The 56,040-nt window shown below is 56.8% G+C and carries 52 protein-coding genes, 1 tRNA gene and 1 pseudogene (2 of these 54 only partly in view); 31 read left to right on the forward strand and 23 right to left on the reverse strand.

Annotation, left to right across the window (positions count from 1 at the left end; translation table 11 throughout):
* A protein-coding gene (gene htpG, locus JTM80_RS01200; RefSeq protein WP_205370410.1) for a molecular chaperone HtpG crosses the window boundary here: on the reverse strand, positions 1-862 show its 5' portion. The gene continues 1,109 nt to the left of window position 1, outside the view; the window shows 862 of its 1,971 coding nt (coding positions 1-862); its start codon is at positions 860-862; its stop codon lies beyond the left edge, outside the window.
* Positions 863-1,045: 183 nt separating this feature from the next.
* Positions 1,046-1,789: an MOSC domain-containing protein gene (locus JTM80_RS01205; RefSeq protein WP_205370412.1), complete on the reverse strand. Its 744-nt coding sequence runs from the start codon at positions 1,787-1,789 to the stop codon at positions 1,046-1,048.
* Positions 1,790-2,055: 266 nt separating this feature from the next.
* On the opposite strand from JTM80_RS01205, the gene JTM80_RS01210 reads away from it, so the two are divergent.
* Positions 2,056-2,808 (forward strand): PspA/IM30 family protein, encoded by a 753-nt coding sequence (locus JTM80_RS01210; protein ID WP_205370413.1) that lies wholly within the window; start codon positions 2,056-2,058, stop codon positions 2,806-2,808.
* 30 nt (positions 2,809-2,838) lie between these two features.
* Here JTM80_RS01210 and lipA (JTM80_RS01215) read toward each other — a convergent pair whose 3' ends face one another.
* The gene (gene lipA / locus JTM80_RS01215; protein ID WP_172353792.1) at positions 2,839-3,795 is read right to left on the reverse strand and encodes a lipoyl synthase; all 957 of its coding nucleotides are present in this window, start codon (positions 3,793-3,795) and stop codon (positions 2,839-2,841) included.
* 414 nt (positions 3,796-4,209) lie between these two features.
* Here lipA (JTM80_RS01215) and JTM80_RS01220 point away from each other — a divergent pair, with 414 nt between their 5' ends.
* A complete protein-coding gene (locus JTM80_RS01220) occupies positions 4,210-4,758 on the forward strand; it encodes a response regulator (protein ID WP_172353793.1) in 549 nt (182 codons plus the stop codon).
* Positions 4,759-5,076: 318 nt separating this feature from the next.
* Here the strand turns inward: JTM80_RS01220 and rpmB are convergent, their stop codons facing one another.
* Together rpmB and JTM80_RS01230 are read right to left on the reverse strand one after the other, a co-directional pair.
* Complete coding sequence (gene rpmB, locus JTM80_RS01225) at positions 5,077-5,313, reverse strand: 50S ribosomal protein L28 (RefSeq protein ID WP_068508289.1); 237 nt, start codon at positions 5,311-5,313, stop codon at positions 5,077-5,079.
* A gap of 120 nt (positions 5,314-5,433) precedes the next feature.
* Positions 5,434-6,237, reverse strand: a complete 804-nt coding sequence (locus JTM80_RS01230; protein WP_205370414.1) for an MBL fold metallo-hydrolase — start codon at positions 6,235-6,237, stop codon at positions 5,434-5,436.
* A gap of 186 nt (positions 6,238-6,423) precedes the next feature.
* Here JTM80_RS01230 and JTM80_RS01235 point away from each other — a divergent pair, with 186 nt between their 5' ends.
* The gene (locus JTM80_RS01235) at positions 6,424-7,068 is read left to right on the forward strand and encodes a transposase (protein ID WP_172354256.1); all 645 of its coding nucleotides are present in this window, start codon (positions 6,424-6,426) and stop codon (positions 7,066-7,068) included.
* Between the two features lie 153 nt (positions 7,069-7,221).
* On the opposite strand, the gene dndE is transcribed toward JTM80_RS01235, so the two are convergent.
* The 3 genes from dndE to JTM80_RS01250 form a co-directional block, all read right to left on the reverse strand.
* Entirely contained in the window at positions 7,222-7,620 is a 399-nt protein-coding gene (dndE, locus tag JTM80_RS01240; protein ID WP_205371224.1) for a DNA sulfur modification protein DndE, read from the reverse strand.
* Between the two features lie 55 nt (positions 7,621-7,675).
* Entirely contained in the window at positions 7,676-7,960 is a 285-nt protein-coding gene (locus JTM80_RS01245) for a hypothetical protein (RefSeq protein ID WP_205370415.1), read from the reverse strand.
* An 85-nt stretch (positions 7,961-8,045) separates the two neighbouring features.
* Positions 8,046-8,306 (reverse strand): hypothetical protein, encoded by a 261-nt coding sequence (locus tag JTM80_RS01250; protein WP_205370416.1) that lies wholly within the window; start codon positions 8,304-8,306, stop codon positions 8,046-8,048.
* 91 nt (positions 8,307-8,397) lie between these two features.
* Between JTM80_RS01250 and JTM80_RS01255 the strand changes: the two genes are divergently transcribed.
* The gene (locus tag JTM80_RS01255; RefSeq protein WP_058882655.1) at positions 8,398-8,628 is read left to right on the forward strand and encodes a helix-turn-helix transcriptional regulator; all 231 of its coding nucleotides are present in this window, start codon (positions 8,398-8,400) and stop codon (positions 8,626-8,628) included.
* Here JTM80_RS01255 and JTM80_RS01260 read toward each other — a convergent pair.
* Positions 8,625-9,443, reverse strand: a complete 819-nt coding sequence (locus JTM80_RS01260) for an HNH endonuclease (protein WP_172353794.1) — start codon at positions 9,441-9,443, stop codon at positions 8,625-8,627. The genes JTM80_RS01255 and JTM80_RS01260 overlap by 4 nt on opposite strands.
* Positions 9,444-9,532: 89 nt before the next feature.
* Between JTM80_RS01260 and JTM80_RS01265 the strand changes: the two genes are divergently transcribed.
* Positions 9,533-10,593, forward strand: a protein-coding gene (locus JTM80_RS01265; RefSeq protein WP_172353248.1) for an ISKra4 family transposase whose coding sequence is annotated in 2 segments (ribosomal slippage) — positions 9,533-9,689 and positions 9,689-10,593 — 1,062 coding nt in all. Because the reading frame shifts where the segments join, the coding sequence is not laid out codon by codon here.
* A gap of 1,789 nt (positions 10,594-12,382) precedes the next feature.
* Here JTM80_RS01265 and JTM80_RS01270 read toward each other — a convergent pair.
* Both JTM80_RS01270 and JTM80_RS01275 read right to left on the reverse strand, forming a co-directional pair.
* Complete coding sequence (locus tag JTM80_RS01270; protein WP_172353796.1) at positions 12,383-13,072, reverse strand: Uma2 family endonuclease; 690 nt, start codon at positions 13,070-13,072, stop codon at positions 12,383-12,385.
* Positions 13,073-13,284: 212 nt separating this feature from the next.
* The gene (locus JTM80_RS01275) at positions 13,285-14,157 is read right to left on the reverse strand and encodes a lipid kinase (protein ID WP_172353797.1); all 873 of its coding nucleotides are present in this window, start codon (positions 14,155-14,157) and stop codon (positions 13,285-13,287) included.
* On the opposite strand from JTM80_RS01275, the gene JTM80_RS01280 reads away from it, so the two are divergent.
* Both JTM80_RS01280 and JTM80_RS01285 read left to right on the forward strand, forming a co-directional pair.
* Positions 14,156-14,326, forward strand: a complete 171-nt coding sequence (locus JTM80_RS01280; protein ID WP_172353798.1) for a hypothetical protein — start codon at positions 14,156-14,158, stop codon at positions 14,324-14,326. The genes JTM80_RS01275 and JTM80_RS01280 overlap by 2 nt on opposite strands.
* Positions 14,323-16,764: a GH116 family glycosyl hydrolase gene (locus tag JTM80_RS01285; RefSeq protein ID WP_172353799.1), complete on the forward strand. Its 2,442-nt coding sequence runs from the start codon at positions 14,323-14,325 to the stop codon at positions 16,762-16,764. Before JTM80_RS01280 ends, JTM80_RS01285 begins: the two co-directional genes overlap by 4 nt.
* Here JTM80_RS01285 and JTM80_RS01290 read toward each other — a convergent pair.
* The 3 genes from JTM80_RS01290 to JTM80_RS01300 form a co-directional block, all read right to left on the reverse strand.
* A complete protein-coding gene (locus JTM80_RS01290; RefSeq protein WP_172353800.1) occupies positions 16,745-17,119 on the reverse strand; it encodes a rhodanese-like domain-containing protein in 375 nt (124 codons plus the stop codon). The two genes, JTM80_RS01285 and JTM80_RS01290, sit on opposite strands and share 20 nt — an antisense overlap.
* 229 nt (positions 17,120-17,348) lie before the next feature.
* Entirely contained in the window at positions 17,349-18,176 is an 828-nt protein-coding gene (locus JTM80_RS01295; protein ID WP_205370417.1) for a PD-(D/E)XK nuclease family protein, read from the reverse strand.
* Positions 18,177-18,206: 30 nt separating this feature from the next.
* Positions 18,207-18,794 (reverse strand): PAP/fibrillin family protein, encoded by a 588-nt coding sequence (locus tag JTM80_RS01300; protein ID WP_205370418.1) that lies wholly within the window; start codon positions 18,792-18,794, stop codon positions 18,207-18,209.
* 161 nt (positions 18,795-18,955) lie between these two features.
* On the opposite strand from JTM80_RS01300, the gene JTM80_RS01305 reads away from it, so the two are divergent.
* The 4 genes from JTM80_RS01305 (at position 18,956) to psb29 (ending at position 22,686) form a co-directional block, all read left to right on the forward strand.
* A complete protein-coding gene (locus tag JTM80_RS01305) occupies positions 18,956-19,192 on the forward strand; it encodes a DUF3134 domain-containing protein (RefSeq protein WP_068509204.1) in 237 nt (78 codons plus the stop codon).
* 477 nt (positions 19,193-19,669) lie between these two features.
* Positions 19,670-21,073 carry an IctB family putative bicarbonate transporter gene (locus JTM80_RS01310; RefSeq protein WP_172353803.1) on the forward strand — a complete coding sequence of 468 codons (1,404 nt, stop codon included), beginning with the start codon at positions 19,670-19,672 and terminating at the stop codon, positions 21,071-21,073.
* A gap of 399 nt (positions 21,074-21,472) precedes the next feature.
* Positions 21,473-21,835 (forward strand): STAS domain-containing protein, encoded by a 363-nt coding sequence (locus JTM80_RS01315; RefSeq protein WP_172353804.1) that lies wholly within the window; start codon positions 21,473-21,475, stop codon positions 21,833-21,835.
* 122 nt (positions 21,836-21,957) lie between these two features.
* On the forward strand, positions 21,958-22,686 hold the full coding sequence (gene psb29 / locus JTM80_RS01320) for a photosystem II biogenesis protein Psp29 (protein ID WP_205370419.1): 729 nt from the start codon (positions 21,958-21,960) through the stop codon (positions 22,684-22,686).
* A gap of 178 nt (positions 22,687-22,864) precedes the next feature.
* On the opposite strand, the gene JTM80_RS01325 is transcribed toward psb29, so the two are convergent.
* Positions 22,865-22,938, reverse strand: a tRNA-Pro gene (locus tag JTM80_RS01325).
* Positions 22,939-23,045: 107 nt separating this feature from the next.
* Between JTM80_RS01325 and lipA (JTM80_RS01330) the strand changes: the two genes are divergently transcribed.
* Positions 23,046-23,924 (forward strand): lipoyl synthase, encoded by an 879-nt coding sequence (gene lipA, locus JTM80_RS01330; RefSeq protein ID WP_172353806.1) that lies wholly within the window; start codon positions 23,046-23,048, stop codon positions 23,922-23,924.
* Positions 23,925-24,032: 108 nt separating this feature from the next.
* Complete coding sequence (gene hisB, locus JTM80_RS01335; protein WP_172353807.1) at positions 24,033-24,674, forward strand: imidazoleglycerol-phosphate dehydratase HisB; 642 nt, start codon at positions 24,033-24,035, stop codon at positions 24,672-24,674.
* Here the strand turns inward: hisB and alr are convergent.
* The gene (gene alr / locus JTM80_RS01340; RefSeq protein WP_172353808.1) at positions 24,652-25,866 is read right to left on the reverse strand and encodes an alanine racemase; all 1,215 of its coding nucleotides are present in this window, start codon (positions 25,864-25,866) and stop codon (positions 24,652-24,654) included. The genes hisB and alr overlap by 23 nt on opposite strands.
* Positions 25,867-25,957: 91 nt before the next feature.
* Between alr and JTM80_RS01345 the strand changes: the two genes are divergently transcribed.
* The 5 genes from JTM80_RS01345 to JTM80_RS01365 all read left to right on the forward strand — a co-directional run bounded on the left by JTM80_RS01345 (position 25,958) and on the right by JTM80_RS01365 (position 31,476).
* Complete coding sequence (locus tag JTM80_RS01345; RefSeq protein WP_172353809.1) at positions 25,958-26,455, forward strand: HNH endonuclease; 498 nt, start codon at positions 25,958-25,960, stop codon at positions 26,453-26,455.
* A 497-nt stretch (positions 26,456-26,952) separates the two neighbouring features.
* A complete protein-coding gene (locus JTM80_RS01350; RefSeq protein WP_172353811.1) occupies positions 26,953-28,221 on the forward strand; it encodes a bifunctional oligoribonuclease/PAP phosphatase NrnA in 1,269 nt (422 codons plus the stop codon).
* Positions 28,222-28,468: 247 nt separating this feature from the next.
* A complete protein-coding gene (corA, locus tag JTM80_RS01355; protein ID WP_205370420.1) occupies positions 28,469-29,710 on the forward strand; it encodes a magnesium/cobalt transporter CorA in 1,242 nt (413 codons plus the stop codon).
* A gap of 157 nt (positions 29,711-29,867) precedes the next feature.
* Positions 29,868-30,380, forward strand: a complete 513-nt coding sequence (locus JTM80_RS01360) for an adenine phosphoribosyltransferase (protein ID WP_172353813.1) — start codon at positions 29,868-29,870, stop codon at positions 30,378-30,380.
* A 31-nt stretch (positions 30,381-30,411) separates the two neighbouring features.
* Positions 30,412-31,476 carry an ABC transporter permease gene (locus JTM80_RS01365; protein WP_172353814.1) on the forward strand — a complete coding sequence of 355 codons (1,065 nt, stop codon included), beginning with the start codon at positions 30,412-30,414 and terminating at the stop codon, positions 31,474-31,476.
* A gap of 7 nt (positions 31,477-31,483) precedes the next feature.
* Here JTM80_RS01365 and JTM80_RS01370 read toward each other — a convergent pair.
* Positions 31,484-32,392 (reverse strand): annotated as a pseudogene (locus tag JTM80_RS01370) (ADP-ribosylglycohydrolase family protein).
* Between the two features lie 101 nt (positions 32,393-32,493).
* Positions 32,494-32,742 carry a DUF6761 family protein gene (locus JTM80_RS01375; protein WP_172353815.1) on the reverse strand — a complete coding sequence of 83 codons (249 nt, stop codon included), beginning with the start codon at positions 32,740-32,742 and terminating at the stop codon, positions 32,494-32,496.
* Between the two features lie 566 nt (positions 32,743-33,308).
* Here JTM80_RS01375 and JTM80_RS01380 point away from each other — a divergent pair.
* The 4 genes from JTM80_RS01380 to JTM80_RS01395 all read left to right on the forward strand — a co-directional run bounded on the left by JTM80_RS01380 (position 33,309) and on the right by JTM80_RS01395 (position 38,123).
* Positions 33,309-34,067: a response regulator gene (locus JTM80_RS01380; RefSeq protein ID WP_172353816.1), complete on the forward strand. Its 759-nt coding sequence runs from the start codon at positions 33,309-33,311 to the stop codon at positions 34,065-34,067.
* Between the two features lie 265 nt (positions 34,068-34,332).
* Positions 34,333-35,490, forward strand: a complete 1,158-nt coding sequence (locus tag JTM80_RS01385) for an esterase-like activity of phytase family protein (RefSeq protein WP_205370422.1) — start codon at positions 34,333-34,335, stop codon at positions 35,488-35,490.
* Between the two features lie 245 nt (positions 35,491-35,735).
* A complete protein-coding gene (locus tag JTM80_RS01390) occupies positions 35,736-37,784 on the forward strand; it encodes a serine/threonine-protein kinase (RefSeq protein WP_205370424.1) in 2,049 nt (682 codons plus the stop codon).
* 144 nt (positions 37,785-37,928) lie between these two features.
* Positions 37,929-38,123 (forward strand): hypothetical protein, encoded by a 195-nt coding sequence (locus JTM80_RS01395; protein WP_172353818.1) that lies wholly within the window; start codon positions 37,929-37,931, stop codon positions 38,121-38,123.
* A 136-nt stretch (positions 38,124-38,259) separates the two neighbouring features.
* Here the strand turns inward: JTM80_RS01395 and mgtA are convergent, their stop codons facing one another.
* The gene (gene mgtA / locus JTM80_RS01400; RefSeq protein ID WP_205370425.1) at positions 38,260-40,908 is read right to left on the reverse strand and encodes a magnesium-translocating P-type ATPase; all 2,649 of its coding nucleotides are present in this window, start codon (positions 40,906-40,908) and stop codon (positions 38,260-38,262) included.
* 187 nt (positions 40,909-41,095) lie between these two features.
* Between mgtA and JTM80_RS01405 the strand changes: the two genes are divergently transcribed.
* Positions 41,096-41,839, forward strand: a complete 744-nt coding sequence (locus JTM80_RS01405; RefSeq protein ID WP_205370426.1) for a dienelactone hydrolase family protein — start codon at positions 41,096-41,098, stop codon at positions 41,837-41,839.
* Between the two features lie 5 nt (positions 41,840-41,844).
* Positions 41,845-42,651: a class III extradiol ring-cleavage dioxygenase gene (locus JTM80_RS01410; protein ID WP_225906732.1), complete on the forward strand. Its 807-nt coding sequence runs from the start codon at positions 41,845-41,847 to the stop codon at positions 42,649-42,651.
* 629 nt (positions 42,652-43,280) lie between these two features.
* Here the strand turns inward: JTM80_RS01410 and JTM80_RS01415 are convergent.
* Entirely contained in the window at positions 43,281-44,876 is a 1,596-nt protein-coding gene (locus tag JTM80_RS01415) for a DEAD/DEAH box helicase (RefSeq protein ID WP_172353821.1), read from the reverse strand.
* Between the two features lie 364 nt (positions 44,877-45,240).
* Entirely contained in the window at positions 45,241-45,402 is a 162-nt protein-coding gene (locus JTM80_RS01420; protein WP_205370427.1) for a hypothetical protein, read from the reverse strand.
* Between the two features lie 597 nt (positions 45,403-45,999).
* On the opposite strand from JTM80_RS01420, the gene JTM80_RS01425 reads away from it, so the two are divergent.
* The 3 genes from JTM80_RS01425 (at position 46,000) to JTM80_RS01435 (ending at position 49,245) form a co-directional block, all read left to right on the forward strand.
* On the forward strand, positions 46,000-47,412 hold the full coding sequence (locus JTM80_RS01425) for an amidohydrolase family protein (RefSeq protein ID WP_172353822.1): 1,413 nt from the start codon (positions 46,000-46,002) through the stop codon (positions 47,410-47,412).
* 305 nt (positions 47,413-47,717) lie between these two features.
* Entirely contained in the window at positions 47,718-48,974 is a 1,257-nt protein-coding gene (locus JTM80_RS01430; protein WP_205370428.1) for a hypothetical protein, read from the forward strand.
* Positions 48,975-48,981: 7 nt separating this feature from the next.
* Positions 48,982-49,245, forward strand: a complete 264-nt coding sequence (locus JTM80_RS01435; RefSeq protein WP_172353824.1) for a hypothetical protein — start codon at positions 48,982-48,984, stop codon at positions 49,243-49,245.
* Between the two features lie 38 nt (positions 49,246-49,283).
* On the opposite strand, the gene JTM80_RS01440 is transcribed toward JTM80_RS01435, so the two are convergent.
* Both JTM80_RS01440 and JTM80_RS22890 read right to left on the reverse strand, forming a co-directional pair.
* A complete protein-coding gene (locus tag JTM80_RS01440; protein WP_172353825.1) occupies positions 49,284-50,360 on the reverse strand; it encodes a VCBS repeat-containing protein in 1,077 nt (358 codons plus the stop codon).
* 164 nt (positions 50,361-50,524) lie between these two features.
* A complete protein-coding gene (locus JTM80_RS22890) occupies positions 50,525-50,653 on the reverse strand; it encodes a hypothetical protein (protein ID WP_255548856.1) in 129 nt (42 codons plus the stop codon).
* Positions 50,654-51,271: 618 nt separating this feature from the next.
* Between JTM80_RS22890 and deoC the strand changes: the two genes are divergently transcribed.
* The 4 genes from deoC to JTM80_RS01460 form a co-directional block, all read left to right on the forward strand.
* Entirely contained in the window at positions 51,272-51,973 is a 702-nt protein-coding gene (gene deoC / locus JTM80_RS01445; RefSeq protein WP_172353826.1) for a deoxyribose-phosphate aldolase, read from the forward strand.
* 75 nt (positions 51,974-52,048) lie between these two features.
* Complete coding sequence (recO, locus tag JTM80_RS22560) at positions 52,049-53,218, forward strand: DNA repair protein RecO (protein WP_172353827.1); 1,170 nt, start codon at positions 52,049-52,051, stop codon at positions 53,216-53,218.
* Positions 53,219-53,240: 22 nt separating this feature from the next.
* Positions 53,241-54,920 carry an MFS transporter gene (locus JTM80_RS01455; RefSeq protein WP_172358768.1) on the forward strand — a complete coding sequence of 560 codons (1,680 nt, stop codon included), beginning with the start codon at positions 53,241-53,243 and terminating at the stop codon, positions 54,918-54,920.
* Between the two features lie 58 nt (positions 54,921-54,978).
* Positions 54,979-56,040, forward strand: the 5' portion of a protein-coding gene (locus JTM80_RS01460; protein ID WP_172353828.1) for a glycosyltransferase family 4 protein. The gene runs 141 nt beyond the window's last position; only the first 1,062 of its 1,203 coding nucleotides appear in the window; its start codon is at positions 54,979-54,981; its stop codon lies beyond the right edge, outside the window.

A 56,040-nucleotide genomic window follows, 5' to 3' on the forward strand; every position in this document is an offset into this window, starting at 1 on the left:
CGAAGACCTGATTGCAGAACAGCTTGATCTGCCCCTTGGTCACGTCCACATCGGGGCGCAGCTTGGGAAAGTAGAGAATGCCGTTTACGACAAAGGGATAATCGGTATTCAAATGCACCCACAGCAGCGGGTCTTCCTGGAACGGATAGAGATAGCGATAAAACTCCAGGTAGTCATCCTTGGTCAGCGAACTGGGCGATTCTTTCCAGGGTGCTTTCTGGCGGTTGATTTGCTCGCCGTCTAGGTAGATCGGCACGGGCATAAAGTCGCAATACTTCCGCACCAACTGCTGAATGCGGGCGGTTTCCAGGTATTCCTCTTCTTCGTCCTGCAACGTCAGCGTAATTGTGGTGCCCCGCGTCGTGCGATCGGACTCGGACAACTGAAACTCCGTAGACCCGTCACAATCCCACCGGACGGGCTGAGCGCCATCTTTGTAGGACAGCGTATCGATGCGGACATGCTTCGCCACCATAAAGGACGAATAAAAACCCAGCCCAAAGTGGCCAATAATCTGCTGATCGCCGCTGGCTTTGTACTTTTCGACAAACTCTTCGGCGCTAGAAAACGCCACCTGATTGATGTACTTTTTTACTTCGTCGGCGGTCATGCCGATGCCGTTGTCGGACACCGACAGCGTTTTTGCGTCCTTGTCGATTTTGATTTCAATTAGCGGATCGCCCAAATCGCCGGAATATTCGCCGGAGTGCGACACCATTCGCAGCTTTTGGATCGCGTCTACGGCGTTGGATATCAGCTCCCGCAAGAAGATTTCGTGGTCGGAATAGAGCCACTTCTTGATAATCGGGAAAATATTCTCGGTATGAATGGAAATATTGCCCTGTTCCAGAATCGTCGTCATAGGTCTTGGAAGAGAGGGGGAAAGGTTAATGGAATGGAGGCAGCAGAAGGATGAATTTCGGTGCAATCCTTCGAGCAGGTGATCAATCCTGCGATCGCCTTCTAATTTTAGTCGGCCGGGGTTTCGGTTGCGCGAGTTCGGATTTCCCTACCAGCGCGAATTTGCAGCCCCATCCGGTTCCCATCACACCTCCAGCGCGTGAAACTGCTGCGGCTCCCAGCAGAATTCTGCCCGCACTTCGCCCTGTTCAATTTCCACTTGCTCGGCTGCCAGCCGTTCCGCTTGGTCGGGCAAGTGCTGAGTCAGCAGTCGTCCGCCTGCACCCACGACGCGATGCACGGGCAGCCCTGCATCTGCCTTTTTCAACATCACGGGAATGGCGCGATAGTGGCTGGCCGTTAGCCCCAGCGCCACCAGCAATTCCGTCGTCCGCACCACGCGCCCCGGCGGAATTCGCGCTACAAACTCGTGCAGTTTGCCCCGCGTGTCGTTGGGCACGGCGGGAAAGGTCTGGGGGAGAGTGGTTGTGCGATCGCCCACCTGCACCGCCCCATCCCGAATCACTATCGCCAGCATTCCCCGCCGTCCGTTAATCCGCTTTGCCAGCCCCGGCTGGAGTGTGTTCAGATAGGCGCAGGGTTCGCAGTCGCCCATGATCCGCACCTGCGCCGCCTCGCCAAGCTGCAACACCTGACCCGATACCAATGCTTCCACCACGCCGTCCAGCAGGATGTTTTCTCGCAAGTCGCCCGGCCGCAGCCCGTGTTCCATCAGCACCGGAGCGCTGGCCAGCAACACCTGTCGGGGACTGCCCGCCCGCGCATGGGCATCGCCCTCAATGCCCAGCCCCCGCTGCAACCAGAGGCGATCGCACGACGTGGGCGGTTTGCCAGACGCAGTTTTGGTAAACAGGTGGAGAATCTGCAAAGTCGAACGCCAAAAAGAGAGGGCAAAATCGAGGACTCTGGGAATTTCAAGATTTTACGTCCAGGACTTACGCAATTGCGATTGGCTCTTTGAATTTTGGACAATTTCTCGCGGGCGCAGCCCGCGAGAAATTGTCCAACTGCGTCAGTCCTAACGTCTTTGTGAAGAGGCTGCCAGAGCAATTTTCTATAGCTTGCTTGCCTGCCCCCCAAACGCCGACTACGTTACGATGTAAGACAACTCGCCGTGCAAAAACCGGAGCCATCATGGGACTGCTTGACCGAATCTGGCGCGTGATTCGAGCCAACCTGAACAGCCTGATCAGCCAGGCCGAAGATCCAGAGAAAATTCTGGAACAGACCGTCATTGATATGCAGGAAGACCTGATCCGGCTGAGGCAGGCGGTGGCCCAGGCGATCGCCACCCAAAAGCGCACCGAGCGGCAGCAGGCCCAGGCAGAGGCCCAATCCCGCGAGTGGTATCAGCGGGCGCAACTGGCGCTGCAAAAGGGCGAAGAAGTCTTGGCACGGGAGGCGCTCACCCGGCGCAAGACCTATCAAGACACCGCAGAGGCGCTGAAGGGGCAAATCGAGCAGCAGGCTGGCATCGTCGCCCAGATGAAGAAAAACATGATCATGCTGGAAAGCAAGCTGGCGGAGGCAAAGACGAAGAAAGATCTCTATATCGCCCGCGCCCGCTCTGCCAAGGCTTCTGAGCGGCTGAACGAAATGATTGGCAAGTATAACCCTGAGGGCGCACTGGCTGCCTTCGAGCGAATGGAGCAAAAGGTGCTGGATCTGGAAGCGCGGTCGGAGGCGATCGCCGAACTGAATGCCGACAAGCTCGAAGAACGCTTTGCCCAGATCGAAAGCGGCGGCGACATCGACAGTGAACTGGCTGCGATGAAGGCAGAACTAATCGGGAAGCCCGCCCATGAGCTAGCGTCTGGTGAGTCTGCCAGATCACTACCCGAAGCCGATGACTTGGCCCGCCTGCGATCGCAGCTTGAAGAGAGCTAGCCGAGCGCCGCTTTGTGGTTGCATCAGCCGCTATGCCTCTTCGCCTGCGTGGTACGAACTCCGCACCAGCGGGCCCGACCGCACATGGCTAAAGCCCATCTCGCGGGCGATCGCCCCTAGCTGCTCAAACGCTTCGGGAGTCCAATACCGCTGCACGGGCAGATGGTCGAGCGACGGCTGCATATATTGACCCAGCGTGAGGCGATCGCAGCCCACAGCACGTAGATCCCGCAGGGTTTCCAGCACCTCTGCCTCGGTTTCGCCATGCCCCAGCATCAGCCCCGACTTGGTGGGAATCTGGGGGTTCAAGACCTTGACCTGCTGCAACACAAAGAGCGATCGCTCATACTTTGCGCCTCGCCGCACGGGCCCTTGCAGCCGCCGCACCGTTTCCACATTGTGGTTGTAGCAGGCAGGTTGGGCATTCACCACGGTCTGGATGCGCTCGATCTGGGCGGCTTCGCCCCCAGGGCCACCCCAAAAATCTGGAGTCAGCACTTCGATCTGGGTATCGGGGTTTCGCAGCCGAATTGCCGCCATCGTCTCGGCAAACCTGCCCGCGCCGCCGTCGGGCAGGTCGTCCCGTGCTACCGCAGTCAGCACCACGTAGCGCAAGCCCAAAAGCTGCACCGCTTCCGCCACTTTTTGCGGCTCTTCTGGATCGAGCGGCATCGGGGCGTGCCCCTTATCCACCTGGCAAAAGGCACAACTGCGCGTGCAGGTCGGCCCCATCAGCAAAAACGTCGCGGTCTTCTGGCCATAGCACTCGCCCCGGTTAGGACAGCGCCCCTCTTCGCAAATCGTGTGGATCTGCCGCTTTTTGATGATTTGCTGAACTGTGGACAGGTCGCGGGCGTTGCCAATCGGTCGCCGCAGCCAGTCGGGCAGGCTGGGTCGAGGGATGGCCGCAGGGGGCACCCTTTCGGGCTGTGGCAGAGAAAATTCCTGCGTAAATTCTAGAGGCAACTGTTCGACAGGTTGGCTCATGGGGGCACAATAACGAAGAAGAGGGGGCGATCGCCCTTCCCTTGATTCTAGAGGGATTTCTAGAAGAACTCGCCGCAGACGCGAATTGAGTTGAGGAAACACAGTTTCGGAGCAAAGCGCAGGGAGGATGACGGTTTCGGGCGAATCTTGACGGGGGATCGCGCGATTTCAAGCATGAGCCGCTAAACTGAATCGTATTACCATTGAATAGTATTGAGTATTAGTATCAAAAAGTCAGTCCCAAAAAGCTGTATCCGTTATTCTGAAGCAAGCGCGTTTTTAATACGCTGCTTTTCTTTGCTTTAATACGCTGCTCTTCCTAGTCTCCGCCTGCTCCCCGCTTTATTTAGAATTCTAGATTCGCTGCTTTTCCCGCTCGCTACTACCTTCCAGTCACTACCGCAGGAGTCCACCGTGGCAAGTCACAAAATCCTGGTTATCGACGACAGCCGAGTCATCCGCAACATGGTGCGCGACATGCTGCCCAAGGGAAATTTTGAGGTGTTGGAAGCCAAAGATGGGGTGGAGGGCATCAACCTGATTCACCAAGAGCATCCCAACCTGATCATGCTGGACTTCTTGCTGCCCCGCATGAGCGGCTGGGAGGTGTTTCAGGAAATTCAGGCAAAACCCGAACTGCGTGCGCCACTGGTGCTGATGTCGGGCCGCCGCGAAGAGGTGACGGAAAAACTTCCGGAACCGTTCGAGTATTTCGAGTTCATTGAAAAGCCCTTCGAGCAAAAGGATCTGGTCGAAGCGATCAAATCCGCCATGGCCAAGTTCAAGAAATGGCCCCAGCCTGTGGGCGTAGGCGCGGCTGCGGCAGCCCCAGCAAGCACCGCCTCCAGCAGCGCAGAGGTAGCCGCGCTGAACCAGAAGATTGACAAAATGCAGGCCGAAATCGACACGCTCAAAAAGCAGATGGCCCAACTGCTTACGTTTATCAAGCAAAAGCTGAAGTAACGGCTCGAAGCCTTGTGGGGTGGTGCATTGTGGCCGCACTGAATCGCCCCACAAGCCAATTGCCCACGGCTAATCGCCCAACAGCCAGTCGCCCAACAGCCAGTCCCCAACAGCCGGTCGCTCAACAAGGTGTCGTGCGATCGCCCTGACAACACAAATTCAGGCGCAAGAGCAGTATCTCACGCCTGGGTTTAATTTTGAAACTTTGATTGAAACCCTGAAGTCACGAAGGGGCGTGAGGCTCTAAAACTGCTAGGAAGCCGCCCAGCGTTTCAAGCTGACCGCTTCATTCTCACAGTTTCATGCTCATCAGCTTCATTACATCTTGTTCAGGTCAATGCCCGCAGCTTTAGCCATTGCGTCAATCCCCTTCTTTTCGAGGGTCTTGATCGCCTTGGTAGACAGGCGCAGCGTCACAAACCGCTTGCCCTGCGGCCACCAAACTCGCTTTTCTTGCAGGTTCACCTGTTGCAGCTTTTTCGTGCGGCGGTGCGAGTGGGAAACGGCGTAGCCATTGTTGGCCTTCTTGCCCGTGAGTTCACAAGTGCGGCTCATAGCGGTTTTCTCAAGTCATTAATTGGCATAAGCAATCATTATACAGTGTTTCTGAAGCCATTGAGGAGGTAGCAGGGGTCAAAAAAACTCTGTCTCTTGAGAACAGCGCGAACAGCAATCCTACGCCGCCACGGAGGGAGTTTCCGGAGAGGAGGCTGGGGCAATCGAAAGGCAATCGCCCGGTTTGGGTTCCAGCACTTCCGTCGCCAAGCCCGCCTGCGCCAACAGCGCTCGACACTCCGCCGGGCCACCCTCCCCCTTCAGCAGCGACGGCAGCAGCCCAGCATAGTCCACCGCCTGGCCCGCCCCCGTCGGCAGCAGGTATCGCAGACAGAGCGATCGCGCCAAATCCACCGCGCTCTCCTGACCTTGGATAATCGCGCCCACCAGCGGCAGTTTCACCGTCATCAGCGGGGCGATCGCGACATCTACTGGCGCGAGGTCTGCCAGCGCGGGCGCATGAAAGCCGTGTGGCTCGTAGTAGAGCCGTGTCCCCTCGGTTTGCCCCGTCAGCACATAGGCATTTTCCGTCAAAAACGGGCCAATGGGTGACCCCGGAAACGCTTGAATCGAAACGCCCTTGTGGGTATACGTTTCGTGGGTATACGTTTCGTCGTGCGCCAGCGCCGTCACCGAGCCATAGCCCAGCCCCGTCACAAGGCTGACCGCATTTGGCGAACACACCACCGGAATCGCCTTGTCCAGCGCCTTCAGCGTCTCCACATGGGCATGATCCTCTAGCCCCTGCGACAGCAGGATCAGATCCACCCTATCGGGGATGGCGGGCGGCGTGCGATGCGTCACCTTCAATAGCCACTCCTGGTTGCCCACCGTCAGCGGCCCCACCAGCCACGGATCGAGCAAAATCCGCACCTCGTCTAGGTCGATGAGCCAAGAGTTATTGTCTAGCCAGGTGAGATACATGGCAACTGTCCCTATAGAATCCAGATGCTTAACATTTCGACATCTTGATCTTATCGCTCCCTTGCCGGAGCGGTAAGGCTTTACCTTAGACCTCCTGCATGAATGGGAGGGAATGTGCCAGTTAGGGATAAAAGCTTGCAAAGATGGGTAGGCGCATGGCAGAACTAAATCCAAGGAGGAAATGCCATGCCTTATCAAGCCTTGCAAAGCCTGTCTGCTGGAGAGTTTAAGCGATTCTGCGGTGTCAACCGCATCATCAGGAAAGTGGAAGACATCTTGATCAAGTGCGGCAAGTTTCGCTTGCCCAGCCAACGGCAGTGGTACCAGCCTGGATGGGAATGGAAAGTGTTTATCGTAGACGCAGGTGAAGTTGAAATTGAACGTCAAAAAAAACAGAAACGTGACTACAGTGGCAAGCAGAAGAGCCATACCCTGAAGGCGCAACTGTTGGTGGATTTTGAGAACGGGCAGGTGATTGCGACTGCAATCGACAAAGGCAAGACGCATGACTTCAAGCTGCTCAAACGAAGTCGCCTGCCCTGGGTATCGTCGCAGTTATGTTTAGCTGACCGCGGGTATCAAGGGTTTGCCAAGCGTCATGCTGGAGCTTGTACGCCCACCCAAAAGCCGCGCAACCAACCGTTAGCCGAGGACGAGAAGCAACACAATCGGGCATTAGCGAGACTGCGGGTGAAAGTAGAGCATGTGATTCGTCGCTTCAAGATCTTTCGCATCTTCTCAGGGCGCTATCGCAGCCGGAGACGACGCTTTGGCTTGCGCTTGAACTTGATTGCAGGGTTGCTCAACTACGAACTGGCACACGCTTCCTGATTCATGCAGGAGGTCTAGTGATTTCTCAAGCGCTCGCTTCGCCTATGAGCGATCTTGAAGATGCGGTGCAGTATGAGGCGGCGATCGCCCATCAACTGAGTGCGATCGTAACGCGCAACCCTCAGGACTTTCCTACCGATAGAATCCAGGTCTTTACGCCTGAGGCACTGCTGCAACGGCTTTCTCAATCAAGGGATCAATCGCCTTGAGGGTGGGGTCACCAGCGAGGTAGCCAATGCCCCGGTGCAGGTGCAGGCGCAACTGAGTAGCGAGGGTTTCCTGATCGGTGGGCAGGCCATCGGTGTGGCAGCGCTGCTTGAGCGCGAGCAGCAACAGGTTAGCCATGTCGCCGCCGAAGGTCTGCCATGACATTTCCACATTGCTATCGGCAGGGATGGGCACAGGGGAGGGGGGCGACGGTTCGGCCAGCGATCGGCACAGTGCCCACCGACAGAGCGTGTTCCACTGGTCGATCTTGGTGATGCGCTTCAGCTTGATGAGTTGGTCTTTGGCGGTTTGGGAGAGTTTGATGCGATCGATGGGCGGTTCCATTGGGGTGAAGCGGTAAGGGAGTGAAGCATTGTACACCATTTGCCAATTCCCTCGCCTACCAGAAGTATTTTGATTGTACTGTGGTCTGCTGGGTGGCAGGATCGTAGTGCAGCAAGTATTCGCGGGCGATCGCCCCTTGCTGGCGAAGGGCGGTGGCTTCTTCCTGGCGAATTTCGGTGTCGGTGGAAAGCAGGATGACCTGGTGGCTGGCCTGGGGAAAGTAGCGCTCGACGAGGTTTTGGCGGTGCGCCGCATCGAGGCGACCGAGGGGTGTATCGATGGCGACGAGCAAGGGGCGACGGCTGGCCCGGGCCAGTCCCCAAAGGAGGGCGATCGCCAAAAGCTGCTTTTCTCCGGCGGAGAGGCGATGCTTGGGCAGGGGGTCTCCGGCTGCGTCGAAGAGCGCGAGCCGAAAGGTGTCGGCATTATCCTTGACCCAAAAACCGGCGAATAGCCACCGTAATCACTTCTTTAGAGTTTTGAAGCGCAATTAGGCGGCTCCACTCGCTCCCCCGCACATATTTGAGTCGGTGCAGGTCGTTGATGGCGCGTTTGACGGCGCGGCGGGAGCCTGTGAGAGTGATTCTGACAGATTCGTCGTCGGCTAAGTGGTCGGTCGATCCTCCAGGCGGCTGATGGGGAGGGTTGGAAGCATTGCTGTCGATAAAGCTCATAATGTCAACCATTAGGACGTTTCAGCAATCATAAACGACCTTTTGGATGACAGTCAACCATTAGGTTGTTTGATGCGTTACTGTTCTCTGACAGTATGGGCGCATGGGAAAAGCTGGACAAGCACTCAAGCAGGTGCTAGAAACTTACAACATTAGCCAATACAGCCTGTCGGTTGAAATGAATGTGGAGCGCAACAACATTTACCGATGGGTCAATGAGAAGCGCGATCCAACCGCAGAAACCGTAATTGAAATTGTGCGGGCACTGAAAACACTCAATCCAGAAGCAGCAAAAGCGTTTGCGAAGCTGTATTTGATGGATGAGGTCGATTAGGAGACTTTCCAAAAGGAGCGATGCCATTGAAGCGCTTCGACTCTGGGCTGATGTTGCTCCGGAAGTAAGATTAGCTCTTGATGGAAGTCTTTGAGCGATCGCAATCCTGGGGGTGATTCTTCTTCAAATCGGTCTGAGCAAACAATCACCCGATAATTATCATCAATGCTAAACCAGCCGCGATCGAAGGCCCAATGGTGGTTTTTGCAAAGCGATAGACCATTATCAAACCTGTCATCTCGAAACTCGGCAAACGGTTTGATGTGCGCCCCATCTACAATCGTCTGATTGTTAGAGCCGACGATTTTCAATCGACATAAGGCACATTGATGTTGATAAAGACGAACCACAATTCGCCGAAAAGCAGCATCCCTAACAAAAACTCTATCTTGATCTTTTAATTCTGAAACATCATAAATCTCACCGCCCTTTTCAAGGAGTCGAAGCTGAATATCTTCTAACTCGTCCTTTTCTTGAATGCCCTCAAACTGCTGAGCCTCATTTGGAAAGTAAGTCTGAATCAATACCTCACTCAATCTTAGCCGATTGGCTGGTTCCTGAAGATATTCAAATAATTCTTCGTCTAAATAAGCATATTTGACAACATCTCTCAGAGCAGTCAAACCTTTAATTTTTACCTTTCTAGCAATAGTTGCTTCAAATCCAGGATTCGCCATTAGACGCCAGAATTCGTCTCCCTTTAGATGAAAGAAAGGGAGAGAAATATCGGAGTGATATTTGGGATTCTTTACCAAGCTTCCCCAATATTTAAGAAATGCTGCTACCAACTCTGGAGACAAATAGATCGGGTGCATCCCAGTTATGCAATGAGTAGAAGTGCTTAGTGCAGATTAAGGGCAGACGCCGTAGGCTCAGAGCAGTTGCTCTAAGGATAGTTGAAGCGATGGATGCCACCAAGGAAGCCCAAATCAAAGCCCATGCACTGGCGTTAGCGGAGTTGCTTTACGACGAGACAGACCCTGAACAAGTCAAAACATTGGCCGGGATCGAAGTCGCCGTTCGTGACCACCTACTGGAGTATGTGGGGCCTGAGATCGGAAATTTTTTATCTGCACAAGCAGCGGCACAAGCTCTGGGCGAAAGCGGCACATCCAGAGTATCGTCGGACGCTTAAGTCTGAGTCAGCGCCAGAGCCAGCGGCTTAAGGTCAAGGCCCGCACCCAGTGGAGTCCTCAGGTTGAGACGTGCTGCTTGCTGCTGAGTGCCAACGAAGCCTATGCGCGAGCTGCCGACGATATCGCTGTGCTCACCGGGGTGTGCGTGTCAGGGAGTACCCAGCAACGGCTGGTGCATCGTCAAGACCTAGAGCCACCAGCGGTGGACAGCGGGGTTAAGGAAATGAGCTTAGACGGGGGCAAAGTCCGTCTGCGGACTCCTCAGGGGCAGCCCTGCCAGTGGCGCGATTACAAGGGGGTAAACCTGCATCAGTGCAGCATTAGCGCCTTCTACAAAGACAACGACAGCTTGGTCAACTGGCTCAACCAGCAGCCCTTAGCGCATCCCCTCGTTTGTCTTGGGGATGGTCACGACGGCATCTGGAACCTGTTTTCACAGATCGGGCATCGCAGCGAGCGCCTTGAGATCTTGGACTGGTACCACCTGATGGAGAATTTGGGTAACGTGGGTGGGTCTCAACAGCGTCTTGATGCCGTCGAAGCCTGCTTGTGGCAAGGGGATGTGGATGGGGCGGTTAGGCTATTCGACGACTGGTCCCATGAGCGGGTAGACCAGTTTATCGGCTATCTGGCTAAGCATCGGCTCCGTATCGTTAACTACAGCTACTACCAAGCTGAGGGGATTTCAATTGGCTCGGGTGCCGTGGAGTCGACTATCAAGCAAATTGGTAGGCGGGTGAAAATTTCAGGCGCTCAGTGGAAGGAAGACAACGTTCCACAAGTCCTTCGCCATCGCTGCGCTTATCTCAATGGTCAATTCTCATCCTGAGTCTTGTAAGACTGGGATGCACCCAATAGATCAGAAGTGTTGAATCTTGATGGTAAAACTTTACAAAAAGCACTCTCAAGAGGCGGATTATTGAGAATGGAAGCAATAAGTAGGTCATTACAGGCAGAATTATAGATCTTTTGTACTGGATTCAGCTATGAACTTGCCCTGCTAACATTGCGTTCAACACTTCTGCCAATAGATCTGATTGTGCTGAATTTGTCCACGATCAATCAACTCAAGTACAGCGATTAATAGGATTGGCTTGTGTGGAGCATCCTTATCTCTCCGGAGCTTGGCAATTTTTTGGACGTAATCGCTGAATGGCTTACTCATTGAGGTCTGTAGAACTCTGAAAAGTCTTCGGGAAGGTAAGCAGGAGGTTCTCTGAATCGGTCTGTTTGTGAAATCTCTTCAATCAGTGCGTACTGACCTGGAAACCATCGAGAGATCAAAACTGCGGTTAGGCTACCTCTGATATCTGGTTGACATAAAAATTCAAATAGATCCTCGTCAAGATAGGCATACCTGATTGCGCGGTTCACTTCGGCAAAGGTCTTAAGCTTCACACCTGATGAAATGAGGTGTTCATAACTAGAGTTTGCCCAAAAATGCCAGAACTTACCACTTCTCATGTGAAAGAATGGTCGAGAAATATCTGGGCGATGATTCAGTGATCCTAGATAGCTCCAATACTTTAGAAATGTTTGAATTAGTTTAGACTCTAAGTAGATCTGATTTTTTGTAATAATTCTACGCTGGATGTGCTCGATCACTGACAGGAGCAAAATGGGTTTGTGTGGTGCAACTCCATGAGCGCGATCGACCCTCAATCGCTGAAACTTCTTAGCATAATAGTCAAGTGCTTCAATCTTCAAAGGACTATTTAGATCCCAATAAATTTATAATTCTCGTTTCTATAAAAACTTTGTTAAATCAAATTCTTCAAAATTTGAATCTTTGGTTTCTCTCAAGGATTCTAAAAATAAGAGTATCTGCTCTCCGTAACTTAAACTGCCACGAAGTTGCTCTTGAAGAATCTCAAGTCCACCATTTGCATATTCCTAAAAAATTCTAGCTTTTTGTTGATCACTTTCTTCATCCTGAGATAAGATTCGAGCGTTTTGGGTTTCGGCAAAAGCAAGTAGTCCGATTATCGATTTATCTCTAATCTGCTCCTGAAGGACAGGATCAGGATCTTTCCGAGATGCTTTTTCAGAGCTAATTTATGAAGCAAATCTTAAGAAGCCTGAAACTCTTGGCATGTGTGGCTTTGAGGTCATGTTTGCCCAGGAAAAGCGGTTTCTCGGAAATCCTTGATTAACAAGGCTTTCAGGCTCCTTTACAAATTAGCTCTCAAAGGGAACTCGTTTTTTGTAATGAAATCCTAGCGCGGCTGCGAAAGATAAGATATCCCCGTAGGTGAGGAACACGCCTTCATCTCCTTCTTTGGCGTGAAGTGATCTAACGAACTCGTCCTTATCTGCTGCGATTTGAATTCTAGCGAGCGCCATACTGGTGAGTCAGAAAATCGGTTGATTTTAGGGTTCCCAGGTTAGGTAGGGAGTTTACACAATATTATCCACAAAGAAACGGGCGATACTTGACCAGACTTGCTTCACGTTGAGTTGCCTGCCCGCAGAATCTCTGCCACCGTCAAGTCTAGCCCCGGCAACAGGGCAGACTCAAGCCGCTGATTGGGGTCGTGGGTGGTGTCGTCATGGTTAACCTTGCCTCCGGGTGTAGTTTAGTTGCCCCCACCCCATCCGCCCCTCTTGTACGTCAGCCATCAGTCTTGTCCTTCACGCTCTTGTCCTGCATTTTGCGGTTGGCTATGAAACATCTGGAGCAACCAGCGGCTAATCTCACCGTCTTCCTGCGTCTGGCTGCGCTTGAGGGCTTCTTCCACAAGGGCGATCGCCAGTCCTGGCAGCACCTCCGACTCGCGGATTTGCCGACTGCCCCCATCCGCCACCGCAAAGGCAATCACCTCACCCTGCTCCACATCCACCACCCAGTATTCCTGCACCCCCAACCGCTCGTAGAGCAGGCGCTTGCGTCCAAGGTCATCGCTGAGGATTGTAGAGGCAACTTCGATGACCAACTGCGGCGCACCAAACTCGTTTACATCAATGGGCTGAGAAGACTTGGGTGGAATGCGGAACGCGGCACCAATGTAATATGCCAGGTCAGGCTGACACTCGCGCACGCCTGGTTTGCGAAAACTGCCGTTGGTAAAGCCTTTGAGGCGAATATTTTTGACCGTGCCGTAGAGACTGACCGTTTGGGCAAGAATCGTATTATCCTGGCTATGCCCAGATCCAATCGGCATCGTCTCAATCCTCATCGAGTCAGTGTCGTAGTAGAACCGGGCTTGTTCTAGTTCAGGGCGATCGCCCAGTGCCAGAAAGGTCTCCCAACTCGCTTTGACCCACGCATCGGTGACCAGATTTTGCGGTGCGGGTAAGGTATTCACCATTGGCTAAGGCTCCTTTGCAGGGCGACTCTGACCCGCCAGTCTACCCTTTGACTGCGATGATCTCAGTGTACTCAAACTCGTTGGGGCTGCGGCAGGGAGATTAGGATGCTGGTGGTGAATTCATTGCGAATCTGGGCACTACTCTTGCAAAGGCTTGATCGCAATCAGAAGGGATTTGTCAGTTAATCTGCCTCTCACGCTTGAAGCAGGCCCTAATCTGCCACCAGAACGGTGAGTGCTTGGGGGATGACACGAAAGGTGGCGGGGGTTGCCGTGGTGATCTCGCCATCGGTGTTAATCGCGTGGGGTTCGCGGGTGTAAATTTCAATTTCCTGACCATGCAGACCGCGCACCCAGGGAAGGCTGGCCTGCTGGCCCCGGCGCATCTTCCAGAGCAGGGGAATGAACTGCCACAGGTGCTTCACCTCTAGGCTGTAGAGGTCGAGCCGCTGATCATCGATCGCCGCATCCTCAGCGATCGCCATCCCTCCGCCATAGTAGCGACCATTGCCGACTGCGATTTGGAGCGTTTTGACGGCGATTGTCTCCCCATCTACCCGGATCTCGGCTCGGAAGGGGTGCAGTTGGGTGAGGGCTTGAACAGCGGAAATGGCATAGGCCAATAGGCCCCAGCGCTGCTTCATGCCCTGGGAGAGGCGACGGGTAATTTTGACGCTGAGGCCAAGGCTGGCCACATTGAAGAAATACTTGCCATTGACCCAACCCAGATCGATAGAGCGACGCTTGCCCTGGGCGATCGCGCGACAGGCATCTGGGATACTTTGCGGTAGTCCAAGGGTACGCGCCAGGTCATTGGCCGTACCCAGGGGCAAAATTCCCAGCGGCAACTGAGTCTCCACTAACACATCAACCACTCGATTAAGGGTGCCATCGCCGCCGCCGATAATCACCAAGTCCAGCTCATCTCGGTGCTTGCGGATCAGATCTGCGAGTTCGCCCGATCGTTTGGAGGGCACCAGCACCAACTCAAACTCTAGTTCATCCAAGATGTCAACCGCTTGAGCCAGGCGCTTCTTCCCGCTGCGGGCATTGCGATTCACAAAGATGAGGGCACGTTTGCTCATGGTAGGACTGGAAGATGCGCGATGCTGCTTGCAGGATAGCGAAGTCGGAGCGATCGCCCAAAGGTGCAGGGACTTGCAGAATCAGGGCGATCGCCCTGACCCCGATCGCCCTGCCCCCGATCGCCCTGACCCCGATCGTCCCGACCGCAGGTGTAGAATCGGGAAATGAAAAATTTCCCCGGTTCCCCCAACATCCCTGCTGCTGCCTGGACGCGCCCCATTGGGCAAGGCTGGGACAAGCCCTACACCGTCCGCTATGCCAGCAACCTAGACGACGGCCCGTGGCACGGGATGCCGTTGGGGGGCTTTGGGGCGGGTTGCATTGGGCGATCGCACCGAGGCGACTTTAACCTGTGGCATATCGACGGCGGCGAACACTGGTTTCAATCCATGCCCGCCTGCCAGTTCAGCGTGTTCGAGCAGTCGGCCCAGGGCACCCGGGCCTATGCGCTCGTAAAGGAAGCAGATGAGCGCGGGCTATGCCCTCCGTTCGTCGCGCCGCTGCCCGAAAATCCTGGCACGTATCACGCGCTATATCCGCGCAGTTGGTTTGCCTACGATGGCGGGCTTCAGGCAAATTTGGTCTGCGAACAGTTTTCGCCAATCTGGGCCCACAACTACCAGGAACCGAGCTATCCGGTGGCGGTGTTTGTGTGGACGGCGCACAACCCAACAGATGCGCCGATCACGCTGAGCCTGATGCTGAGTTGGGAAAACATGACGGGCTGGTTTACCAACACGCTGAAGTCGCCGGATGTGAAGGTGCGGGATGATGGCAGCCCGGTTTACGAATATCAGCCCCGCATTGGCGAAAGCGAGGGGAACTTTAACCAGTGGCGCATCGAGGGAGATGCCGCAGGCTGCGTGCTGGGGCGAAGGCTGGAAGCACCACCCGCCGAGGGGGATGGGCAGTGGGCGATCGCGCTGTTGCGGAGTGATATTGCTGACCAGACCTCCCAGACGGAAGTCTTCTATCACACCCGTTGGAATCCGACGGGTGACGGCGGCGACCTGTGGGCGACTTTTTCAAAAGATGGCTCGCTGCCCAATGTGTGCGACGAAACCCCCGCCATAGCAGGAGAAAGAATTGCGGCGGCGATCGCCCTCCGGGTTACCCTGGCTCCGGGCGAAACGCGGGAGATGCCGATGGCGCTGGCGTGGGATTTTCCAGTGACGGAGTTTGCCGAAGGCGTAACTTACCTGCGACGCTACACCGACTTTTTTGGCGCAACAGGGCAAAACGCCTGGGCGATCGCCCGCACTGCGCTGGCGCAGTATCGCACCTGGCAAGCGCAGATTCAGCAGTGGCAGCAGCCGATTCTCGACCGGGGCGACCTGCCCGACTGGTTCAAGATGGCCCTGTTTAACGAACTCTACGCCCTGACGGACGGGGCAACGCTGTGGAGTGCGGCGACGGAGCGCGATCCGGTCGGTCAGTTTGCCGTGGTGGAATGCCTGGACTACCGCTGGTACGAGAGCCTGGACGTGCGGCTATACGGCTCCTTTGCGCTGCTGATGCTGTTTCCAGAACTGGATAAGGCCGTGCTGCGAGCCTTTGCCCGCGCTATTCCGGCCGCAGACCCCACGCTTCGCAAAATCGGCTACTACGCCACTCAGGGAACGGAAAGTCCGCTGGTTCCCCGCAAGCTGGCCGGAGCCACGCCCCACGACCTTGGCGCACCCAACGAACACCCCTGGGAAAAGACCAACTACACCAGCTATCAGGATTGCAACCTCTGGAAAGACCTGGGAGCCGATTTTGTCCTCCAAGTTTATCGAGATTTTGTGCTGACGGGCAGCACCGATACGCAGTTTCTTGAAGACTGCTGGCCCGCCGTCGTGTCCACCCTCGCCTACCTGAAAACCTTCGACCTAGACCACGACGGCATTCCCGAAAACTCCGGCGCACCCGACCAGACCTTCGACGATTGGCGCTTGCAGGGCATCAGCGCCTACTGCGGCGGGCTGTGGATTGCGGCGCTGGAAGGGGCGATCGCCCTTGCAAAGTCCAGAGGTCAGCACTCCAACCCAAACGCCCCCCCTCCCACAGATTCCCCCGAAACCCGATGGCAAGAATGGCTCACCCAATCTCGCGCCATCTTCCACCCGACGCTGTGGAACGGGCAATACTATCGGCTCGACAGCGGCAGCGGTTCGGACGTGGTAATGGCAGATCAGTTGTGTGGGCAGTTTTATGCGCGGCTGCTGGGGCTGCCGGATGTAGTGCCGGAGGACTGTGCCCGGTCGGCGCTGAAGACGGTGTATGAAGCGTGCTTCCTCCAGTTTCACGGTGGTCAGTTTGGCGCGGCCAACGGGTTGCGGCCGGATGGATCGCCCGCGAACCCGAAGGATACGCACCCGCTAGAGGTGTGGACGGGCATCAACTTTGGGCTGGCGGCGTTTCTGTGGCAGATGGGGTTGCCAGATGAAGCCCTGCGGCTGGCGGAAGCCGTGGTGTGTCAGATCTACAGCAACGGCTTGCAGTTTCGCACGCCAGAGGCGATTACGGCAGTGGGCACGTTTCGCGCCAGCCACTATCTGCGGGCAATGGCGATTTGGGGAATCTACGGCGTAATGACAGATTTTGCTACGCTGCGATCGCCCTAGCGGTTTCTACCGGAAAACCAACCGCCTTCCATGCTGGCATCCCGCCGCGCAGTTCCGACACGTTGAGGAACCCAGCGGTGCGGAGTTGGGCAGCGGCGATCGCCGTTTCCTCGTCTGTATAGCCATAGACGTAGAGATCGCGCTCCAACTCCAGATAAATCAGCGCCGTGTCCACTAGCTCAGCCGTTGGCATCGAGACTGCGCCCTCGATATGGGCAGCGTTGAACTCTGGGCGATCGCGCACGTCGATAATCGTCAGCGCGGGTTCGCCCCAGTCCAGTCGGGCCTTTAGGTCATACACGTTGGACTTCGGACGGAGCGGCGGCGGTGTGGGAATCAGTCCAAAAAGTCGCATGGCGCAGTGCAGGTGTGTGAGGTGAGCAGGAGGAACAGAAAGGCAGTCATCAGGAAGAACCAAGAGGAACCGGAGTCAGGCGACAAACCCGCTGTCATGCGGATTCCCCCCAAAACCCTAATTCCTAACCCCCGACCCCTTCTATACCTGCACTGTAGCAACATTGCCCAGGATTTACAAACTTTTGTATCCGAACCTTGACGAACGATCCGCAGCGTGGCACGCCTACTCACGAATCCAGGGGGATTTCGGCGATCGCGCTTAGGTCTGGCAGCGGCAGCGACGGGCTGGCGGTGGATTGGGAATCGCCCCAACAGCGGATGCCCGGCCCACAGAGGGCGCAGTCGTTTCGCAAATCCTGCTGGCGGGGGAATGGCTCGCCTTGGTCGTAGCGCTCTAGCCAGAGGGACAGGCGTTGCAGTCGTTCGCTCAGGTCTTGACGAGTTTGCTCATGGGCCGCCTGACTATAGGGAAACGCCAACCGCTGCGGCTGTGGGGTCGATGCGCCCGGTGGCGTTGCCCGCACAAACCAGTAGGTCATCGTGATTTGCTCTGGCTCATAGTCGCTCGTTTCCGCCAGCACAAAGGGATAGAGCCGCGTTTGCCAGTGTTGTGCCAGCCATTGCGGCTGCTTGGGTTTGCCGTAGGTCTTCCAGTCTAGGATTTCAGCCTTGTCCGGCTGCTGCACTAGCAGGTCATACACCACCGTCAGCAGATAGCCCTGAAACAGCAGGCTGCGGCGGTGTTCGCTCTGACGCTGCTGGTCGGAATTGGGCGCAAACACGTCTGGCGCAGCTTCCACAAATTCCCACACGCACCGCTGCAAGTCCGGATCGGCCGGAGTCAGCGCGGCGATGGGCAGCCCCAACTCTCGCTGCTGCATCAGCAGGTGAAACTGGCTACCCCAGTCGAGGTTTTCCTGCTGGTCGGGGTTGGGTGGCGCGGCAAGCTGATCGAGATAGACGTGCTGAAACTGGCGTGGACACAGATCAAGCAGGTTAAGCTGTCCCTGAGAAATCCGCATGACGGGCGATCGCCCCATAGTGCCTCCCTCCAATCCCTGGCGACCCGCTAACCTGACAAACCTCTAAACTCGGGTCAGCACAAACACACTGCCCTCGTTGCCCCGCCCAATCCGCAGGTCGTCGTCTAGGTAGGTAATGTCCAACCAGCCTTTGCGATTGCCGGGGTCTATCCGAAAATCGGCGGCGGCGAAGCGTTTGCCGCTCTGGATGTCCTGAATGAACTGGCTGGGGTTGCGATAGCCGATTAGCCGCTGTAGCCCAAAGATGCCCCGCTCAAAGCCCACATCCACGCGGCGATCGCTCACAGGCTCAAACCGCGCCGCAACACTGACCAAGCCCTCCAGCAGCGGCAGACTGGTGACTTCGGCAATGTTAAACACCTGCTGCGTCTTGACGCGGATGCACTGATAAATTTGCCCCAGCGTTAGGACGGGGAAGCGCCCAATGCCCAACAGTTCAGTGCTGGTAGTGTAAAGCAAGCGCCAGTTGCCGTCGAGCTTTTCTGCGGCTTCGAGCGGTCGCGGCGTGGGGTTAAATTCTTCCAGTCGAGCCACTGCCGCCAGGATCGCCAGGTTGTCGGCTTCGGAGGCCAACAAGCCCCGATTTTTTCCAGCGATCGCCTGCAAGAGTTTCGCTTTGCCGAGGGTCATGGGTGCGCCTGCTGAGTAAACGCTTTGATGCTGAAAGGCTGATGGAGAAAGGGACGAGGGCGATCGCCTAAGCTATCCAAAACTCATCGTTTTAGCCAAGTTCCATCCGTCTCATCCGTGACGGATTACACTAAAGAGTATATAGAGATTTGAAAAGGACAATGCGTAACCCTGCTCTGCGTGAAATTCCCCGCAACCAACCGGCCGAAGTGATTCCCCTCCAGCGCGATGCGTCTATTTTGGACTGGCTGGAAGGAACAGGGCGGCTGCTGGCTCGCGAAAGCGGCGACTTCGACTTCTCAGACGACGAAGAAGAAATTAACGAGCTGATGGCGGGCGAAGACAACAGCTACGACCTGGATGATGATGACGACGACGTGCTAGATCTGGACGACTAGTGCTTTGTCAAAGCCTGATTTTAGGGTTGATCCTTAGTTCGTAGTCGGCGCTTTAGCGCTAGAGCGCTCACTACAAACCCTGATTTATAACGTTGACGCAGCACTAGGACGGCGTTTTGCGCCAGCCCGAGGGTCGGCCCTAGCAGGGTCGGCCCTAGCATTAACCAGACTCGTCGCAGCTTGTCTCGTTCTGCAATGAACTAGCGGCTCAGTATCTTACAGCTTGTCGAGCGTGCAGGATTCAGCTTGTGCGCTCGTTTTGGTGGGCCCAAGCGAGAAAAATTTCTTGCGATCAAAACTTTTCCTCAGGTGGCACCATAGACCTGATGCAGCATTTTTGAAGCTTTTGAAACTGTTGAGGTTCGCAGAAAGCTGGGAAACTTTCGTCTTTGCAGGACAGCGCGATCTCGCCCTGCAAGAAATGCTGTAGAGTTTGCAGAATCGTCCGTTCCTTAAATAACTCCGCCCCCACTTCCCATGAACGTTTGGAACCAACTCACGCTGACGACCACGCCCCTGCCGACTTGGATTCGCTCTAGCCTGCTGCACAGTTGGGTCGGGGCGCTGCGGGGCTGGCGTAGAGGAAGCTGGCTCATGCAGTGGGCAGACCCAATCGGGGCAGTGCTGGCGGCGATTGTGTTTGGGTTGGCTCCGTTTGTGTCTACGGCGCTGATTGGCGTGCTGCTGATTGCCTGTGGCGGCTACTGGCTGCTGCTCACGCTGTCGGATGATAAAGGACTGGGTTTAACGCCGATTCATCTGCTGGTGCTGCTGTATTGGCTGGTGTCGGTGGCGGCGACGGCGCTTTCGCCCGTGCGGACAGCGGCCATTTCAGGGCTGATCAAGCTGACGCTGTATATGCTGCTGTTTGCGCTGCTGGCGCGAGTGCTGCGATCGCCCCGCATTCGGGCTGGAGTCATCGCAGTGTATTTGCTCACGGCGCTGGCAGTGAGCGTCGAGGGTATCCGACAGTGGTTCTTTGGCGCTCCTGCCCTGGCCACCTGGGTGGATGCGGGGTCCACCCTGGCAAAAACGACCCGCGTCTATAGCTACTTGGGCAACCCCAACCTGCTGGCGGCCTACATTTTGCCAGCGGTAATGCTGAGCGCGGCGGCGGTGTTTGCGTGGCGGCGCTGGCTCCCCAAGGTGCTGGCGCTGCTGATGACGGGACTGAATGCTGCCTGCCTAGTGCTGACCTTTAGCCGGGGCGGCTGGATTGGCTTTGTGATGGCAGGGTTTGCGCTGGTGCTGCTGCTGGCGCACTGGTTTAGCCGCTATTTGCCGCAGTTTTGGCGACGCTGGGCTATCCCGTTGGTGTTGGGAGTGTCGGCGGCGTTCGTCGTGCTGGCTGTGGCGGCGGTTGCCCCACTGCGCGATCGCGTCCTGAGTATGTTCATGGGGCGGCAAGACAGCAGCAACAATTTCCGGCTCAATGTGTGGGCTGCGGTGCAAGACATGATTCGCGATCGCCCCATTTTGGGCATTGGCCCCGGCAACGATGCCTTTAACCAGGTCTATCCACGCTATCAGCGGGCGGGCTTTTCGGCGCTCAGCGCCTACTCTATCCTGCTGGAAATTTTGGTGGAAACGGGAGTCATTGGGTTAACCGTGTTTCTCTGGCTCCTGTTGGTCACGTTTCACCAAGCCTGGACGCAACTCCAGCGCCTCCGCGCCGCCGCAAACCCGGATGGATTCTGGCTAATGGGGGCGATCGCCACCGTGGTCGGAATGCTCTTCCACGGACTCGTAGACACAGTATGGTATCGCCCCCAGGTCAGCACGCTCTGGTGGCTCATGCTGGCGATCGTTGCAAGTTACTACGTACCCGCTTGGGGCTGGAAGCCAATAGATAGCTATCAAGCAACCGAAATAACGGAGTAATGGAGTAAGGGGGAAATGTCAGGGTAGGCAAGGGAGGGATTTAAGGAATTGCTGCAAGCTTCGCAGATGCTTGACTAAGCTAGGTGGACATTAATAAACATAAAACCCAAAGACCCTGCGCTGCCCGCGCAGCGGGCGGCGCAGGGTTCAGGATCTGTTTTTTAATCTGGGTTATCTCCTTAGTAATCCAAGGTCGAAAATCCAAAATCAACCCAGCCTCCCGCTCCAGCGCAATAAACTCTGCTGAAACCTAAATCCGCTGTCGGCTATTGTTAACCTGGTGGCGTTTCCTGGCCGAGTCGAGTTTTCTCGTAGATTGTTTGGCGGGGGGCGCTTCTTGGGAACACTGGTAGAAACTTTTACAAACCTTTCGGACAAAGGGGAGACTGAAGCAACACTATGGAGCAGCGGACACACACCACTCCAGACGGGAAAACGGTCATCGTCCTGATGCCCACCGGACGCTTGGATATCACAACGGCCTGGCAGTTTCGCCTGAAGCTGCAAGAGTCGATTTCCCGACTCAGCCCCCACATTGTCGTGAATTTGTCGCAGGTGAACTTTATCGACAGTTCTGGCCTCACGTCGTTGGTGGCTGGGATGCGCGATGCCGACAAAGTAAAGGGCAGCTTCCGCATTTGCAATGTCCACCCCGAAGCCAAGCTGGTGTTTGAGGTGACAATGATGGATTCAGTATTTGAAATTTTTGAGACCGAGGAAGAGGCGCTAGAAGGCGTGCCCCGGAGTGTGGCCACGGGCTGATGAGCCGGGAAACGCGGCCAGGAACTGGGCGATCGCCCCAAGAATTCCGCCGCCTCATGTCCCATCGCGCCCCATTCCTCCGTGATGTGGGATAATGGGATCACAATAATTTAAGACTTCCCGTGAGCGACGTTCGCACTGTTTCAGATACTAAGCGTGCCTTCTACAGCCTCCACACGCGCCCGATTAACTCGATCTATCGGCGCGTAGTGGAGGAGTTGATGGTAGAAACGCATTTGCTCCTGGTCAACGCTAACTTTCGCTATGATCCGGTATATGCCTTGGGCGTGGTGACGACCTACGATCGCTTTATGCAGGGGTATCGTCCTGAAAAAGATCAGGAGTCGATTTTTAACGCTCTGTGTCAGGCGGTTGGCGGCGATCCCCAAGCCTATCGGCAGGATGCAGAACGATTGTTGGCAGAGGCGGCGCATCTCTCACCAGAGGATGTGGTGTCCAAGGTGCGAGAATCAACGGAACCGACGGATGGGTTGGTCGGCGTGCTGCGCGGCGTGGCGAGCAATCCAAACTTTAAGTACAGCCGCCTGTTTGCCATTGGGCTGTATACCCTGCTGGAGCACATGGACAGCGACATGATGAAGGACGAGGCTCGCCGAGCGGCAGCGCTCCAGTCCCTCGGAGATGCGCTGAACCTATCTGCCGACAAAATGCAGAAAGACCTAGAACTCTATCGCAGCAACTTGGACAAGATGACCCAAGCGCGGGCTGTATTGGAGGACATCCTGAAGGCAGACCGCAAGAAAAAAGAGGAACGCGCTAAGGCGAAAGAGGGAAAGGTGGAAGATGGGGCGATCGCCACTCCACCCAGTTCTCCGTCTGAGCCTAGCTGAGTCCGAGGGTTGTCGTAAAATTTTTGGAAAGGCGGTACTGGCCTGCAAATCCAGTGCCGCTTTTTAGTTGGAGGCTTGATGCCAAGGGGCGATCGCGCTCGATCATCACTCCTAAATGGGACAAGTTGGGCGCTATCTTGGCTTAATCCAGCCAACATGCTTAGGATCAATCTAAAAATCGGGATGAAAGGATTTGAACCTTCGGCCCCCTCGTCCCGAACGAGGTGCGCTACCAAGCTGCGCTACATCCCGGTGGTGAAATCTAAGACTTAGAAGTCTACCTCAGATATTCTAGCCTATCACACGTTGCAATCAGCCTAGCCTTTATAATTCAAACAGTGTGATTTGGGCAACAGCGCGTGACGGTCAAGCCAACGAAACCAGACTGGCTGCGGGTAAAAGCGCCGCAGTGGGAGCGAGTCGGAACAGTCAAAGAAATCCTGCGGGATTTGGGGCTAAACACGGTCTGCGAGGAGGCCTCCTGCCCCAATATTGGCGAGTGTTTTAATGCGGGCACAGCGACGTTTCTGATCATGGGCCCCGCCTGCACCCGCGCCTGTCCCTATTGCGATATCGACTTCGAGAAAAAGCCAAAAGCGCTCGACCCGCAAGAGCCAGAGAACCTGGCAGAGGCTGTGCGCCGCATGACGCTGAACCATGTGGTGATTACCTCGGTGAACCGGGATGACCTGCCCGATGGCGGCGCGGCCCAGTTTGTGCGCTGCATCGAAGCCGTGCGGCGGGTATCGCCTCAGACGACTATTGAGGTGCTGATTCCTGACCTCTGCGGCAACTGGGACGCGCTGGCGCAAATTCTCGACGCTCGTCCTGAAGTGCTGAATCACAATACGGAAACGGTTCCCCGGCTGTATCGGCGGGTGCGTCCGCAGGGCGATTATGCCCGCACGCTGGAGTTATTAAGGCGATCGCGCAAACTCGCTCCCTCGGTCTACACCAAGTCGGGCATTATGGTGGGTCTGGGCGAGACGGATGAGGAAGTGCGCCAAGTGATGCAGGACTTGCGCTCGGTGGATTGCGACATCCTCACCATCGGGCAATATCTCCAGCCCAGCCCCAAACACTTGCCATTGCAGGCATTTGTCACGCCGGAGCAGTTCGATGCGTGGCGCGTGGCGGGCGAGGCGATGGGCTTTTTGCAGGTCGTGTCTTCGCCGCTGACGCGCAGTTCTTATCACGCCGAGCAGGTGCGGGCGTTGATGCAGCAGAATCCGCGTTGATTGGGGGTTAGGGGTGGGGCGAGGCTTGAGGCAGACGGTTGGACAAGGCTTATTCAGCGCCACAGCATTTGGGATAATGGCCAGATGTCTCGTCTTACAGGATTCCCCATGCAGACCCGCGAACCCGTAACGGTTACTCCGAATTCCTCCAGTGTCACGAGCGATCGCACTGCCGCCATCAGCCGCACCACCAAAGAAACCGACGTGCAGGTGAGTCTGAACCTAGACGGGCAGGGGCGCTGCGTGGCGCAAACGGGCGTGCCGTTCCTCGACCACATGCTGGATCAGATTGCCTCTCACGGGCTGATCGACCTGGACGTGCGGGCGACGGGCGATGTGCAGATCGACGACCACCACACGAATGAAGACGTGGGCATTACGCTGGGCATGGCGCTGGCCAAAGCGCTGGGCGATCGCAAAGGGATTCATCGCTTTGGGCACTTCGTCGCGCCGCTGGATGAGGCGCTGGTGCAGGTAGCACTGGACTTTTCGGGTCGGCCGCACCTCAGCTATGGGCTGCAAATTCCCACCCAGCGCGTCGGCACCTACGACACCCAACTGGTGCGCGAGTTTTTTGTCGCCGTGGTGAACCACGCCCAGATCACGCTGCACATCCGCCAGCTTGACGGCATCAACTCTCACCATATTATTGAGGCGACGTTCAAAGCTTTTGCCCGTGCCCTGCGGATGGCGGTGGAAGTGGACCCGCGCCGGGGCGGGGCGATTCCTAGCTCGAAGGGCGTGCTGTAGGCTGCTGGGCGCTGCGGGCGGGCTGCGGTTGGTTGATGGTCAGCCGGGGCAGGCGATGCTTGAAGCTACACAGGATTTCCCAGGAAATCGTGCCCAGCGTCTCGGCCCAGTCGTCGGCGGAGATCCGCGCCTGCCCGTCTTGCCCCAATAGCGTCACCACTTCGCCCTCTTGCAGGTTGGGAATGGTGCTGACATCTAGCATCATTTGATCCATCGTGATTGCGCCGATTTGGGGAACATGCTGCCCCCGCACCAGCCCCGTCATCCGGTTCGACAGGTTGCGCGGCACGCCGTCGGCGTAGCCGATCGCCACGGTGGCAATGGTCATGTCTCGGTCGGCGATGAAGCGATAGCCGTAGCTGACCCCCGTACCAGGGGCGATCGCCTTGACCTGGGTCACTCGCGCCTTGATCTGCATCACTGGGCGCAGGTCAATTCCCTGGGCCAGGTGGGGCGCAGGGTATAGCCCGTACATTGCCAGCCCCACACGCACCCGGTCGTAGTGCAGTGCCGAGTCTGCCAGCGTTGCCGCCGAATTTGCTAGGTGCAGCTTCGGTGGATTCACCCCTGCCTGCCGCATTTGGGCGATCGCCGCTTCAAACCGTCGCTGCTGGAGCCGCATCACGGTTTCATCGGGTTCATCCGCCGTCGCCAGATGAGAATAGGCGCTGGCAATGTGCAAGTGCGGCAACCCCTGCACTAGTTGCCCAAACGCCGCCGCGTCTTGCCAGGGCGCACCCAGCCGAGACATCCCCGTATCCAGCTTCAGATGAACCGGAAGCGGCTGCCGCAGGGTTAGCTTGCCTGCCGTTTCCGAAAAAACCAGCGCTTGCCGGGGGGTGCAGAGCGTCGGCTGGAGCCGCCAGCGGGCGATCGCCTGCACCTGCTCTGCTGTATTCGTCGCGCCCAGCAGCAGAATCGGAGCCTGAATGCCGGCCTCGCGTAGCTCAATGCCTTCGGGAATCGTCGCCACGCCCAGCCAAGTCGCCCCAGCTTGTAAAGCAGACTGGGCGATCGCCACGGCCCCATGCCCATAGGCATCCGCCTTTACCACCGCCATCAGTTCCGTCCCTGCTGCCAGCCGCATCTGCAACTGCTGGACATTGTGGGCCAGCGCCGATAGGTCAATCTCCACCCAGGCCCGCTCCCGCTGCATCGGGATCAGGCTTGGCGTGTGTTCCCAGCTCAACATACCCCACTCCTCACACACTCTCTGGTCAAGTGCTAACTATGCTAGTATGCGTGTTAACATCCTTTAAACCTTTTTATAAATCCAGCCATCAATGGGCAAGGTTCTGGTTCTCAACGCCTCGTATGAACCGCTCAACATTACTAGTTGGCGACGGGCAGTGATCCTGCTGATTAAGGGAAAGGCGGAGCAAGTCGAGCATAACGGCAAGCTTGTGTATGACAAATTTCCCCTGCCGACGGTGATTCGGTTGCGCCACTACGTCCGCGTTCCCTACAAAGAAATTCCGCTGACTCGCCGCAATATCCTCCACCGAGACAGCCATTCCTGCCAATACTGCGGCTATACGGGCGACGAGCTAACGCTGGATCACGTCTTGCCCCGATCGCGCGGGGGCGAAGACACCTGGGAAAACATTGTGACCGCCTGCGTCCGCTGCAACGTTAAAAAAGGAAGCCGCACGCCCAAAGAAGCCAACATGATTTTACGCCGTCCACCCCATCGCCCCCATAGCGGGCTATATTTTGAAGTCACCAAGCACATAAAAAGCGGTGTGCATCAAGAGTGGCAGAAGTATGTCATCGGCATATGACCCCTGTGCGGCGATCGCACGGGGGTTTTTGCTTGGGCGATCGCCCAACTCCCTTTCCACAAGGGTTTTCGGTTCTGGGGCTACGTCTGGCGAAGGGTCGGGAAACTGGCCCCTGGGTGGACTGCGAAGCGCTGTTTTTTTTGTCATGATCGCAGTAGGGGAATGCAGCGAACCTCGACTTGGACGCAAAACGCCTTGAAATTGCTAGACAAAGCGGGTTTGGCAGAGCGCACAGTTTAGAGGGCTGTGTGGAACGGGGACTGTAAAAAGAAAAAGGATTGATGAGCGATCGCCCACTCGGTTGACTGGGGATGCTGCCCTCCCCTACGGTGGATTTAAGCTTTGCAAGTGATCGTTGCACCCCGTGAATGCAACTCGTAAACGCAACCCGTGAACGCAACGCAGTAGAAGCAGCCTATAAGCAACCTAGAAGCAGCCTGTAAGCGCAACGTGCAAGCGTAACTTAGTATCCGTTTTTGACATCAATTTCCAACGCTATGCAATTGAATTCAGTTCCTTCTCTAGATGTACTGCCGACGGATATAGGGTCTGGTTCGGTTGCCCTTGGTGCGGGCGATCGCCCCCCCGCAGACGGCGACGACCCCTTTCAACGGCGAGCCGACTGGACGCTTTCGACCCCCCAAGGACGACGGCTAACGGAGCAAAAGACTGCCGCTTTGCGACAGTTGTTGGAACAGCATCGGGGCGATCGCCAACTGATCATTCTGCAAGACTTTCCCGACCCCGATGCCCTCTCTAGCGCCTGGGTCTACAAGCTAATCGCTGACCAATTCAACATTCGCTGCGATATTGTCTACGCAGGCACCCTCAGCCACCAGGAAAACATTGCCTTGGTGCGGCTGACGGGGCTGCCGGTGCAGCGCTGGAGCTATCAAGCCGCTAAGGAAAAAGACCTGTCCGTCTATGGTGGCGCGGTGTTTGTCGATAACCAAGGCACGACCACCCAGCTGCTGTCGCTGATCGAGCAACTCAAGATTCCCGTGGCGGTTGTCATTGACCACCACAGCTTGCAGGGCGATCTGCACGCCGAATTTTCCGACATTCGCCCCCAAAGCCGCGCCACAGCCACCATCCTGACGCAATATATCCAGGCAGGCATGGTGCGGCTAGACAGCAGCAACAATGAGCATGTGAAGTGTGCCACGGCGCTGATGCACGGGCTACGCTGCGATACCAATCGGCTGATGCAGGCTCAAGAAGAAGACTTTCTGGCGGCCGCCTACCTCAGCCGCTACGCCGACGCACAACTGCTCAACGCAGTGCTGCAATCCTCTCGCTCAAAGCGGGTGATGGATGTAATCGAGCGATCGCTCCGCAACCGCATTATTCGCAACAACTTCTCTATCGCCGGGGTCGGCTATCTGCGCTACGACGACCGGGATGCCATTCCCCAAGCAGCCGATTTTCTGGTTACAGAAGAAAACGTCCACACGGCCGTAGTCTATGGCATCGTCCACGATGAAGACGAAGACTTGGAAATCGTCATCGGCTCCCTGCGAACCAACAAGCTGACCCTCGACCCCGATGAATTCATCAAAGAAGCCTTCGGGCAAGATGCTCAGGGACGATACTTTGGCGGCGGGCGATCGATGGCAGGTGGCTTCGAGATTCCGATGGGCTTTCTCTCTGGTTTCAACGAAAATAGCGACTACACCCGCCTCAAATGGGAAGTGTTTGACTCTCAACTCAAGCAAAAACTGCTGCGGCTGGTCAACCCCGAAGACGAAGTGATTCGCACCTCATAGGTACCCCATAGCTTAGCTATGGGTCTGTCCCTGAGAGCTTAAGTTTTCATGCAGAGGGCTGGCGAGGGCGATCGCCTCCAGCCCCTATGCACCAACAGATTCTGGAACTGCCCTGAATTAGGCACCAGGGCATACCTGGAGTATGCTTGACTCATCCTTCTCCCAAATCTTTGCGGTACTGGGTCTGGGTCTCGTTTCCGCCCGCGTTCAGCCATACCCGCCAGATCTCAACGCTCAGGACTAGACTATGGCAGCTAAACCCTCCAGTTCTAACGCCAAGCAGGCCCAAAACAAACAGGTTCATAACAAAATAGAGCAGTTCACCTCCGAGGCGCTCTCCAAAGCCTTTTTCATAGACGGGTTAACCGACGAAGAAGAAGACGATAACCCCTACCTAGAATATTCCTACCATGAGCCGGGTGCCCTGCCAGGAACGCTCACCATTGAGGACGACGCGCCGCCCCCCGTCATTACCCTGATTGACTATTGCGAAGACAGTGCAACTCGGATTCCTATCAACGAGCCGGAAGAAGCCATTCCCTACCTGGATGCCGAGTCGGTTTCCTGGGTAGATGTCAAAGGCCTCGGCAGCGAAGACGTACTCAAGCGCTTGGGCGATATTTTTAACCTGCATCCACTGGTTCTAGAAGATATCGTCAACGTGCCCCAGCGCCCAAAAGTCGAAGAATACGGCGACCAACTGCTGCTCATCACCCGCATGGTGACGCTGAAGGACAGCGGCCGCGGCTTTTTCACTGAGCAGGTAAGCTTTATTCTGGGAAAAAACTATCTGCTGACGGTGCAAGAAGAACCCGAATACGACTCCTTTGGGCCCGTGCGCGAGCGCATTCGCTTGGGCAAAGGCACAATTCGCAGCCGTGGAGCCGACTATTTGGCCTACTGTTTGCTCGATTCTATTGTGGACGGCTTCTTTCCGGTACTAGAAACCTACGGCGAGGAGCTAGAGGAACTGGAAGATGAGGTGGTAGCGAAGCCTGTCCGCACCACTCTTGAAAAAATCCACACCATCAAGCGAGAACTGCTCAACCTGCGGCGATCGATCTGGCCAATGCGGGATGCCATCAGCGCCCTCATCCGCGATGGCGAAGACCTGCTTCAGGACGAAGCGCGGATGTATCTGCGGGACTGCTACGACCACGCGGTGCAGGTGCTGGACATGGTAGAAACCTACCGGGAGGTGGCTTCTAGCCTGATGGATGTCTATGTCTCCTCTGTGGGCAACCGCATGAACGAGTTGATGAAGCAGCTCACGCTGATTTCCTCCATCTTCATCCCGCTGACGTTTATTGCCGGAGTCTATGGCATGAACTTCAACCCCGATGCATCCCCCTGGAATATGCCTGAACTGAACTGGTATTGGGGCTATCCATTGTGTTGGGCGGTGATGCTGCTGACTTCGGCAGGGCTGCTGTTTTATTTTTGGAAGCGCGGCTGGTTTGAAAATTACTCAGGAATTCGGGAAGACTAGTGCTGAATTTGTCCATCTGTTTGTCCGTCTGGTTGAACTGCTGGGTAAACGGTTTACAATCTCTGCGTGTCCAGTTCTTCGAGCTAGAGACTCTCCACAGACTTTATAGATTTGCTTTGTAGATTGGAAACGTAGATTTGCCTTGTAGATTGAAAATATGGATTTGAAATCGCTGATTCGCGACATTCCCGATTTCCCTCAGCCGGGGATCTTGTTTCGAGATATTACAACCCTGCTGCGCGATCCTGAAGGACTGCGCTATACGATTGACAGCATGGCCGAACGTTGCACCGATCTGTCGGTAGATTACATCATCGGCATGGAGTCTCGCGGGTTTATCTTTGGTGCGCCGCTGGCCTACAAGCTGGATGCAGGATTTATCCCCGTTCGCAAGCCAGGAAAGCTACCTGCTCCGGTTCACAGTGTTGAATATGAGCTGGAGTATGGCACTGACAAGCTGGAGATTCACCGCGACGCAGCGGAACCGCCTGCCCGGATCTTGATTGTGGATGACGTGATTGCGACGGGGGGCACGGCCGCTGCAACGGCTAAGCTGGTGGAGCAAACGGGCTGTGAACTGGCGGGGTTTGGGTTCATTATTGAACTGACAGGACTGGAGGGGCGCAAGAAGCTGCCGGACGTTCCAGTTGTTACCCTGGTGGAATACTAGGCGGTTTCAGCTCAGATTGGGTAGGGCGGCTATGACTTCTCGTGAGACAGCTTCAGCACAGCAGCGATTTTTGGACGGACTGGTTCAGGTTCAACGGTTTTTGGCCAGTGAAACTGTGGGCTATGTGGTGAAACGGCTGCTGCAAGGGGCGCTGACGCTGCTGCTGGCTTCGGCGCTGAGCTTTTTCATCATTCAGCTTGCGCCAGGGGATTATCTGGACACACTGCGCCAGAATCCGCAGATTTCGGAAGACACGCTGAATGCCTTTCGGGAACAGTTTGGGCTAGACAGATCGCCGATCGAGCAATATTTTCTTTGGTTGCGGCAGATTTTCACGCGCGGCAACTTTGGCGTGAGCTTTATTTATTCTCAGCGTCCGGTGACCTCGCTGCTATGGGAGCGAATTCCGGCAACGCTGCTGCTGTCGATCGCCTCTTTGGTGATTACCTGGGCGATCGCCCTTCCCCTGGGCATCATCGGCGCGGTCAACCAGAACAAGCTAATCGACCGCATCTTTCGCGTGATCAGCTACATCGGTCAGGGGATGCCCGCGCTGATTATGGGGCTGCTGCTGCTGTTTTTGGCGCAGCAACTCTCACCGCTGGTGCCCGTGGGCGGCATGACTAGCATCAACCACGCCGATCTGACCCCAATTGGCAAGGTGCTGGATATCGGCTGGCACATGATTTTCCCGACGCTGGCGCTGAGCCTAGTCGGGTTTGCTGGCCTCCAGCGGATCACGCGGGGCGAGCTGCTGGACGTGCTGCGGCAGGATTATATTCAAACCGCCCGCGCCAAGGGACTGCCAGAGAATCGCGTCATCTACGTCCACGCGCTGCGAAATGCCCTAAACCCGCTGGTGACGCTGCTGGGCTTCGAGTTTGCCAGCCTGCTGGGCGGCTCCTTCATTGTGGAGAACTTCTTTAATTGGCCAGGGCTGGGGCGGCTGGTGCTGGAGGCGATTACGGCGCAGGATTTGTATCTGGTGATGGCTAGCCTGATGATGGGCGCGGCGATGCTGATCATTGGCAATTTGCTGGCCGACCTGCTGCTGAAGGCGGTTGATCCCCGGATTAAGCTGAGCAGTATTCAGTAGTGGGGGGCTAGCCTGTGGGTGTCAGCAGTTTTTCGGCCAGTTGCCCAATCTCCTCGCGCAGGGTGAGCGGTTCCAGCCAGCGGGCCGGAATGCCCGACTCGCCATAGAATGCACCTGCGACCTGGCCGCAGATGGCGGCGGTAGTGTCCGCATCGTCGCCCAGATTCGCCGCGGCGAGAATCGCCTGCTCGTAAGTCTCCGTTGTCCAAAAGCACCAGAGGGCGGCTTCCAGGCTTTGAATCACATAACCCGTGCCGTGGATCTGGTCGAGGAGTTTGTGTCGATAGCTGCCCTGGGCGATCGCCCTTACCGCCTCTTCCGCAAACGATGCCGGGTCGCTTTGCAGCAGGATTTCGGCTTTGCTGGCTCCTGCCAGTGCCCGACGCAGAATCTCGCCAAACAGTTGGGAGGTTTCTACGCATTCCGCTGCGCCGTGGGTGGTGCGGGCACTCTCGCCAGAAAAATGCCGCGTGCGATCGCCATCGGGAAAGTAAAAAATTGGCACTGGAGCCAGCCGCATCAGGCAGCCATTCCCCGCCGCTCTGGGATGCGTCGAGCCGCTAAAGGGGTTGCCAGAGGCTTTGTAAGCCTGCAATGCCTGTTGGGTCGTGTTGCCAATATCAAAACAGACCCCAGTGCTGCTGAGATAGCCCCGCTCGAACCAGGCCCGGTAGCGCTCCATCTGGTCGGCCGCGTCGAACGTGTCCCGTTCCACTAGGCTGGTCGCAAGGCAAAGCGCCATTGAGGTTTCGTCGGTTCACTGGCCCTTTGCCAGCCGGAACGGGCCGCCGCCCACCATGTCGATGACTGGCGGAAAAGAGCCACGCGGCTGAAACTCGACCGTGGTGCCGACTGCATCCCCCACAGCCAGCCCTAGCAGACAGCCCCGCGCACGTTCCAGGAGAGAAATTGACATTCTAAATTGACACTCTAACAAGCCAGACTAACCGGCTCAGAGGCGATCTGGGTCAAAAAGAGGAGACAACGTGAGATTCAGAGAGCCTAGTAGAAATGAGCCTAGTAGAAATCGACCTCTGGTTCGGGCTGCGGCTCAACGAAGCTGGAGGGGTCGTAAAGATAGCGAGTGGCTTCTTCTTCGAGCTGGTGAATCAGGTAAGGTTCGACGACGTTCGTATGCCGAAGGGCGGCCAGATATCCATCGAGGTATAGGCGCAGTTCGTCGAAGCGATAGCCCCGATGCCACTGCTCATTCAGCGCGTCGGTCAGGCGCTGATAGAACCGGATAATTTGTGCGTCCTGAAGCATGGAGAGGTGGTGCAATGCTATGCCCTATTTTACCTCGAAGACAGGGGTGACTAGGGGCGATCGCCCGATTCTGTCCAGACCGATAAGCATTCTGAATACCGAGTTTCTAGCAATGTTAAGACTTACGCAGTTGGACAATTTCTCGCGGGCGCAGCCCGCGAGAAATTGTCCAAAACCTGGGAAGCCTATCGCAAGTGCGTAAGTCCTGAATGTTTCCGATGTTTCTAACAGCGTTTCCTAAGGCATGTTTGAATACCCTTCGATCCCCCCTAGCCCCCCTTAAAAAAGGGGGGAACCGAGCCGAACCACTCCGGAAGTCCCCCTTAATCCCCCTAAGTCCCCCTTAATAAGGGGGATTTAGGGGGATCGACTCAAGGCAATCAACGACCTAGAAAGTTTTAAGACACTGCCTAATATCCCACAGCCACGCCAGCCCAATTCCCACAAACGGCCCATTTGTCAAGGCTTGAGTCGCCTAGCCCGTAGCAGTGGTTACAAAACCTTGACAAGCGCTCTGTTAGCTTTAGAAACAATCCGTATCATCAGCTAAGTCGTAGCTAGGCATTGTGAGCGCTGTCTGCATTCAAATTGTCGAGGGAAATCCCCATTTGCGATCGCTTCTCGGGTGGCACCTCCAGCAGGTCGGCTATTCGGTCTATCAATCTGCCAGCTTGCAGCAGGCCAAAGATGTCTACTTAAACCGCAAGCCCCAGCTTGTGGTGCTTGATTCAGATTTGTCCGACGGAAGCGGGCTGGAGTTTTGTCGATGGCTGCGTCAGCAGAGCCAGCCGTTTGTGTTGATTCTCTCGGCCCGCAGCACCGAGTCCGATATTGTAGCTGGCCTGCGAGCAGGCGCAGACGACTACCTCACTAAGCCCTTTGGGATGCAGGAGTTCCTGGCGCGGGTAGAAGCGCTGACCCGTCGCAGTCGCCCCATGGTTGCCCCGGCCATTCTGGACTATGGCGATTTGAAAATTGACCTAGTGCAGCGCCGCGTCCATCTGAAGCACGAGCTCATTGACCTGACTCCGCAAGAATTTAGCCTGCTCTATGTGCTGGCGCAGGCGGGTGGTTTGCCCCTCAGCCGTTCGGAACTGCTCCGCAAAGCTTGGCCCGATGCGATTGACAATCACCGCACCGTGGATACGCACGTCCTTTCGCTGCGGAAAAAAATTGAGGTCGATCCGCGCCAGCCCAATTTAATCCAAACTGTTCGGAATGTCGGCTATCGCTTTAACACCGAGGTTGCCGGGCCCGGTCTGGTCGCTGCGTCCAACCCCAACCCAAACCACAATCATCGGGCCGCGATGCATTCCTTGTCCTAAACCCAAACCATAGCCCAAACTTTAGGGTTTGCTTTCACCTGCTTTCATTTCATCTGCTTTCATTACGGCGGAAAAGCCGGGGGTTGCGGTATGCTGCTGCTAGCTGCGCTCGTCTGCTGTTGCTATGGGTTTCGGGTTTTTCTTAGGGAGTTCTAGCGTTCAGCCGCCGCTGCGAGGGAATGGACTGCTCGTAGGGCTGCAAGTCGGGCTGCGAGTTTTGGCGCAGTGGCTCGGCAGAATGTTGAATAGCAGAATGTTGAATAGCATGTTGAACGGACGAAGGGCGATCGCCCTTCCCGTTTTGTGCCTGCTGCTGTTGGGAATCACGGGCTGCACGCTGCCCCGCGTCAATGCCGAGGAGCGGCTGTTTTTGCCGCTAGCGGTGGATTTTCTGGGGGAATATCGGCTGCCACCGCAGGAGTTTGAAGGTGCGCCCGTGGGCGGTTTGTCGGGGCTGACCTACGACCGTCAGCGCGATCGCCTCTATGCCCTGTCAGACGACCGCAGCAACTTCGGCCCCGCCCGACTCTACACACTCCATCTCACGCTAGATCAGTCTGACCCAGCAAATCCCCGCATCGGCTCCGTTGAGGTGGAATCTGTCACGCCGCTGCTAGATGAAGACGGCCAGCCCTTTGCAGCGGGAACGGTCGATCCAGAGGCGATCGCCCTCACGCCCCGCCAAACCGTCTACATCGCCAGCGAGGGCATTCCCAGCCAGAACATTCCCCCCTTCATCGACGAGTTCGACCTGGAAACCGGCCGCCGAAAATCTCGTCTGAAACTTCCAGAGCGCTACTTGCCCGCCGCCGATGCCTCGCCCAGGGGAGTTCAGGAAAACCTGGGTTTTGAATCTCTCACCCCCGACCCCAGCGCCCTGGGCACAGCGGGCTATCTGGAACCCTTTCGCCTGTTTGCCGCCACCGAGTCTTCGCTGCTCCAAGATTTGGACGCTGGCCCGCCGGGGGAGTTGCCGCCCCTGCGCCTGCTGCACTACCTCATCGGCGAAGACCAGGCAACGCTCTTGGCAGAACATCTCTATTACCGAGACGCGCTGCCGCCAGAGCAGGGCGAACCTGGACTGACGGAACTCCTAGCGATCGACGCAGGCGGTCAGTTCCTCAGCCTAGAGCGGGCCTTTACCCCACAAACGGGCGTGACCGCGCAACTCTTCCAGATGGTGATGGGCAATGCCACCGACACCTCTGGGATGCCCCAACTCCAGGGCGACCTGAGCAGCATCCAGCCCGTCCGCAAACGCCGCCTGCTCAACCTAGGCGACCTGGGCATTCGGTTAGATAACCTAGAAGCCATGACCCTCGGTCCCCGCCTGCCGGACGGCTCCGCGACCCTGCTGCTGGTCAGCGACGACAACTTTAACCCACTCCAGGTGACGCAGTTTTTGCTATTTCGCCTGCGGTAAAGAGCAGGCTTGAGCAAAAGGATCTTGGATCACAAGAGCAAGCCAAGGACGCTATCCATCCAAAATCCAAAACCCAAAATCTAAAATCCCAAGCCGTCCCCTGCCAAGATCAACTCCATCCATCCAAAATCCAAAATCCCAAGCCGTCTCCTTCCGAAATCAACCCCGCAATCAGTGTATTTATAATGTTGAACTTGTTGAAATAAACTCCCCGTTCCCGACTCTTTCACCCCCCGCTCTTGAACATGCAACCTCCCCTGTCCGCTGGAACCGTTTTGCAAAATCGCTATCGCCTGGTCAAGCTGCTTGGCCAGGGCGGGTTTGGGCGCACGTATCTGGCAGAAGACTTGGGGCGGTTTAGCGAGCGGTGTGCGCTGAAGGAGTTTATTCCCTCGCAGTCGGGGGACTATGCGCTGGAAAAGTCGAAGGAATTGTTTCAGCGAGAGGCGGCAATCCTGTATCAAATTCAGCACCCGCAAATTCCTCAGTTTCGCGCCACGTTTGAAGAAAATCAGCGTTTGTTTCTGGCGCAGGATTATGTAGAAGGCAAGTCCTACCGCGATTTGCTGACGGAGCGCAAGCTGAGCGGGCAGGCGTTTTCGGAGCCGGAGGTGGTGCAACTGCTGCGGCAACTGCTGCCTGTGTTGGCCCATATCCATGCCCGTGGCATTATTCACCGCGACATTGCTCCAGATAACATCATGCTGCGGCAGGCCGATCAGCTTCCGGTGCTGATTGACTTTGGCGTGGTGAAAGAAATTGCCACGCGGCTGCAAACGGCGACCCAATCCACGACCGTCGGCAAGCTGGGCTATGCGCCGAGCGAGCAAATGCAGACGGGACGCGCCTATCCCAACAGCGACCTCTACGCGCTGGCGGTGACGGCGGTGGTGCTGCTGACGGGGCGAGAGCCGCAGGAACTCTACGATGATATGAACCTAACCTGGCACTGGCAGCGCTACGCCAACGTCAGCCCCGGACTGGCGCAGGTGTTGAACAAGATGCTGAGCTATCGGCCGGGCGATCGCTATCAATCGGTAGCCGAAGTGGCCCAGGCGCTCCAGGCAGTGACCAATGCGGCGACCTATCCCGCAACGCAGCCGCCCACCTACCAGCCGCCTGGCTACCAGCCGCCCACCTATCCCCAGCCCGGCTATTCCCAAGGGGGCTATCCGCAGCCGGGCTATTCGCAACCGGGCTATCCGGCCGCGCACCCGTCCCAAACGCCCCAGCCCGTCGCCAGCCCGCCGCCCGACCCCCTTTCGCAGATGCAGACGGTGGCCGTGGGCCGCCCCGTGCCGCCCAGCACCACGACAGCGCACACGCAGGCAGTGGGCAGTGCGGGTCGGCAAGCGAATCGCTCGATTCCTGCGCCGCGCCAAACCTCGGTGTGGGACAATCCGCTGGCTGTGCTGGCGATTGGCATTGGGCTAGCAACGATTACAGGCATTGCGTCTTGGGCGGTGGTGAGTGCGCTGCTGAACGGCAGTCCGCCTGTGGCAACGCCATCGCCGACCGTAACGGTTGCGCCCAGCCCGACGGTGTCGCCCTCGCCCAGCCCCATCTCAACGCCTTCGCCCTCGCCCAGCCCCTCGCCCAGCCAGCCCGTCGAGTTTGACCAGCGGCTCAATTTGCGGCCCGGTTCCAACACCACGGCACGGGGCAGTCTGCGAGATAATCAGACGATTAACTACCTAATTTCGATGGAAGCGGGGGAGACGCTGACGGCGCGGCTGGATGGCGACGGCGTGATCATGACGGTGCTGAATCCCGATCGCCAGCCTGTGGACGGACAGGCTTCGCAGGTGTTGCAGTGGAGCGGCACGGCAGCCTATGCGGGGGATTACGTTGTGCAGGTGAAGCCGCTATCGGGCATTTCTCGAACGGACTATGCGTTGACTCTGAGTTTAGAAGGCGTGCCGCCGAGTCCCACGCCGCCACCACCGCCGCCGCCTGATCCGTCACCCACGCCAGAGCCACCGCCGGAAGTCGATATCCGCACCGAAACGCTGAATCTGTCGCCGGGAGAGTCGCGGGAGGTAGACAACCAGGTGCGGGCGAATCGGATGCGTCGCTATCTGGTGGATTTGCAGAGCGATCAGGGGTTAATCGTCGATATTATCCAGGGCAATGTGCAGGTCGAGATCCGCGACCCGAATGGGCGATCGCTCTCTAGTGCGTCGGGCGGCACGCTGCAAATCGGGCCGGGGCTGTCGCAGTCGGGCCGCTACCAAATCGATGTCAGCGCCAACCAGACTGTGAACTACGTGCTGCGGGCGACAGCGATTAACTAGAATCGATTAACTAAGTAGATAGACCAGATTAAAAAACAGATCCCGAACCCTGCGCCGCCCGCGCAGCGGGCGGCGCAGGGTCTTTGGGTTTTATATTTATTAATGTCCACCTACTTAGAACCATTAATCCTGATTTAGGCAGGCATGAGAGATAGTTTGGGGCTATTGGCGAAGGTCATGGGCGGTTCTGCCCTGGGGGCGATCGCCATCAAATACTTTCCACCGCTGGCGCTCGTGCCTGACAAGGTTGGCATCGTCTGGGCGATCGTGCTGACCCCGACGGGGGTGATGGCGGCGCTGCTGTGCTGGCTCACCTGGCGGCGGCGGACATCGGCATAGGCGTGCAGAATGCTGGCACATCCAGCAGATGAATCCTTTAGGACTTACGCATTTGCGATTAAGGTTTCTGGGTTTTGGACGATTTCTTGCGGGCTGCGCTTGCGAGAAATCGTCCAACTGCGTAAGTTCTATCCTTCTAAAGCCAGGTCTTGAAGCGGCGGATATAGGCAGCTTTGACCCCGCGAGTGACCAGCCAGTAGCCGAGGAGAATGGCAAACAGCCAGAGGAAATAGCGGGCCGGCAGCGGCACCAGCCCAATACTCGCATCCACAGACGTAAAGGGGAGCAGCAGGGCGATCGCCATTACCAGCCCCGTCATCCCCAGCACGGGCAAGGCAGCCGTACTCTCCGTAAACGGAGCCTTAGCCGTGCGAATTAGATGAATAATCAGGGTTTGGGACAGCAGCCCATAGACAAACCAGCCCGACTGAAACAGCGCCGCATCGGCGGGCACATTGAACCCCAGCACCCCCCACAGCACCGCAAACGTCACATAGTCAAACATGGAACTGACAGGCCCGAGGCACAGCATGAACCGTCGCAAATCCCCCACAGACCAGCGCTGGGGCTGGGCTAGGTAGGACTCATCCACTCGGTCAAAGGGAATCGCCGTTTGGGACAGGTCGTACAGCAGGTTTTGCACCAGCAGTTGCAGCGGCTGCATGGGCAAGAAGGGCAACAGGGCGCTGGCCCCCATCACGCTCAGCACATTGCCAAAGTTGGAGCTGGTCGCCATCTTCAGATACTTGATGATATTGCCAAAGGTGCGGCGACCTTCCACGATGCCCTGCTCCAGCACCAGCAGGCTCTTTTCAAGCAAGATTACATCGGCCGACTCCTTGGCCACATCCACCGCCGACTCTACCGAAATGCCCACATCCGCCTCTCGCAGAGCCAACGCATCGTTGACCCCATCGCCCAAATAGCCCACCGTATGTCCCTGCTGTTTGAGAACCTGCACAATTCGAGCTTTTTGCAGGGGCGACAGTTTGGCAAATAGGGTTGTGTTCTCGGCAACGGCGGCCAGTTCCTCATCGCTCATCGGGTCAATCGCCGAGCCAAGGCAGACTTGCTGAACGGGCAGCCCGACTTCTTGACAAATCGTGCGGGCAACATGCTCATTGTCCCCCGTCAGCACCTTGACGTGCACGTTGTATTGCTGCAAGGCGGCGATCGCCCCCTTTGCCGTCTCCTGCGGCGGATCGAGAAACGTCAGGTATCCCACCAGCCTTAGCCCCGCCTCATCTGTCGGGTCGTAGTGATCCTGCGGCGCATCCAGCCGCTTGCAGGCCACAGCCAGCACCCGAAACCCCTGCTGGCTAAACTGCTGGGCTGTTTGGAGGGTCTGCTGATGCAGCGCTTCGGTCAGGGGCGTTGGCTCTCCCTGATGCTGGATGTAGCTGCATAGACCCAGCACCTCTTCCACAGCCCCTTTGCAGATTAGCCGCGGAAAACCCTCCTGCTCGACCACCACAGACAGCCGCCGCCGCGCAAAATCGAAGGGCACTTCCCCCAGCTTGCGATGGGTCAACGCAGACTGGGACAAGGCACTCGCGTCGGCCGCTTCCAAAATGGCATCGTCCAGTCGGTTTTGAATGCCCGTCTGGTAATAACTGTTCAAATAGGCATCGGCTAGCGGATCGGGGCTGGACTGCCCCAGAGGGGCGATCGCACTGTGAAACGACACCTGGTTTTGGGTGAGCGTGCCCGTCTTGTCGGTACACAGCAGGTCAACTGCGCCCAGGTTTTGCACCGCATCCAGCCGCTTGGCCAGCATCTGCTGTTGGGCCAGGGCACTGACCCCGCGCGTCAAGCCGATGCTGAGAATCAGAGGCAATAGCTCTGGCACCAGACCTACAGCAACCGCCACCCCAAAGATCAGGGAAGTTGTCCACTGCCCGCGAACCAGGCCGTTGAGCAAAACCGCGCTGGGAGCCATGATGGCGATGAACCCGATCAGCAGCCAGGTGATCTGGTTGATACCCGTGTCAAAGCTAGTGGGCGATCGCCGTCCGATCAGCGCTTGCGACAGCCGTCCCAAATAGGTCTGCGCTCCGGTGGCGATCACCACGGCGCGAGCGCTGCCGCCCAATACCGTGGTTCCCATAAAGCAAAGATTGGGCAGCGTCCACCAGTCTCCGTTGGGCGATGTCGCAGCGCGAACGGCGCTGTATTTTTGCACCAGATCCGACTCCCCCGTGAGGATCGACTGGCCCACAAAGAAGTGATTGGCCTCCAGCAGCCGCACATCCGCAGGCACCATATCTCCCGGTGCCAGATGCACGACATCCCCCGGCACCAGCTTGCGAATGGGGACTTCCTGGCGACGCTCGGCCGGCAGCAGATCGTCGTAGCGGCTGACGGTGGCGGTGGTTTCGACCAGGGCCCGCAGCTTTTCGGCGGCGCGGCTAGAGCGATATTCCCGCGCAAACCGCAGCACCCCGCTGAGCAGCACGATCCCCAGGAGTAGCGCTGCACCCCGCAGATCGCGAGTGAGCCAGGCGGCGATCGCCAGCACCAGCAGCAGATACACAAACGGGCTATTGAAGGCGCGGAATAACTGCTGATACCAAGCGGGGGTAGTGTCGTGGGCAATTTCATTGGGCCCAAACTGGCGGCGACGCTGGCGGGCCTGCACGGCCGTTAGCCCGTAGGGATGGGTTTCAAGCTGGTTTAGCAGATGATGAGGATCAGTTTGAGCCGCGTTTACCGCAAGCGGCAGCAACGACCTACCAGACGCAGCAGGCAGGGCGCGACGGGACGCAACAGAAAACCAGGAGGGCATAGGGCAAACACCTCGCCAGAGGTCTGCTTTTCATGATGCCGTGCTGGGGCGATCGCCGACGTGTCCAGCCATACCCCGACCCATACAAGTCTGCTGCTACAAGCCTGCTGCATCCCAACGCTGCAAAAGTCAATTCCAGCACCCCTACCCTACCATAGGCTGAATAGCCTATGCAGGAGGATGCCCAATGGTTCTCAAAACGGCCATCGTGGAAACTGAGGCAATCATCCCCACGCCCAGTGGAGAGATGCCCGCCTTTCTCTATCGCCCCGCTGCGCCCGCTGCGTCGGCCTCCAGCCCCGCCGTTCTCTTGCTGATGGAAGCCTTTGGGCTAACCCCCCACATTCGGGACGTAGCGACTCGCACCGCCGCCAAGGGCTACGTCGTCCTCACGCCAGACCTGTACTACCGCGAATGGCCCCACAATAAATTTGGCTATGACGAGGTGGAACAGGCGATGGCAACCATGTATCGCATGGATTTTGGGCAGCCCGTAGAACAGGACCTAAAGGCGGCGATCGCCTTCCTCAAGGCGCAACCCGACGTTTCACCCGACCGAATTGGCGTTACCGGGTTTTGCCTGGGCGGGGGGTTGACCTTTTTAACGGCGTGTCGATTTTCCAGCGACATCGCAGCGGCGGCTCCGTTTTACGGCATGGTATTGGACGATTGGGTAGAGGCGATCAAAGACATCACTGTGCCCGTCTACCTGTTTCACGGCGGCGCTGATCCGTTTATTCCACCGGAGCGCGTACAGCACATCGAGGCGCGATTCAAAGACCTGGGCAAAGCGTATTGGCTCAAAGTGTATCCCGATGCCGACCACGGATTTTTCTGTCACGAGCGATCGTCCTACAATGCCGCCGCCGCTGAGGATGCGTGGCAAGCGCTAACCCAGTTTCTCCATCAACATCTCAACAGGGTTTCCTAAGTCTTATGTCTCTTCCCACGCTCTTTGTCTCCCACGGCGCACCGGATTTACCGCTCTATGAAACTGCGCCTGCCGTTGAATTTCTCAAGCATCTGGGCGCTCAGTGGCCGCGCCCCAAATCCATCCTCGCTGTGTCGGCCCACTGGGAGACGCGATCGCCCGCCGTGAGTATCGCGCCCCACCCAGAGACGATTCACGACTTTGGCGGCTTTCCACCAGAAACCTATGCCTTTCAATATCCCGCACCCGGTGCGCCGGAACTGGCAGAGCGGGTAGAAAAACTGCTGACACAAGCGGGCATGAGCGTCACCCTCGACCCCAGTCGGGGACTCGATCACGGTGCATGGGAGCCACTCATGCTGATGTATCCAGCAGCCGACATTCCCGTGACGCAGCTTTCGGTGCAGCCGCGGCTGGGCACGGCCCATCACCTGCAACTGGGCCGGGCGATCGCCCCACTCCGGGAGGACGATGTGCTGATCCTTGCCAGTGGGGCCGCCACGCACAACCTGCGGGCCTTTGGCGGCTATGCTTTCGACGCAGCCCCGCCCGCCTGGGTAGCAGCATTTGACCAGTGGCTCGCAGCGGCGATCGCCCAGGGAGACACTGACGCACTGCTGCACTATCGCCAAGTCGCCCCCCACGCCGCCGACAATCATCCCAGCGAGGAACACTTTTTGCCGCTGCTGGTGGCGATGGGGGCAAGGGGGCGATCGCGGCATCCAACTTCATCACAGCACCACCTACGGCATCCTCAGCATGGCCGCCTATGGGCTTGTTCAATAAAGCCAAACGTTCAAGGAAAAAATTAACGCTCCTGCGTCTGGCCACTGCTGACGCGCCCCCTTTTGCATTAGCGTTGCATTAGCGTGCAAAGCGGTCATACCGATTCTCGATTCTGGATTTGCGACTTTGGATTTGCCATCTTAGATTGCCAGTTAGATTGCGAGTCAAACCTTTACGGAATGTCCAGCCGTTTCATTCATCGCCCCACTCAGGAGAAGTGATATCAGTATCAATGTCCGAATCAATGTCTGCATCGGGTGTATCCCACTTTTGTAACCCTCACCCTAAATCCCTTGTAACCCTCACCCTAAATCCCTCTCCCGCTTTGGGAGAGGGACTGCCAATCCGGCTCCCCTTCTCCCGTTTTGGGAGAAGGGGCTGGGGGATGAGGGCAAACTTGCAGAACTGGAATGCGCCCTCCGCATCAATGTCCGAAGTCTTTACCCATCATTCTTAATTTCTGACAAATCCCTCAAGAAATATTTTCAAAAATCAATGGTTGCCTTCATACCATTTTTTGCCAGACCGTTTATTCTAAACGGGAGGGTGGCTCCGATCATCCTCGCAGAAGCAGACAGCGGTGGGGGCTACTGGCTGTCTGCTTCTTGCATTTGGACGCATAGAACAACTCAGGGAAAAACTCAGGCATGTTGAGTCAGGCATTTTTGAGAAAAATCGCCTCCCAGCCGTGGGGGCCAAATTCTTTTTGAAACTCGCTGATCACCCAGGCAATCGACTTGCCCTGGCGCTGGGCAACGCGCATCAGGTAATTCTTATAGTTGTGCTTGTCTTCTAGCGTAGGCGATGCGCCAAAGATGGAGCCGAGGCACCAGGCATCCTTGGGCATACAGTTAAATTTTTCAAAAAAGCGGCGATCGCTCCAGGAGGGGGCCGCGCCTTCCTGATAGCTGCGCTTGCGCTGAGCATGGAAAAAGCGCAGCATTTCTTGCTCCTCGAGCATCCGCACCTGTTCGTCGCTCAGCACCTCTTCCAGGTCATCCAGACATACCTGGCTCTCGTCTCGCCATTCGTGCTTGCAGTCGGGGCAGGTCATCAAAAAAATGGGCACGATGCGGCCACAGGCAGGACACTGCTTAATAGGAGCGCTGCCGATGCCCTCGCCTTCTGTGTCTTCTCGCGTAGGCAGGTGATAGAACTCGATGTCTTCGGGAAAGCCCAGCCGCGCCAGGTTGCCCGCCTGGTCAAGAATCGTGCCGTGCAGCTTGCCCGTGTGCGGCGCAATTCGCATGACGCGGCCGATCTGCTGATGGTGCAGCGCCCGCGACTGGGTGGGCCGCAGCAGCAGCCCCACCTCCACGCTCGGCTCATCAAAGCCAATGCTGATCACATTGCAGGAAGTCAGCACCAGAATGTGCCCGTCGCGCAGTTCGGCGTAGAGCTTCTGACGGTCTTTGATGGGCGTTTCGCCATCCACCGTTGCTGCGGGAACATTGGCCTGGTTAAAGGCTTCGGCAACGTGCCGTGCGTGTTCCACGTCTACACAAAAGGCGATCGTGCGCTTGTCGGGAACAAGCCGTAGCCATTCTTCCACAATGCGTTCCACCAGTTCGGGGCGATCGCACGCATTTTTCAGCGCCCGCTCGTCATAGTCGCCCGCCACCGTGCCCACGCCCGACAGGTCAATCTGATGCTCCGGTGACAACCCATAATACTTCATTGGCGCGAGATAGCCCATCTTTTGCAGCACCGACGGCACTGGCGAAGCTACCAGCGTTTCCATATGGTCGCCCAGTTGCGCTTTGCCCAGGCGATAGGGCGTGGCCGTCAGCGCCAGATGCACCGCCTGGGGATGGGTTTTGTAAAGCACCTGTTGCCCTACCTGGCTAAAGACCGTCGTATGCGCTTCGTCAAACAGCACCACATCGGCGTGCCACTTTTTCCACCAGTGGCGCTTGGTCATGGTTTGCACGCTGGCAATCTGGATTGGCGCAGTCGGGTCTTCTTTCCAGCCCGCCTTAATAAAGCCGCAGTGCAGCCCAAAAGCCTGCATCTTGTCGTAGGTCTGCCCCACCAGCACATCCAGATGCACCAAAAACAGCAGCCGACAGCCCCGCGCCTCCGCATGGGCGCAGATTTGCCCGGCGATCACCGTTTTCCCTGCGCCCGTCCCAGCAATCACCGCTACGCGCTTATAGCCCTCGCCCAGCTTGTTGTAGAGATCCTTAATCAACTGCACCTGATAGGGGCGCAGCGTCGGCGGCGTGGGAGCGGTCGCGTTTTGGGCAGTCATGCACGAAGCGTTGTGGGCAAGCAACAGGCAAAATCTCTAAGGCTTACTGTAGCAAAGGACGGCCCGGAATAGAGTTCGCGTGTACTGGAAGCCGCTAGAACCTTGTGCTGCGGCTTCCAGAAAACGAGTCACCCATCGCGATCAAAAAGCTCAGCGAAAGGGTAGTCCCTACAGGGTGTATCCCACTTTTGCAACCCTCACCCTAAATCCCTTCTGGCTCCCCTTCTCCCGTTTTGGGAGAAGGGGCTGGGGGATGAGGGCAAACTTGCAGAACTGGGATGCGCCCTCCCCCCTGTTTGACTGACAAAACAGGTTAAAGCTGGAACGAAAGCCAGGAGGGAAGCAGAGCTTGATTTACGCTGCCTCAATCAACGGCTTGTACAGGCGATGGACGTTCAGACGACTGTTGTGCAGCCAGCGGCTTAGCCGTCGTTGTTTGCTTTGTGCCTGCACTCCTCGACAGGGGACATAGGGCAAGCCACCGCGTCAGGTTGACCTCTCCGCGCTGGAGTAAGGCGATGACCATCCACAGGCAGGTCGTCAGATGCCCACGATGCGCTCAGGGTACCGATTGACCCAGCCAAGTGTTCAAGGCATTGTAGAGAGGGGAGTTCACAACATCTATGCTTTTGAGTGGTATCTAAGCTTAGAACGCTGGCTCCCCTCTCTCTCCTCAGTTCTCTGAAACTACAGCACCACAAGCTGTTCAGCAGCTTATAGACAACTTTTGTCAGTCAACCAGCCCTCAACCTGCCATGGCATCAAGGCGACAACATGATGACTCCCTAAGAGCTAATTTATGAAGCAAATCTTAAGAAGCCTGAAACTCTTGGCATGTGTGGCTTTGAGGTCATGTTTGCCCAGGAAAAGCGGTTTCTCGGAAATCCTTGATTAACAAGGCTTTCAGGCTCCTTTACAAATTAGCTCTCATCTGGTGATCTGTCTCGTTTTATCAGCCTAGGTTTGCGAGTGGCTACAAGATTTGGAACTAATTTGGAACGAATTTGGAATTAAATCCTAATTGCAGATTTTGTAGCAAAGTGCATCGAGCTAGCTTTGAAATTTAGCTCGCTTTGGAAAAGCTACTGAGTTTACGTTAAGTCGTGAATAGGTCGTAAGGCATATGGGTTCCCGATTTCGATACTCGGCTATCTTAGGAGTCGTTTTACTCATTCTGATTGGTCTGGCAACGCAGGTGGGCTGGGCGCAGAGCCAACCTGCTGTGACCCTTCCAAATCCGGGCATCAATCGCGTTTTGTTTCAAAATGTGCGGGTGTTTGATGGCACCTCTCCTCGGCTTTCGGGCCCGACCAATGTACTAGTCATTGACAATAAAATCGAGCGCATTTCTACCTCGCCAATTCCGGTTCCTGCCGATCTCCGCACCCTCCTGATCAACGGGGAAGGCAAAGTGCTGATGCCGGGATTGATCGATGCCCATGTTCACCTGTTTCTGGAAGGGGTTGCGGGTCAGGCGGCTCTGTTCGAGGCGGGGGCTGGGGGAGATGCCCTGGTTCAGCAGGTGTTTCGGGCTGCGGCTGAGAGTTCTACTCAGATGCTGATGAACGGGTTTACGAGTGCGCGGGACATGGCGGGGCCGGTGTTTGATCTGAAGAAGGCGATCGACCAGGGTCAACTCGCGGGGCCGCGACTCTGGCCGTCGGGCGCGATGATTTCTCAAACGTCGGGCCATGGGGACTTTCGCACGCTGGATGAACTGCTCCGAACGCCGACTTCGGAACTGAGTCTGGCTGAGAGATATGGCGTGGGGGCGATCGCCGATGGTGTGCCCGAAGTCCTCCGGGCAACCCGTGAGCAGCTAATGCGGGGGGCTACTCAAATCAAGCTGGCGGCGGGTGGCGGTGTGGCTTCGGTCTATGACCCCCTCGATGTATCCCAATACACCGAGGATGAATTTCGCGCTGCCGTGGATGCGGCCGCAGATTGGAACACCTACGTCACGGTTCATGCCTATACGCCAAGAGCAATTCAGACTGCGATTCGAGCCGGGGTGAAGTGTATTGAACATGGTCAGTTGATGGATGAGCCAACGGCCAGACTGATGACCGAAAAGGGAGTCTGGCTGAGTATGCAGCCCTTTCTAGATGACGAAGATGCCAACCCCTATCCCGAAGGCAGTGAAAGCCGCAGGAAGCAGTTGCAAGTGGCAGAGGGCACGGATATTTCCTACGGGCTAGCCAAGAAATACAACATCAAAACTGCTTGGGGAACCGACATCCTGTATGACCCTGCAAAAACGGCTCGTCGGGGCAGGCTGCTGTCGAAAATGGTGCGCTGGTATACGCCTGCGGAAGTGCTGAAGATGGCAACGCACGACAATGCAGAACTGCTGGCGATGTCTGGGCCACGCAATCCCTATCCAGGCAAGCTCGGTGTGGTCGAAGAGGGCGCTCTGGCAGATTTGCTGTTGGTGAATGGCGACCCTCTGGAAAACATTCGGCTGATTGATAATCCTGCTGAAAACTTCCTGGTGATTATGAAAGACGGCAAGATTTACAAAAATCTGCTGAGCTAATAGGGATTCTCTGGCTCATCCATCTGGCTTCTAGGAGGACAGATGGATGAGATTGCATTGCGCTCCGGTTCTTGCATCCAATCTGCAACCCGTGGTTCCGTCCAATGGTCTAAATTGTCGAATTCTAAGCTTGTTGCCCACTGCTTTACTGATATCTTGTGAAATGTTTTGCTGAAGTTTTAGGTCTGTTGAGCTGGTTTTACGAAACTTCGGTTTTGACAAACTCGCTTCACTGAACTTTGGTTTCACTTAACTTTGTGCTACGTGTTTTGCATTTCAATTTGCCATTTTTCAGAGTTTTTATCATGCTTCGCCAATTTGCATTGTCCTGGGGGTATTGTTCTCAGCATCTTTCCCAAACTGGGGGGCTGGAGGAGTGTCGGTCATCCAAGAGGCGCATGAGGGCGATCGCCCAGACGCTCTCTATTGCAGCGTCGGTGGCGGCGGTCGTATGGGTTGCCCCAGCCCACGCCACGGAACCGCGTCCATCCGCCCCCGAATCGGCTGAATTCATTCACCGGGATACTCCAGAAAGTCCAGCACTGGCGGTGGTTTCTGAAGATGCTGCCCTAGGAGAGTTGCACGAAACCTCTAAGTTTTCATCCATCACCCTGCATCCTGATTCCATCCCCGCTGCTTCCTCTCAGCCCGAACCTACAACCATTGCAGACCTTCAAATCCAGCAAATCCAGCAAATCCAGCAAATCCAGCGGGAAACCCCTGCACAGCCGCCAGCGCTCGAACCGCAGCCACAACTCACTGCACAGTTGCTTCTAGATGAGTTGCCAGCCGCAGAACCCATTGTTGATGAATTTTCCCTGGATGAATCGTCCCTGGCGCAGACCTCGCTTGATCCGCTGGCTGAGCCATCTGAGCCTGCGCTGGAGCCTGTTGACCTGCCGGAACTGGAACCCGCCGATTTGCCCGAAGGTGAGTTTTCTTCTGAATCTGCACCCTTTGATCCTAAAGGACAGTTGGCTGGTTCCGCGGGGTCTGGAGGGTCTAGATCGGGCAGCCGCTGGCAGGTTACTGTAGAGCCGTATTTCTTTATCCCGCTGGATGTGAGGGCAGACATTTCGGCCGTGGGGCGATCGACTACAATTCGGGCCGACCTAGACGACTTTTTGAACCTCGATCGCGCCTTCGATGGCGGCCTGCGGGTTGATGCCCAGAACGGGCGATTTGGGATTTTGCTCGATGGCTTCTATCTGTCGCTGGCCCAGAGTGGCACGCTGCCCGTCACGTTCCCAGCAGGAAGCCTTCTGCGCTTTGGCATTCCCTTTGAGGTAGAGGGCCGGGCCGATGCCAGTGCCTCTCTGCGCCAGGGCAAGATCGATTTGGCCGCCTACTACCGCGTGGTTAATCGATCCCTGCGGCGATCGCCCACCCCCGCTAACCCGTTCCCCTTTCTGGTCGTCGATCCCATTCTCGGACTCCGCACCAATATTTCGAGACAGGAAATTGAAGTGGACGAGGTGCGGATCGGCCCCAACACCATCCCAATCAGGCCCCAACACCATCCCAATCAATCGAGAATTCAGTTCCTCCCGCACTACCCTTGAGCCGCTGGTGGGGCTTCGAGTGGGGCTACAGCTTTCGCCACGCTGGAGCCTGGGTCTGGAAAGCACCGTGTCTGGGTTCAACATCAACGCCGAACGCGACACCACTTTTAATTTTCAGACTGGCGTGGGCTACAGCTTTTCTCGCTCCGTCACTCTGCGGGTAGCCTACGTTTACAATAGCTACGAATTTTGCGACGGCAGCGGCCTCAGACGCAGCGAAATCGACCTGGATCAGCACGGCCTAGGACTGTGGCTATCTATTCGCTTCTAGGGTTCTGTTCTGGGATTCTGAGCCAGGGCAGCGCCGGACTATCGGGCGGCGGAACCTCCAGCCGGAAGGTAGCCCTGCTCAGTCAAAAATGCTTCGAGGGCGGCAGGAAAGTCGGGATATCGATAGACAACCTGCCCGTCTTTGTAGATTTCTAGACCCCAGTCTGAGGTGCGATCGTAGTTGGCAAGCATAAATGCCCAGCCCTGCTCATATTCGCCCAGCAGGATCATCTGCGCCACGTAGCCCGCCAGAATGCCGTTGACTTCGTTGGTGTCTGCTTGAACGGTCAGTACGGCTTCGCGCATCTGGTTGGCGATCGCCCGCAGTTCTGCTGGATGTTGCCGGGTCACGTCTACAAGCTGCCCGTCTTGCAGCGCCCAGATTTGGGAGGGCGGAAACGAGCCAGCGTAGCTGCTAAAGGCATAGAGAAAGGCATTGTCAAATGCGACAAACTCTAGTCGCCCATCGCCATCTAGATCTCGAAAGCTGCCGCCTTCGCCATCGCGGAAGCCTGTGTCGGTTGTCTCGAAGCGATCGCCCTGCCAGCGGTGGATGATGTGGGAGGTGCAGCAGTGCGCTCCGCCGGAATAGGTGCGGATGATCACTTCAGCCGTGCCGTCTGCATCTAGGTCTTGCAAACTTACTCCACCGTAGGCCGTGCTTTCCTGGGTTTGTTCTAGCTGGGGCTGCCCGTTATACAGCAGCGTATACTGGACTTCGCCGCCCCAGGCTTCGGCATCTTGGCGATAGCGAAAGCGCACCTGCACTGGCCCTTCATGCAGTTCTCTCGGCTGCTCTAGCGCGTCGTTCAGTTCTACCTCAGTCGCCTTGGTCGTTGTGGCAGCTACGTCGCTGGCTGGCTCGCCTGCGAGTACATTCTGGGTCTCAACCCCAGTCGCCTCAATCGCCGTTTCAGCGCAACTGCTCAGGCATAGCGCGATCGCCACAGAGAGCGATCGCCGCCAAACATTCGTCCCGTGGCTCCACCCGCGATTGATAAATTGGCTGGGCAAATCACTGGGTAAACCACTGGGCAAATCACTCGCCGAGTCACTGGGCAAATTACTCGGCGAATCAGTTGATAATCGCTGCCATTTTCCTGCACTTCGGCTCATCCCGCCCTCCAGAAGAAACAGACCCCGCATCAGAGTCCTCCAACAAGATTCCCTCTAGATCAGCGTACTAACGGTTCTCCTCAAGATCCGGGCGCTTCCGTCGTCGAGCTTTGATGCCTTCAAACCTTGAAAGTACAGATGCACGATCTGTTTGCCCATCGCCACTAGCGCGACTGGCCTGCTGCCTGAATCTCCGCACCCACTCGCGCGATCAAAGGAACACTCCCAAACAGCGCCAGCGTTCCACCCACCGTTGCCACGCACAGAAACAGACCCAGTAACCGACTTGCCATCGCCTCAGAGATCCTCAGCTTCATAAGCGCTCCTTCCCTATAATTTGCACCGTTGCACTGTTGTACCTGTATGTATCTGTACGCAATGTGCAGCTTTGCCGATCCCCCTCACCCTTTTCTGGTATGCCGCAGACTTTGAGCTATCTCCCAGCGGAGGAGAGGGACTTCAAGCCTCTCTTGCTCCCCTTCTCCCGACTTGAGAGAAGGGGTTGGGGGATGAGGGCAGTTTGCAAGCTGCACATCGCGTTATCTGTATCAGTCAGACCTGCTCCGGTCACACCTGCTTCGGTCATTCCCGCTTAATTCGCATCTGTCCTAAGTTGCATCTGTGTTTAACACACGTTCACGCAAGAGACATCCTTGAATTCAGTTGCAGTTTCAATGTTTACATTTCTCAACAAAGTGCAGCATAGTCCATTTGGCGGAATCTGGCAAAATCGCCAGCCGTGTCAGCCGATGGGTGCATAGCCCGTTTACCATGCCATCAACAGCACGCCCACCCGACCTGCTTTTACCTACGAACTCATTCCAAAAAAGGATTTAGTTTTTGGCGTTTCATGCCATGCTTTCTTCAGCATTGTGATCGGCACTGTCCGCCGTCTTGACTCATCTCGGCTTATGCCAGGTTCTCACTCCGATATCGACCTCGCCGCGTTTATTGATCAGGCGCTGCTCAGCCCAGTGGCCACGTCTGAGCAAGTGGCCGAGTGTTGCGAAGCCGCTGACCGCTTCAAGTTTGCAGCAGTGTGCGTGTTTCCGGCGCATGTCCGGCAGGCGGTGTCTCTGCTGCACCACAAATCGCCCCAAGTCTGCACCGTGATTGGCTTTCCGACGGGTGCGTCTACCTCTGCGACCAAGCTTTATGAAGCTCAAGAAGCCGTCGAAAATGGCGCAACTGAACTGGATGTGGTAATCAACCTGGGCTGGCTGCGGGAAGGCAAAACCGACGCGCTGCACCGAGAACTGGCGGAAATTTGCGAGGCAACGGGGCAAACGGTCAAGGCAATTCTGGAATTGGGCCTGCTAACTCCGACAGAAAAGCGGCTGGCGGCAGAGATTTGTATGGATGCGGGAGCCGCCTATTTGAAAACCAGCACGGGCTGGAATGGGGGGGCAACGGTTGCCGATGTGCGCCTGCTGAAGGAGATCGTGCGCGATCGCATTGGCATCAAAGCCTCCGGCGGCATCCGCACGGCCCAGCAGGCCCTTGACCTGATCCGGGCAGGAGCCACCCGCATCGGCACCTCTCGCGGCCCAGAGTTGGTTCAGCAGTTTGATACCCTGGATCGAGGCGCTTCGGGAGGGAGCGACGAAAGGTGAAGTAACGGATTACCTGAGCTTTTATTCCCCTCCATACGCCACTCCCCTGCCCCCCATCACTCCCTCCCTCTCCCCATGAGCGGCACTTACAAAACCGTTGGAATCAACCTCAAAGGAATGCCGATGGGCGAGAGCGATCGCCTCCTGACCGTGCTGACTCGCGAACACGGGCTGATTCGGTTGGTGGCTCCCGGATCGCGTAAACACGAGTCCAGCCTGCGGGGACGCAGCGGCCTGTTTGTGGTAAACCAACTGCTGATTGCCAAGGGACGGACGCTAGACAAGATTATTCAGGCAGAAGGGATCGAGGCTTTCACGGGGCTGAGCCAGGATTTGCGAAAGCTCACCGCTGGGCAATATCTGGCAGAATTGGCACTTTGTCAGGCACTCAGCAACCAGCCGCAGGATGAACTGTTTACCCAGCTCAGTGAGTCCCTGCGCCGCATCGAGCAGTTGCCTGCTAGCGTCACCCTGCTTTGTTTGGTGCAAGCGACCTACCAGTTGCTAACACTAGCGGGCGTTGCGCCGCAGGTTCATACTTGTTGCGTGACTCAGCAGCCGATTGTGCCACCCGATGGGGTGAGTCCTGAGGGAAGGGGTGACTCAGAGGTTGAGGGATGGCGGGCAGGATTTCACGCAGCGGCCGGCGGGGTCGTGTCCTGGGAGGTGCTGTCCCGCCTAGAGCCTGGGGAGATTCTCTCTGAAAATCCATCTGAAAATCCGCAGGATTCGCAAAATCCGCATAACCCTGCCCTAGCATCGACGGCCGCTGTGCTTGAGAATAGAGAGAGCCTGAATGCTGCTGTTCGCCCCAAGCCAAAGCCTATTAAAAAGGTCAAAGCATCCGGCGATTCTATGACTCCCGCAGCAAAAGGCCGCGCTACGCTGGCAGAACCGGAAGGACGATATGCGATCGCCCGCTCCCTGCCCAAATCCACTGCTGGATCTCGCCTGGGTACGCCCATCTCGTCCGCTGAGCTTGCGGCTTTGCAGCGCCTGAGTGATCCGGAGTTGCTTTCCATGTGGATGCAGGCAAACTGGATGCAGACAAACGGGTTGCCAGCGCCCGCTTCCCTGTCGGCTTATAAGACCCCAGAGGAAGTCTGGCTGCGGGTGGAGCGGCTGCTGCGCCACTATGCCCAGTACCATTTTGACCGCCCGATTCAGTCAGCCGCCCTGATCGAAACCTGCTTTGCGGCTGTTTCGCCCTCGTCCTGTTTACCTACGCAAGATGCAACGGATTGATCCTGACCTGGTTCCTCTGCGGATGATCGCTTCTGATCAAGCGGGCGATCGCCCCCAGCCGCTCACCACTGCTGAGCGGCACAGTCCCAATAGCTATCGAGGCCAGGTCGGACAGTGGGAATCCTCTACACCCGATGATCCGTCACCCCTCCAGAACACGGCGAAAAATGGCAAGTTGCCGGAGAATGGCCAGTCTTCTCAAAATGGCAAGGCGGCGGATACCCCTGATTTTGCCCTGCCTGAACCCTCGGCTGCGTCTCTGCTGGAAACCAGCCCAGAACCCAGCGGACACCAAGCCGACGAACCTGCCAAACCGGGCGCTGTCACTATCCACGCGGGAAAATCTATAGGAGACGACTCTCAGGACTCCGACACGCCAGAATCGGAGCGCGGCTTTTTGCCCGTGCTGCGAAACCGCAACTTTTTGGCGCTGTGGAGTGGGCAGGTGTTTTCCCAGCTTGCCGACAAGGTCTACCTGGTGCTAATGATCATGCTCATCACCAGCCGCTTTCAGTCTGCGGGGCAAACGGTGAGCGGCTGGGTGTCGTCGGTGATGGTGGCGTTCACCATTCCGGCGGTGCTGTTTGGCTCGGTAGCTGGCGTGTTTGTCGATCATTGGTCTAAAAAAGCCGTGCTGGTGGCGACGAACCTGCTGCGGGGCGGACTGGTGCTAGTATTGCCGCCGCTGCTGTGGATTTCTCAGGGCTGGTCGCCACTGGCGGGCATTCCGGTTGGCTTTTTGGCGCTGCTGAGCGTGACGTTTCTGGTGTCCACGCTGACGCAATTTTTCGCCCCGGCAGAGCAGGCGGCGATTCCCATGCTGGTAGAGCGCAAGCATCTGCTGTCTGCCAATTCGCTCTATACGACCACCATGATGGCATCGGTGATCGTTGGGTTTGCCGTGGGGGAACCGCTGCTGGCGCTGGCCGATGGGGCGATCGCCCACGTTGCGTCCCAGTTTGGGCTAACCCTGAACATCGGCAAGGAACTCATTGTTGGTCTAAGCTACGCCCTGGCAGGCCTGCTGCTGCTGCTGATCCAGCCGCACGAAACCATTGACCAGTCCAAAGACGACCTGCCCCCCGTCTGGGAAAACATCCGCGACGGGCTGCGCTATCTGAAACAGCAACGGCGAGTGCGGGCGGCGCTGATCCAGCTCATTGTGCTGTTCTCTATTTTTGCGGCGCTGGCAGTGCTGGCGGTGCGGCTGGCGGAGGTGATGCCCGCCATCAAGTCATCGCAGTTTGGCTTCTTGCTGGCGGCGGGTGGGGTCGGCATGGCGCTGGGCGCAGTGACTCTGGGGCATTCGGGCATGCGCCTGCGGAGACATCGCCTCAGCCTCTACGGGGCGCTGGGCATGGGTGCAGCCCTGGCGGCGCTGTCCTTCTTTACGCAGCAGTTGGTGCCGACGCTGCTGCTGCTGGTGCTGTTTGGCGCTTGCGCGGCGATCGTGGCGATTCCGCTGCAAACGGTGATTCAAGAAGAAACGCCAGAAGAGATGCGGGGCAAGGTGTTTGGGCTGCAAAATAACGCGGTGAACATTGCCCTCAGTCTGCCGCTGGCGCTGGCGGGCGTGGCAGAAACGCTACTAGGGCTGCGAGTAGTGTTTCTGGGGCTGGCCGCAGTGGCGATCGCCGCAGGTGTCCTCACCCAATCCGTCGGCGGCTCCGATCCTGCCACCGTATCGCAAACGATTAAATGATGATTAAATTCTTGTATTCATACCCCAACTTTTCTCAATTATTCTTTCGATAAGTTGAATGCATATTGCTTGGCTTGGCAAAAAATCTCCTTTCTGTGGCAATGTCACCTACGGGCGCGAAGTCACAAACGCGCTCCTAGAGAGGGGGCATCAGGTTAGCTTTCTCCACTTTGCCCAGGAGGAATTCCCTCCAGAATCTCAGGCAGAGCCTCCGGAGGAAATCCAGGAAGAACTTCAAGAAGTCTCCATTCCCTGTCTCTACAAGTCACAGATCTACACCATTCCCTCGCCCAAGTCGAGCAAAGTGCTGACCCAGGCGCTCCAGCGGCTCAAACCCGACCTAGTTCATGCGTCTCTGACGCTCTCGCCGCTGGATTTTGTGCTGCCAGAAATTTGCGAAGAGCTAAACCTACCGCTAGTCTCCACATTTCACCCACCCTTTGACCGCAAGCGTCGCAACCTGACATCGGGCACCCAGCACTTGATGTATCAGCTCTACGCGCCATTTCTGGCCCACTACCACCGGGTCATCATCTTCTCTGAAATTCAGCGCGAATTGCTGGTGCGGCTGGGAGTTCCGGATAACCGTTTGGCGGTGATTCCCAACGGCGTAGACGTGGAGAAATATTCACCCGGCCCATCGAACATCAAAGCAGAATTGGATGCCCGTCGCCTGTTTGTTTACCAGGGGCGCATCGCAACCGAAAAGAATGTAGAAGCGCTGCTCAAGGCATGGAAACAGTCGGAAATGCCCCCCGGCAGTAAGTTGGCGATCGTGGGCAATGGGCCGCTTGCGCCGACGCTGCGCCCGTTTTATGGCGAAGATCTGGGCATCGTGTGGCTGGGCTTTGTTGCCAATGAGCAGCGGCGTATTGAAATCCTGCGGGGAGCCGATGTGTTCATTCTGCCTTCTCTAGTGGAAGGTCTGTCGCTGTCGCTGCTGGAGGCCATGGCCTGCGGGGTCGCCTGCATGGCAACGGATGCCGGGGCCGATGGCGAAGTGCTGGAGGCAGGCGCGGGCATCGTCCTCAGCACTCAGCGCGTGCTGTCTCAGTTGCAAACGCTGCTGCCGCTGTTTGGCGATCATCCCGAAATGACGTTGCTGCTGGGGCAAAAGGCC

Origin of the sequence: Thermoleptolyngbya sp. PKUAC-SCTB121 (genome assembly GCF_016919485.1) — a bacterium.
Lineage (GTDB): Bacteria > Cyanobacteriota > Cyanobacteriia > Elainellales > Elainellaceae > Thermoleptolyngbya > Thermoleptolyngbya sichuanensis.

What these genes read in the sequence shown, in the direction of transcription:
- JTM80_RS01210 (WP_205370413.1), top strand. Translation starts at nt 2,056, where the DNA reads ATGGGACTGCTTGACCGAATCTGGCGCGTGATTCGAGCCAACCTGAAC.
- lipA (WP_172353792.1), bottom strand. Translation starts at nt 3,795, where the DNA reads ATGAGCCAACCTGTCGAACAGTTGCCTCTAGAATTTACGCAGGAATTT.
- rpmB (WP_068508289.1), bottom strand. Translation starts at nt 5,313, where the DNA reads ATGAGCCGCACTTGTGAACTCACGGGCAAGAAGGCCAACAATGGCTAC.
- JTM80_RS01230 (WP_205370414.1), bottom strand. Translation starts at nt 6,237, where the DNA reads ATGTATCTCACCTGGCTAGACAATAACTCTTGGCTCATCGACCTAGAC.
- JTM80_RS01235 (WP_172354256.1), top strand. Translation starts at nt 6,424, where the DNA reads ATGCCTTATCAAGCCTTGCAAAGCCTGTCTGCTGGAGAGTTTAAGCGA.
- dndE (WP_205371224.1), bottom strand. Translation starts at nt 7,620, where the DNA reads ATGGAACCGCCCATCGATCGCATCAAACTCTCCCAAACCGCCAAAGAC.
- JTM80_RS01250 (WP_205370416.1), bottom strand. Translation starts at nt 8,306, where the DNA reads ATGGTTGACATTATGAGCTTTATCGACAGCAATGCTTCCAACCCTCCC.
- JTM80_RS01255 (WP_058882655.1), top strand. Translation starts at nt 8,398, where the DNA reads ATGGGAAAAGCTGGACAAGCACTCAAGCAGGTGCTAGAAACTTACAAC.
- JTM80_RS01260 (WP_172353794.1), bottom strand. Translation starts at nt 9,443, where the DNA reads ATGCACCCGATCTATTTGTCTCCAGAGTTGGTAGCAGCATTTCTTAAA.
- JTM80_RS01270 (WP_172353796.1), bottom strand. Translation starts at nt 13,072, where the DNA reads ATGGTGAATACCTTACCCGCACCGCAAAATCTGGTCACCGATGCGTGG.
- JTM80_RS01280 (WP_172353798.1), top strand. Translation starts at nt 14,156, where the DNA reads ATGGTAGGACTGGAAGATGCGCGATGCTGCTTGCAGGATAGCGAAGTC.
- JTM80_RS01275 (WP_172353797.1), bottom strand. Translation starts at nt 14,157, where the DNA reads ATGAGCAAACGTGCCCTCATCTTTGTGAATCGCAATGCCCGCAGCGGG.
- JTM80_RS01285 (WP_172353799.1), top strand. Translation starts at nt 14,323, where the DNA reads ATGAAAAATTTCCCCGGTTCCCCCAACATCCCTGCTGCTGCCTGGACG.
- JTM80_RS01290 (WP_172353800.1), bottom strand. Translation starts at nt 17,119, where the DNA reads ATGCGACTTTTTGGACTGATTCCCACACCGCCGCCGCTCCGTCCGAAG.
- JTM80_RS01300 (WP_205370418.1), bottom strand. Translation starts at nt 18,794, where the DNA reads ATGACCCTCGGCAAAGCGAAACTCTTGCAGGCGATCGCTGGAAAAAAT.
- JTM80_RS01305 (WP_068509204.1), top strand. Translation starts at nt 18,956, where the DNA reads ATGCGTAACCCTGCTCTGCGTGAAATTCCCCGCAACCAACCGGCCGAA.
- JTM80_RS01310 (WP_172353803.1), top strand. Translation starts at nt 19,670, where the DNA reads ATGAACGTTTGGAACCAACTCACGCTGACGACCACGCCCCTGCCGACT.
- JTM80_RS01315 (WP_172353804.1), top strand. Translation starts at nt 21,473, where the DNA reads ATGGAGCAGCGGACACACACCACTCCAGACGGGAAAACGGTCATCGTC.
- hisB (WP_172353807.1), top strand. Translation starts at nt 24,033, where the DNA reads ATGCAGACCCGCGAACCCGTAACGGTTACTCCGAATTCCTCCAGTGTC.
- alr (WP_172353808.1), bottom strand. Translation starts at nt 25,866, where the DNA reads ATGTTGAGCTGGGAACACACGCCAAGCCTGATCCCGATGCAGCGGGAG.
- JTM80_RS01345 (WP_172353809.1), top strand. Translation starts at nt 25,958, where the DNA reads ATGGGCAAGGTTCTGGTTCTCAACGCCTCGTATGAACCGCTCAACATT.
- JTM80_RS01350 (WP_172353811.1), top strand. Translation starts at nt 26,953, where the DNA reads ATGCAATTGAATTCAGTTCCTTCTCTAGATGTACTGCCGACGGATATA.
- corA (WP_205370420.1), top strand. Translation starts at nt 28,469, where the DNA reads ATGGCAGCTAAACCCTCCAGTTCTAACGCCAAGCAGGCCCAAAACAAA.
- JTM80_RS01360 (WP_172353813.1), top strand. Translation starts at nt 29,868, where the DNA reads ATGGATTTGAAATCGCTGATTCGCGACATTCCCGATTTCCCTCAGCCG.
- JTM80_RS01365 (WP_172353814.1), top strand. Translation starts at nt 30,412, where the DNA reads ATGACTTCTCGTGAGACAGCTTCAGCACAGCAGCGATTTTTGGACGGA.
- JTM80_RS01375 (WP_172353815.1), bottom strand. Translation starts at nt 32,742, where the DNA reads ATGCTTCAGGACGCACAAATTATCCGGTTCTATCAGCGCCTGACCGAC.
- JTM80_RS01385 (WP_205370422.1), top strand. Translation starts at nt 34,333, where the DNA reads ATGTTGAACGGACGAAGGGCGATCGCCCTTCCCGTTTTGTGCCTGCTG.
- JTM80_RS01390 (WP_205370424.1), top strand. Translation starts at nt 35,736, where the DNA reads ATGCAACCTCCCCTGTCCGCTGGAACCGTTTTGCAAAATCGCTATCGC.
- JTM80_RS01395 (WP_172353818.1), top strand. Translation starts at nt 37,929, where the DNA reads ATGAGAGATAGTTTGGGGCTATTGGCGAAGGTCATGGGCGGTTCTGCC.
- mgtA (WP_205370425.1), bottom strand. Translation starts at nt 40,908, where the DNA reads ATGCCCTCCTGGTTTTCTGTTGCGTCCCGTCGCGCCCTGCCTGCTGCG.
- JTM80_RS01405 (WP_205370426.1), top strand. Translation starts at nt 41,096, where the DNA reads ATGGTTCTCAAAACGGCCATCGTGGAAACTGAGGCAATCATCCCCACG.
- JTM80_RS01410 (WP_225906732.1), top strand. Translation starts at nt 41,845, where the DNA reads ATGTCTCTTCCCACGCTCTTTGTCTCCCACGGCGCACCGGATTTACCG.
- JTM80_RS01415 (WP_172353821.1), bottom strand. Translation starts at nt 44,876, where the DNA reads ATGACTGCCCAAAACGCGACCGCTCCCACGCCGCCGACGCTGCGCCCC.
- JTM80_RS01420 (WP_205370427.1), bottom strand. Translation starts at nt 45,402, where the DNA reads ATGGTCATCGCCTTACTCCAGCGCGGAGAGGTCAACCTGACGCGGTGG.
- JTM80_RS01425 (WP_172353822.1), top strand. Translation starts at nt 46,000, where the DNA reads ATGGGTTCCCGATTTCGATACTCGGCTATCTTAGGAGTCGTTTTACTC.
- JTM80_RS01430 (WP_205370428.1), top strand. Translation starts at nt 47,718, where the DNA reads ATGCTTCGCCAATTTGCATTGTCCTGGGGGTATTGTTCTCAGCATCTT.
- JTM80_RS01440 (WP_172353825.1), bottom strand. Translation starts at nt 50,360, where the DNA reads ATGAGCCGAAGTGCAGGAAAATGGCAGCGATTATCAACTGATTCGCCG.
- JTM80_RS22890 (WP_255548856.1), bottom strand. Translation starts at nt 50,653, where the DNA reads ATGGCAAGTCGGTTACTGGGTCTGTTTCTGTGCGTGGCAACGGTGGGT.
- deoC (WP_172353826.1), top strand. Translation starts at nt 51,272, where the DNA reads ATGCCAGGTTCTCACTCCGATATCGACCTCGCCGCGTTTATTGATCAG.
- recO (WP_172353827.1), top strand. Translation starts at nt 52,049, where the DNA reads ATGAGCGGCACTTACAAAACCGTTGGAATCAACCTCAAAGGAATGCCG.
- JTM80_RS01455 (WP_172358768.1), top strand. Translation starts at nt 53,241, where the DNA reads ATGATCGCTTCTGATCAAGCGGGCGATCGCCCCCAGCCGCTCACCACT.